We start from the raw sequence: 57,355 nt of genomic DNA on the forward strand, positions 1-57,355 counted from the left end.
CGATGTGCTGGGTCATGCATACAGCGGCAACGCAATTAATGTATGTAGCAGGAAATGAAGAGCAGCATAAGCGTTTTATCCCTGATGTGCTTAAAGGAAAAGTGGGCGCGTTAGCTTTCAGTGAACCAGCAACCGGAAGTCACTTTTGGAATGTTGTCAGTACAGCACCGCGCAGTGGAAATGGTTATTTATTGAATGCAGACAAATCTTTTGTTACGAGCGCTGGAGAAGCCGATTGGTATATCGTGGCGACTACGTATCCAGAAAGTACAAATGATGATAAGTTAATGTTTTTAGTTACAGATAATAATCAAGAGGGCATTACACAATACCCATACAATGCAATGGGACTACGCGGAAATTCCAGCGGTCCAATGAAGTTTAGAGACGTTTATGTTCCTGCGGAAAATCGTCTAGGCACTGAAGGCGGAATGAATTTCCACAATGATAATACACTTGATCCGTTGTTCTTATTAGGAACAGCTGCATGTTGGACTGGAATTGCGCAAGGCGCTCTTAATGCAGCAATTGACGGTGCCAAGAAGAAAGTGCATGCAGATACTGGGAAATCCGTTGCTGGATACCAAGTCATTCGTCATGAATTGGCGAAAGCTCAAATTACGATCGACAGTGCAAGAAGTATGCTGTACCGTACAGCTGAAGGTCTAGATCAGGCGATTGCAAATGGTACGCCGCTAGAGAAATGTCTTTTCCCTGTTTGGCAATTAAAAACGCATGCTGCTGACATTGTTATTCAAGTAACAAACCAAGCGCTGCAAGTTTCAGGCGGTAGAGGTTATTTGACAGGTCAAGTGGAAAAATTCTTACGTGATGGCCGTGCCGGTGCCGTTATGGGACCAACGAATGAAATTTTACGTGAATGGATCGGTAAATCATTAATCGATGTTCCTTGGTTCGAGTAAAAGTATAGAAGATACGAATATTTCAAATAGAAGATAAAACATACTAGTATATACCGGAACCGAAGGGAAGTCATTTGGTTCCGGTATCTCTCTCCATTGAACGAATTTTCATCGTAAGAAGCTGTTAGTATAAGGAGGAAATTGAAAATGAAGTTGCTAGGAATTTCAGGCACGATTACAGGAATAAAACCATTCATTGTCGTTCAAAAAATATTAGATGAAGTAAAGCAAAACCATCCGGAAATCGAAGTGGAAATGCTTAATTTAAGAGATTATGATATTCAGTTCTGTGATGGGCGTGATCCGTCAACGTATACAGGAGATACGAAGAAAGTGATCGATATCGTTTCCTCAGCAGACTTTTACATTATCGGTACACCGATTTTCCAAGGATCGATTACGGGTGCCCTTAAAAACTTGTTTGATTTAATTCATCCGAAAGATCTACGCAATAAAGTAATGGGGTTTATTGCAACTGGCGGAACGTATCAGCACTATTTAGTCATTGAAAATCAATTGAATCCAATTGCAGGATATTTCCGTGCTTACGTTGCACCGGGATTTGTGTATCTGCATAATGATCATTTCAATCGTCAAAATGAGATAATTGATGAAGACGTGTTACAGCGTTTGACGGCTTTAGGCGAAGAAGTTGTCTATATGCAAAAAGCATTAAAAGCGCCAAAGAACGATCATCAGTATACGGTATAAAAAGAGAATAATAAACGGTATGTTGAATAACCTCTTTTTCGAATCATTCACATGAGAAAAAGAGCGTTTTTCTTTTAGCTTTATGATAGACAAGGATTAAAGGCGAATAAAAAAACAGAATATTTAAAAAATAAAAGCATTTTAGTTGATGGGTTTTTTCTCTACGCAGCCATTGGAAAAAGTTGGAATTATCTATATTCTTAGACGTGAGCAAAGGCTAGTGACCATGAAGAACCATGGCAGGAAATCTAGCAAACTCAAAAAAGAGAAATAAAGTGAAATGTCCGTCAGCAGGAGGTCAGACCCACAGAATGTGGGTCATTCAGATGTTGTTAGTCTGTGTTCCACTACCCACTATCCCTTACTCACTAAAGAGGAACTCAGGTAAATAGCGCTGCGTCCTGCGACAAAAATTAAAACGATTTCATTTAGGAGGGCAATTATTTTATGAGTTCATTGGCAGCTGCAAAAAAGAAACACAGAGAAAAGACAGTACGTTGGGGCTTTATGTGGGCTTTATGGACAGCCGTCTTATGGGGAGCATGGTATATACCGGGATCAGCGATCTGGTATGAATTCCCTTTCGGTTCTATGGCTATGGCGACAAATGAAGAGTATATAACCGTCGCAGCGGTCATCGCCGGTTTAAATGCCGTCGCTGTTTTACTGTTTATGTTTATATGGCTTGGCGTTTTAGGGAAGTGGAAAGATTACGGTCGCACGATTGTTCATTTTAGAAAAGTGACGAAATGGTACTTTATCGCTGCCATTTTCGGAGGACTGATGGCGATTTTCGGAAGCTTTTTGGCCATCGGCTTTGTTGGCGGTGTTTTCGCGGCCGTTGCAGGGCTAATGTATCCCATTGTAGGCTCTATATTAGCGAACAGATGGTACGGTGAAAAGATATCGCGGAGAGCGGCGATCGGCATCGGTATGATTGTTGTCGGAGGAATCGCCGTATTTGCTCCGGGTATTGTGGGAGAAATACAAAACAGTTCAGGTGCCTGGTTAGGCTATATAGGCGGTTTAATGGCAGCAATTGGCTGGGGAGTGGAAGGAGCGATTGCTGGACGGGCACTAGACGTTACAGATCCAGATGTAGGCTTAACACTTCGATTTACAGGTGAAGTTTTCTGGTGGGTAGCTGTCGTCTTACCTCTATTTCTAATATTTGGAGATGTGCCTATTTTGACGATTATTGGTCAGACACTGACATCGGGCGCAGCGGTAATCTGGCTACTTTTAGCGGGTATCACTTTTGGTTTCTGTTATGTGTCCTGGTACAAATCTTTCCCATTGATTGGTGTTGGAAGAGGACAAGCAATCGGGGACTTATACGGGATTTTTTCAATCATTTTTATCAGTATTTTCACGCTAACTATGCCAGAATGGAATTTCATTTTAGGCGCATTGGTTGTTATTACCGGCGGGTTTGTCATGTTTACTGAAAAGAGGGATGAGATGGAAGTCCTTCGTGCAGTTCCTACAGATAGGAAAGATAAAGAGGAGGCGATCTAAATGCCTAAAATGCATCTTAAAGGAAGAATATTGCAAATCGTACGAGAGAATACCTTGGGAAAATCGGAAAAAGGCATATGGGATTATGATATAGCCAAACAAGTTCTTACAGAGTACGAGCTGCAGGGAGCCTATGCGATGGGCAGCGTCCGGATCGCGCTAACGGATTTATTTTCAGGAGCGTTGATCGAAACGAGTGAAGAAAAGTTAGACAATGGTGAGCACTTCGGTAAAGATAAAGTATTATTTAAATATACACTTACAAGCTTTGGTGAAGATCGGATGAAGGATGCAGGAATCATTTAAAGTAAAATACAAAAAAAGGAGTGGGTTTTGTGCTAGAAATGAACGGATTTTGGGGCTTTGCCTCTGCTCCCTATGTATCGATAATCGGAATAACTGTAATATCCCTAATATGTCTAACTATAGCTAGGTTGTATGTGACCAAAATATGAGTCGTTGTTCGTTGAATGAGTACTAGAATCGGATAAAATAAAAAGCCGTCTCAAAGAGGAATTTCCTGAGGCGGCTCTTTCTCATTTTATATAGTTCAACTTTCCGAAAAATAGTAGAATAGGAAAAGAGAGGGGAATAATATGGGGTGGATTTTACTTACGTTAGGTATTTTTGCAGAAATTATTGGAACCATATCTATGAAGTTATCAGAAGGCTTTACCAAACTGATTCCATCTATTTCTATTTTTGTTTTTTACGGACTTAGTTTAACGCTGGTGACGCTATCGCTTAAAAAAATTGATATTAGTATCGCTTACTCGATCTGGGCCGGGCTCGGAACAGCGACAGTTGCGGTAATCGGATTTATTTATTTTAAAGAGCATCTATCTCTCTTAAAAGTTGGTTCGATTGTTTTGATTGTTTTAGGTGTTGTAGGATTGAATTTAGGAGAAAGTGCTCAAGATGAGGAATCTGAAATGGTTATGCCTGTTGAGAAAGTGAAATAATGACGATGTATATTTTGATGGCTTCGAATCCAAAAATTGAAGCCTTTTTCTTATGTTAGTAAAGCCATCTCTTATATCATTTTAATCAAATAGAAAAGAGGAGAGAAGATGATGCATAACGAAAAGACGATGCAGACGATTGAAGCAGAGTGGCATTCACACCTGCCAAAAATAGAAACGGCAACATTTGGCATGGGCTGCTTCTGGGGAACGGATGCACGATTTGGACAGTTGCCCGGTATCATCCGGACGCGTGTCGGCTTTGCAGGCGGTGCAACAGAAAACCCGACGTATCGTGGCATGGGGGACCATACCGAGACCATTGAAATGGATTTTAATCCAGAAATCCTATCTTTTGAAGAAATTTTACACATATTTTGGAACAATCATACGTCAACGAACAGAGTGAATTATAAAGAGCGGCAATACATGTCCATTTTGTTTTATCACGATGAACAGCAGAAACAATCCATTCTGAACGTGAAAAAAGAGCTCGAAGACGATCGAAATGAAACGATCGAAACAGAAGTTGTACCGTATTCTGGTTTTACATTAGCGGAAGAGCACCATCAAAAATATTATTTAAAACGGTTTTCTATAGCCGTTGATCTACTGAATACACATTATCCATCTATGGATGCGTTTACTCATTCCACATTAACCGCCCGATTAAATGGGTTCGTGAGAGAGTTTGGTACGTTGAATGACATTAAAAATGAAGTGAGCGATTGGGATATAGGTGAAGATTCCCGTCAAATCGTGCTGGATATATTGAAAAGAATCCGCTGGTAGAGAGGCGAACTTCATTAATGAGTAAAAAAATAATAAAAAGAGATATGTTAGGCAGCTTGAATCCGTTCTTTATGCGGGCTCTCGCTGCCTAATTTTTTTGGAAACTCTTCACGTTGTAAATGCGTATTTTTTCAAAGTGACCTGAATACGCCTTAAGACGTAGTTTGAAATATGGCTCTAGCTCATTACGAAACATTTCAATCCTCGGTAAGATAAATGTAAGTTAATTGAGGAGGTGGAGGAAATGAAAAGATGTATGTTATTCGTCGGTGGATTGATCGCGTTCATTGTGTTATTAGTAACACTTGGGCCTATGATTTTATTGGGTGTCGGCGTTTTATTGCTGTATGTCATTTTTAAGCAGTTCATGAAAAGTGGATCGACCGCAGGAAAAATCGGCTGGGTGATTGTCGGTCTGCTGCTTCTTAGTACGGTTGTGTTATCTAATATTCATGCGGTGATCGGTTTTGTAGCGGCCTATGCCTTGTATGTCGTGATCTCAAAGTGGAGAAATAACGATCATGTGTTAGAAGGAAAAATAGTAGAAGAAGATGATCCATTTACTAATTTTGAACGGCAATGGGCAGAACTTAATAAATAATGAAGAGGAGATCTACATGAACCTATTTACACGTATTAAACAATCGATTTCAGCGGACCTTCACCATATGTTAGATCGAAAAGAACAACAGACCCCGATTGCAGCATTGAACCATTATTTGCGCCAAAGTGAGCAAGAAAAGGACAAGGTAAGAACACTGATCGAACGACAGTATCGGTTGAAGGATGAATTTATAAGTGAATATCACCACGCGCAGGAACTTGCGGATAAGCGTTTCGCACAAGCGAGTATCGCTAAAAAAGCGGGCGAAGAAGAACTGCATACATTTGCAATGAAAGAGTACGAAGACTATCAATCACGGGCAGAAAGAATAAAGATGTTAGTGGAAGAATCAACACAGCAGCTGGAAACGTTGGAACACAAATATGAAGAAATGAACTATAAGTTAAAAGATATGCACTTGCGGCGCATGGAACTGATGGGGCGTGAAAACGTGGCACGCACGAATCATCGGCTCAATAAAGTGATCGCAGATGAATCGGACAAACGATCTTCTCGTTTCACTGAAATGGAACAATACATTGACGGGTTAGAGAGAAAAGTGAATCATTCTTATGAGCACCATACATTTGACAGCAAAATGGCCAAGCTTGAAAAAGACATACAGGTAGATGATCAAGCTGAGGCTTACTAACACATACCTTAACAGCTACGTTTACATGATGATAGGTATGTCAAAAAAGGGATAAATGTTATACTGAACAGACATAGTGTTTGGTGTCTGTTCGAATACATAGAAAGGGGGTCACCTCCATGTTTCAACGGTTGACGACAAATATGTTCAATTGGATCATGATTTTTGGGGTGATCCTCTTTATTATTGAAATTGTTTTTTTTGATGGCGGTATTATTTTTTCTGCTTTATTTTTTAGCGTATTAACATATGTTGGCTGGAAGAAATTAAATCGCTTATGGGGAAAATGTTTCTTTTGGGGAGGCTTCATCAGTTTAATCGTAACCATTTTGAACATGATCGCTGTGCGCTTCCTTTTTATCATTGGTATTATTTTATTTCTCATCCATTATGCGAAAACGAAAAAAGAAGCAGAACGAATCGAGCCGATGTTTCGTATGAGAGAGGGAAAAGCGGCGGCAGAGCCAATCATTCAACTAAAACCGTTATTTACTCATAAAATTTTTGAAGATCAGAAAACGGAAAATACGGCTTATCAGTGGCGGGACGTAAATATATATGGAGGGTTTGGTGATCGGATCATTGATCTGAGCAACACGGTTTTACCTGAAGACACGGCTGTTATTTCAATCCGTCACATCATTGGAAACATCGAAATTTATGTTCCTTATGAGGTAGAAGTGAGTATTCATCACAGTTCTATTTTTGGCCGTGCCCATCTCTTTGGAAACCATCATGAGAATTTAATGAATCAATCCCTTCTATATCAGACAGAAAACTATCATTCAACTTATCCAAGAGTCAAAATCATTACCTCTTTATTATCTGGAGACATCGAGGTAAAACGGGTATGAGCATCATGATCCGTCACATGATCACAGCCGCTTTGTTCAGCCTATTCCTTTCTTTTATGATGATTAGCGTAACACTGGCTGCTTTTCCACTGGAAGATTGGTCGATCCTTTTTGAACAAAAAGTAGCCGACGTCTCTTTTTTATTCGTTATTTTAATCCTCCCTATATTAACTGGTTTAGTCATTGGGATATTGACGGGTTGGTATTGGCGGCAGAGGCTTCATCGGATCGATCGACAGCTGAATGAACTAGTAAAAGGTCAAACGTATTTAACAAATGACGAACGATACAAAGAATTGAAAGACATTCAACAACGGATGGAACAAGTGCAGGAGAAGTTTAGAATTCAAGCAGAACACGCGCAGCGTTTGGCAACGGAACGAGCTATCGAACGGGAAAAAAGCCTGCAGGAAATCGTCGTTCAGGAAAGGAATCGCCTCGCGCGAGAATTACATGATTCCGTCAGCCAGCAATTGTTCGCAGCATCGATGATGATGTCGGCCATTAATGAAACAAGTCTTCCGGAAAAATCACCTATTCATCGACAGCTGCAAATGGTCGAAACGATGATTCATCAATCACAACTTGAAATGCGGGCGTTGTTACTTCATTTAAGACCTGTCGCATTAAAAGGAAAATCACTGCAGGAAGGTGTCGAAGAACTGTTAATAGAGCTGACTCAAAAAGTACCGATGGAAGTGGACTGGAAGATAGAAACATTCACCGTTGAAAAAGGAATAGAAGATCAGTTATTTCGAATTTTGCAAGAGTCTGTGTCGAACACGCTTAGACATGCGAAAGCAACGGCACTCCAAGTCATGCTGATTGAACGGGATGATACGATCATTTTAAGAGTGACCGATGATGGAAAAGGGTTTGATATAGAAAACGTTCGATCAGGCTCGTACGGGCTCCAAAATATGCGTGAACGTGCCTATGAAGTAGGAGGAATATTTAAAATCATCAGTTTACCAAACGAAGGAACACGGTTAGAAGTCAAAATTCCACGATTGAAAAAAGAAGGTGAGAATTATCATTAAAATAGTATTTGCAGATGATCATGAAATGGTCCGAATCGGTGTATCTGCCTATCTATCTTCACAACCTGATATGGAAGTCATCGCTGAAGCAGACGATGGCGGAGGGGCTGTTCAGCTTGCTTTATCCTTAAAGCCAGATGTCATCTTAATGGATCTTGTGATGGAAAAAATGGATGGGATTGAAGCGACGAGACAAATTATTGAAAAATGGCCTGAAGCAAAAATCATTATCGTGACGAGCTTTCTTGATGATGAAAAAGTTTATCCTGCCCTCGAAGCCGGTGCGACAAGCTATATGTTGAAAACATCAAAAGCGAGTGACATTGCAAATGCAATACGCGCTACTCATGAAGGGCAATCTGTACTAGAACCGGAAGTGACAGGGAAAATCATGACACGGATGCGGGAAAAGCCGATGGACCAATTGCATGATCACTTAACCAATCGAGAAATGGAAGTTTTGCTGCTGGTCGCACAAGGGAAAACGAATCAAGAAATTGCTGATCAGTTATATATCTCGTTAAAAACAGTCAAAGTTCACGTCAGTAACATGTTAGGAAAGCTCGACGTACAAGATCGAACGCAGGCCGTTATTTATGCATTTAAGCACGATTTAATTCAGTAAACATCTTGTTCCCCAAGATTAATTACCTCTAATTGTTACGCCTGTTGAAAAAATGAAATCATGACGATTTATGTCTTGAAGGCTTCGAGTCCAAAACTTGAAGCCTTTTTCTTTTGCCATCTAAACTATCTTTTGTATCAATAATCTAGCATCAAGAGAAAAAGATGGTATCGTTTTGAGAGAAGAGTATGAAGACGTTCATAAAGAATTGATTCAATTGTTTAAAGAAACAACCGTTGAACGGACTGGAAGAGATGAGATCATCGAATATACGCTTGAGGCAATAATGATCGGCAATGGAACATCACATATCGTCAAACCCGCGTTTGAACGAGGGACACATGGCGGCAATTCGACAAACAGCGTTCTTCGCCCTGTCTTTAAGGCGATGGGACCGGCAATTAAGCAAGACGAGACAATCGGAGATATTTCCACACTTAACATTGCCCCGACGTTATACGACTTATTAGATATAGAAGCTCCGCCGTTTGTGGAAGGTAACAGCAGGAGAGAATTATGGAGAGAATAACAAAACAACGGTCTGCCCCGTGCAGATCACTGTTTTATTTATAATGGCCATGATGAATAGAAAGACATGTAACAGGGAATAGATTGAAATATTATCGAAGCATTATCGTGCCCTGCTTAGTGATTGACAGATATAATAAAAAGGTTATATAAGGAAAGCATCGTACATTAAATAGTAAAGATACAAAAAAATGGAGGGGTACGAGATGAAAAGAGTTAAAGTTGCCGGTCTTTTTACGGATAAAAGCAGAAATACCGAGTTTTTCATACTCAAACATAATGGCCGGCATATTGCTGCACTTCCAGAAATGTATGTCTCATTTTATGTTGGGGACGGACGTGAAGCCGCATTGAAGGTGTTAACGGGACCGTTGTCTGCAGGGGACGCAGAAAAATTGTATAACACCATTTTTGACTATGTTTGTACTCATGGGAACGAAGAAATGGGCTTCGTCAGCTGGTTTGAAGAAAAATATGGTCTCCCGTGGTATACATTTAACGAGGGGATGCAAAAAGCTGGGGTGACGTTACTTGAACGGGATCAGGCATTTAATCATGCCGTGTCTAGGTACTACAAGGAAAAAAAGATAGAGGATAAACGTCAGCCTGATTTAAGCAAATAAGAGTGAAATGGATCCGCTTTTTTTGTGTAAAAATTAGGAATTCATACAAAAAGATCAAACAGTATCCATTCCGTTCTTTATGTAAAGAGAAACTCTTATCAGTGGGGATATAGACAGATCGTTCTTATTTGTTCCGAAAAGCCATTCTGCCGTTCAATATTTGATTAGGACTTTTTAGCTGGAACATACCGGCTTCTGTAGAATAATCAATTTTCACTTTTTCATCATAAAAGACCATTTTTGGTTTTTCAACAAGAATAGACATGTCATTCGTCTTAAGTAACACATCATGATCCTCGTCAGGTGCGTCCACATACCATAACGTTGGGATGCCGTTTAGCACACAGCCATTTCCTTCTGTGTCCCATTTTAATTTTAAAAAACCATCCTCTCGATTTTGCAACGCACGTATTTTTTCAGCTGCAGCTGATGTGATTGTAATCTCCATCAATCTCCATCCTTTTTTCTTTTCAGTATACCATATTCGTTTTTTCACGAACCAATAGAAAAAGCCTTCCCGTTTTTAAATCGGAAAGGCTTTTATTATGCGACGTTCTGATGTAAATCTGTTTCCTCAATCAACCATATATTTTTCGATATCATCCAGCATTTGATGCGCGGCTAGCACACCGCCTGCTGTATTCCAGATCGCGTCGTCCACTTTATAGACGCTTCCGGCTTTTGCGGCTTCAAGATTCTGGAATAAGGGATCATTTATCCATTCTTTTTCTGCTTTCACCGCTTCACCGTCGCCTGTGTCATAAGTGAAATAGAAAATGACGTCGCCGTCCATTGCGGGGATTCGTTCTTTCGTTGCATTCGTTTCGGCAAAATCATCTTTGTCCTGTTCAGCAGGACGGGCAAAGCCAAGCTGCTCCAAAATCACACCTGAAAACGTATCTTTATGATAAATGCGTGTGTCGCCGGCCATAAAGCGAACCATCGATACTTTCTGGCTTAATTTATCACCAAATGTTCCTTTTAGTTCCTCAATGTGGTCGTTATACTCTGCCAGTACTTGTTGGCCTTTTTCTTCTTTATTTAATGCTTTCGCATACAGTTCAAAGTTTTCCTGCCAGTCGCCGCGTAACGTTTCCGAGAAAACTGTTGGTGCAATGGCCGTCAGCTGCTCGTAAATGGCTTCCTGACGCATTTTGTTGCCAATAATTAAATCAGGCTGCAACTTCGCGATTGCTTCCACATTCACGGGGTCTTCCATTCCCACAACTTCGACGCCTTCCATCTTTGTTGCGATGTGATCATACCAAGGATCGCCTGTCCATGATTGAACGGCTCCAACTGGTGTGACGCCAAGAGCGAGAAGAGCCTCTGTTCCTTCATTTGTTAAAATAACGACACGTTCCGGTGTTCCTTTGATTTCAGTTGAGCCCATTGCGTGCTCGACCGTGTATGTATCCGTATCCGGTTCAGCTGCCGTATCTTCATTTTTTTCTTTGTTTCCGCACGCTGCTAAAAAGAGTATTAGCACAGCTACATTAAGTAAAAACCATTTTTTCATTCTCGTTCCTCCTGAAAAATAATATGTATTTGAGCAGAATAGTCTGTCCACCTCAAAAAAAGAGGGCGATCCAAATGGGCGTTCGGATCGCCTAAACCTGCACAATGAATCGGTGGGGTTAAGAACTTTGATAATGATTATCATTACCGCTTACCACTATTATCATAAACACTATTTCCGAATCTGTCAACAATTGAATGAAAATGATTTTCAAAATCATTGACGAAGGACCAATGTCTTTTTACAATGAAAGAAGTGAAAAACTTTGACAGACAGGAAGCGTTTACGATGACAATAGGAAAAAGTGTGACGCTGCTATTGATTGGAACGGCCGTTGTAGTCGTTTTAATGGCAGCAAGCGTCGTGTACGGCTATACAGATACAACGTGGAAAGGGGTATACGATTCATTTACGGCCTTTAATGGGTCCAATGAACATTTAGTCATTCAAACCGTCCGCATACCGCGTGCGCTTATTGCGGCCTGTGTGGGTGCGAGTCTGGCGATGGCGGGAGTGATCATGCAGACACTCATGAAAAATCCGCTCGCGTCACCGGACATTCTCGGTATCAATTCTGGTGCTGGCTTTTTCGTTGTCCTAGGGCTTGTTATGTTCGGCATAAGCGGCAATCAGTCGATAACATGGCTTGCTTTTATTGGGGCAGGAGTAGCCCAGCTGCTCGTATTTGTGCTCGGTTCAGCTGGGCGGGAAGGATTGACACCGATGAAAATGACGCTTGCCGGTGCGGCGATAGGAGCGATGTTTTCATCGATGACGCAAGGCTTTCTCGTCTTTAATGAAGCGATGCTGGATCAAGCATTGTTCTGGCTTGCAGGGTCCGTGGAAGGAAGAAGTCTTGATTTGTTACTGTCAGTATTGCCGTATCTCACAGTCGGCGTTTTTGGGGCCTTACTTATAGCGGGAAAATTAAATGTGTTGTCGATGGGGGAAGATATCGCTCGGGGGCTTGGTCTTCATATAGGTTTTACAAAAATCGTCGCGTCGATCTTAATCGTTTTACTAGCAGGAGGGGCAGTAGCGGTCGCCGGTCCAATCGGATTTATTGGCATTATCATTCCACATATTGCGCGGAGCTGGATCGGCTTGGATCATCGCTGGCTGTTACCTTTTTCGGGCCTGCTTGGAGCGGCCCTGCTTCTCGTATCCGACATTGCAGCGCGCTACATGATTATGCCGCAGGAAGTACCGGTCGGCGTTATGACCGCGGTCATAGGTGTGCCGTTTTTCATTCACATTGCTCGTAAAGGAGAGAAAAGCCGATGAAAGCATTCCGTCCTTTACATGGAGCTGTTTCATTATTAATTGACCAAAGAACTGTCTTTAAAATCATCTCTTTATTTGCGTGTCTGCTTATTGTCTTTATTGCAAGTGCCGCTCTTGGCGATATTAAGTTTAGCCCAGTTGTGGCATTTCAAACGATTTTTGGTTTCGGTGATCCGTTTCAGCATATGGTTGTTTATTCGTTTCGCATGCCGCGTATTTTAGTGGCGCTCTTCGCGGGTGCGGCGTTGGCGATGGCTGGCGCGATTTTGCAAGGACTCGTCCGCAATCCACTCGCTTCACCTGATTTAATCGGGATGACAGCTGGTGGAAGCGCGGCAGTCACGGCGTTTCTCGCAATCTTCAGTGACAAAAGCAACGCGCTCACGGTCAGCATCGGCTGGCTGCCGCTCGCCGCGTTTATCGGTGCAGCAGTAACAGCGCTGCTCGTTTATATGCTCGCTTGGAAAAATGGCTTGTCGCCAATCCGTCTTATTTTAATTGGAATCGGTTTGACCGCCGCGATGAAAGCCGTGACGACGATGATGATGATCATCGGTCCAATTTATCAAGCGTCTAAAGCAAATATGTGGATGACCGGTTCAGTGAACGGGTCATCATGGAGTGACGTTTTAATGATCGCACCGTGGACGATCATCAGTCTTGTTGCTGTCATGATGGCCGGCCGTCATTTGAACATGCAGCAGTTTGGCGATGAACTCGCCATCGGTGCCGGTGCACGGGTCGAACGACAGCGCATTTTCTTTCTCGTACTTGCTACGGCACTCGTTGGCGGTGCGGTCGCCTTTGCGGGAGGCATCGGCTTTGTCGGATTAATGGCACCTCATATTGCACGCCGTCTCGTCGGTTCTCACGCAGGAGGGCTTATTCCAGCAACTGCGCTGATCGGTGCGATTCTCGTCATGCTCGCTGATCTTGCCGGCCGTACGCTCTTTTTGCCACTCGAAGTTCCAGCCGGTGTGTTCACCGCGGCAATTGGTGCACCGTACTTTATTTACTTATTATTTCGGACGAAAGGATAGATGAAGATGAGTGCTATTATAATGGACAGCGTTACACTCCGTTATGGAAAAGAAAGCATTATTGAAGAACTCGATTGGACCGTGCCGGAAGGGAAAATAACGGTGCTGATCGGTGGAAATGGCTGTGGGAAGTCGACGCTTTTCCGGTCCGCTGCCCGTCTTTTGAAGCCATCGTCTGGTCACGTATTGCTAGACAATATCCTTTTAGAAAAGATGTCGACAAAAGAAGCAGCACGCAAAATGGCGATTTTGCCGCAGTCACCGGCTGCACCGGAAGGATTGACGGTCTTGCAGCTCGTGAAACAAGGCCGCTATCCGCACCAGACGTGGCTGAAGCAATGGAGCGAAGACGATGAACAAGCTGTGCAAAAGGCTTTGCGGGCGACGTCGATGTTGGAACTCTCAGGCCATCCCGTCGATGAATTGTCCGGCGGCCAGCGTCAGCGTGCCTGGATTGCGATGACGCTTGCGCAAAATACGGATATTCTTTTGCTTGATGAACCGACGACATATCTTGATATGACCCACCAAATTGAGATTTTAGATTTACTGTTTGAATTGAATGAACAGGAGGGCCGCACGATTGTGATGGTGCTGCACGACTTAAATCTCGCCTGCCGCTACGCCCATCATATCGTCGCTGTTAAAGATAAGACGGTCTATGCAGAAGGCGCACCAGAACACATTGTCGACGCGGACCTCGTCAAACACGTCTTCGGCCTTGACTGCTTGATTGACCGTGATCCGCTTTACGGGACACCGCTTTGCATTCCGTTTGGAAAAGGACGGAGAGCCGTTACCGGATAAAAAGACCGCTTCTAATGGATGTAGGTCACGCTAAATTGGATTTCCTTCCGATGAGAACAGCTCAGCCGGAAGGAAATTGAAACATTTTGACAAGTGAAACGTACGTATACATGAAGAAAATAAAAAAGGGTGAACGTTTATGTATATGGATATTGAAGAACCGGAGCTCCATATATCAACAAGTGCTGTAAAGGTATGGCGGCTGAGCAATACAATCGGACATGGAATAGGGATTTTTAGTATAGTGGTGCTCCTCGGATTGGATTACCGATTTGGGTGGTGGAGCTGGATTAGCTGGGTTTTATACGGGCTGACTGTTATTGTCGTGTTGTCGGCGATTTATTCCATTTTTGTTGAACCGCCTTTGCTGCAGTGGACGTGGCGGTATGGCGTGAATGAAGAATACGTACAGCTGAAGCATGGCGCTTTGACACGTGTTCATGTGCTCGTACCAATGACGAAAGTGGAGTACGTCAAAACAAACCAAGGGCCGCTCATGCGGAAATTCAAATTGTATAATGTGGAAATCGGCACGATGGCGTCCTCTCATTCGATCCCGGCTGTACCGGAAAAAGAAGCACTGGCGCTGCGGGCTCAAATTGCGCAGCTGGCAAAAATAAAGGATGAGGAATGACATGAAAAAACGTCTTCATCCTTTTCGAGTTGTATTGTCGATCGTGAAAATTCTCAAAAATCTGTTTTTTCCAGCGGTTTTTCTGTTTATATTTCATTCAGCTTCAGAAGCGCAGTGGGTGATGATCGGACGAATCGGTCTGTTTTTGTATATCGCTGTAAGTTTGATTGTATCGATTTTAACATGGTGGACATACCGGTATGAATTCCGTGAACGAACATTGCACGTGTACAGTGGTATTTTGGTGAAATCCGAGCGTAATATGCCGGTAGAACGGATTCAAAATGTACAAAAACATACATCGTTCTTGCATAAATTGCTGCGTATGACGTCATTGACGCTTGAAACGGGAACAGGCGGCGACGAAGCATCGGTGAAGCTCGATATGATTACATTTTCGGAAGCAGCGCGCATTGAATGTCTGTTGAATCAAGATGAAGAGGAGAAACATGATGAACGGATGGTTCATTTTACAGTGAGCCGACGTGAACTGATTAAAGCGTCATTTACATCTCTCAGTTTTTTTGCGATTATTCCGCTTCTTGCTTCTTTTTATTTCACCATCGATGACTTTTTCAAGTTGAACGGTGTAACGAAAGACGTCATTGATTATGTGATGGGTGCATTGTGGGTGCTTGCACCGATCAGTGTTGTCCTGCTTATTGTTGGTGCGGCTGCCGGGGTGATCACAACGTATTTACGCTATGGAAACTTTGAAATTGCGTCTGATGAAGAGCGTATTTATTTGAAAAAGGGTGTGTTAAATGAATCCTTTTTTACGATAACGAAAGAAAAAGTGCAGGCGGTTAAATTAAATCAATCACTGTTGAAGCGATGGTTCGGATTAGTTGGAGTGGAACTGATCAGCGCCGGCAATGTCGGAGAGGAGGAAATGGAAACGAATTCACTGTATCCATTTTTGCCGGTAAAACAGGCATACACGATTGTGGAAGAATTACTGCCGGCCTATAAAATTGAAACGGACATGGATCAGCTGCCTCGTGCATCGCTTTGGATGAAGCTTATGCGGCCGAGTTACGTGTGGCTGATCACGACGGTCTCACTTATCTGGTGGAAACCACAATTCTGGTACGTTTCACTTGTATTGCTAGTACTTATTTTTCTCACGCGCATTCTTGAATTTTACAACGCCCGCTATAAGATGAGTGATACATTTTTGCAGTTGAAAACAGGTGCATTTACAACGGTACTGCTCGTGACGAGCCGGCAAAAAATCCAGGAAATCGAAGTGAAGCACAGTCTTTTACAGCGGAAGTGGCAGCTTGTCTCCATTAAAATTGCTAATAGGGGCAGGCCGGTTCATTTTTCGGAAATGGCTGATTTACCGGTTGAGTCGGCTGAGAATATTTACAACTGGTACGCAAACAGGCTATAAAAAAGAGTAGAAGACCGGTAAAGTGACCGGCATCATGTTGGCCTGAACCAATTAGAATCCGCAGTCTACATGCTGTGGGTTTTTTTGTTACAATAAAAAGAGCATAGGGAATGTGATAGAACTAAGTAAAGAAGCGATGGTGAAAAGGAGATGGAAATGAGATGGAAGAAGAAAAATCACTCATTGACACGCTGCTGAATGACACGCCGCCAGACAATTATTTAAAACAGGAAGCGCACCAATTAAAGGAAATAGACATGGATGAGCGTTCAGAACAAGAAGAGTCGGACAAGCCATTACTGCCGCCTGAAATGATGACCGTGATTATGATCGCAGGGTTGATCGGTGGCATGATGCTCGTCGTATATACGCTTATTTTTTGGGTTTTTTGATCAGAAAGTTAAGTGAGTGGTCATAACGTAAAATAAATGATCAGAAAGGATGACTTTCTTTTGAAAGAGTCAATAATATCCTTTTTCGAGTAGACAAGCCGCCTCCGTGTCAAATGGAAAGCGGCTATTTTTATAAAATGGGTGAAAGTAACCGGGCAAGTGATTCGCCAATTCGTTTTGGGAAGGTGCGGTGTTCATACCGCTCCCGGCTGATCGGAACGGAATCGGAAAAATCCTTCAAAAAATCGACTTCGACTTTTTCAACAGCAGGCGTCCGGTTGTATAAAAAGGTCATAAGCTCATGATTGAGCCGGAAGCTGCGAACATCAAAGTTGGCGGTGCCAACAATGGCATGCTTTCCATCAATCAGTAGCACTTTTGAATGAATAAATGAATCATCGCGGTACGCAAATACTTTGACACCGGCACTTAATAAATCTTGAAAATAGGAATTCGTGCCATAGAATGAAATCGCGCGGTCGCCTTTGCCCGGCACGATGACGCGCACATCTTTTCCACTGCGGGCAGCGAACCGTACAGCAGCGAGTGCTTCATCGTCCGGCACGAAATAAGGAGACGCAATCCAAATTGACTTTTCTGCGGATTGAATCATTTCCATCATCGCATCGCGTACGTCACGTTCTACGTTATAAGGCCCGCCATACACGGTTTGCACCATTTCATCCGCTTCATGTGATTCGGACGGAAAATACGCATCAAATCGAAATTTTTCTTTTAATTCATCAAGCAACGACGTTTTTGCGCTAGTCGCATGAATCCAGTCGGTAATAAACGATTCTTGCAGCTGGCGTACAGCAGGGCCTTTCATTCTCAAATGTGTATCACGCCACACTTCAAATTGGGGTGTGTTGCTTTGATACTCTTCGCCGACGTTCAATCCACCGGTAAAACCGGTATGTCCGTCAACAACGACCATTTTGCGGTGATTGCGCAAATTCGCGGTGCGTGTAAACCAGGGCGACGCGATCGGATCGAAAGCATATGCTTCGCCGCCCGCTTCTTTTAATGGGCTCAAAAAGGATTTGGATAATCCAGATGAACCGAGTCCATCATATAAAAAGCGGACATGTACATTCGCTTCAGCCCGTTCAACAAGCGCATCACGTATGTTTGCTGAAATTTCATCTTCCCGGAAAATATAATATTGAATATGAATGTGATGTTCCGCGTGACGGATTGTATCTAAAATGGCAGGGAATGTTTCATCGCCGTTCGTTAAAATATCAACTTTATTGCCGGCAAGTGCTTCAAAACCGGTCATATTTTGAATGTTTTTCGCCTGTGGAAGCATGGCGGATATATCCCATTTTTCTCCATGAAACCGCATGGATGTAATAAACTTCGTCGTTTCTGTAAGGACAGATTTAGGAAGCCTCCGGTTGCGGGGATCGCGTCCGAATACAGAATAGACAACCGCACCTGCGAGTGGAAAAACGAGTACAATCGCAATCCAGGCCACTTTTGAATTCGTACCGCGTGAATCGAATAAAAGCAAATTAAATACGACGAAAATCGAAATGATTCCCGCAAGATACGTAAACGCGACCGATAATTCATTGGAAAAGTAACGGAGTCCAAAATAGATGAGCGCAACAACGCTAATTAATACGATAAGCTGCACCGCTTTTTCTCTCATGGCCGAACACACTCCTCTCATCTACTACTCAGTTTACCCGTATTTTTTAGAAAGAGACAGTTGAAAATTAAAAAAAGATACGGTATAGTGAAGGAGAATAAATGAATGAATATTCATTCAAAGGAGGACGTGAACGTGGTTCAGCACATTCAAAAAGCAGCGGTTATCGGGTCTGGCGTGATGGGTTCGGGCATCGCTGCGCATTTGGCGAACGTTGGTATTCCCTCTATTTTACTGGATGTCGTCCCGGAAAATGCTGAAAACCGAAATGTTCTTTCTGAAAGCGCTATCCAAAAGTTATTCAAACAAAAGCCAGCACCACTTGTGTCTAAACAGAACGCAGCTCTTATAACAGCTGGTAATTTAGAAGATGATCTTAAGCAATTAGCGGAAGCAGACTGGATTATTGAAGTGGTTCTAGAAAATTTGGACGTCAAGAAGACGGTGTTTGAAGCAGTAGACAGTTATCGAAAGCCAGGCAGTATTATTTCTTCCAACACATCAGGCATTTCTGTTGAAGCGATGAAAGAAGGCCGGAGCGATGATTTCAAAAAGCATTTTCTCGGCACGCACTTTTTCAATCCACCGCGCTATTTAAAGCTGCTTGAACTTATTCCGACGTCACATACGTTACCAGAAGTCGTCGACTATATGAAAATGTTCGGTGAAGATGTTCTTGGAAAAGGTGTCGTGCTCGCGAAAGATACACCAAACTTTATCGCCAATCGGATCGGCACGTATGGATTGCTTAACACGATGCACATCATGAATGAAATGAAGTTGTCTCCAGGTGAAGTCGATTCCATCACAGGACCACTCATCGGCCGTCCGAAAAGTGCCACATTCCGGACGCTGGATGTCGTCGGACTCGATACATTCATTCATGTGGCGAAAAATGTATATGATCAAGTAGACGGTGAAGAAAAAGCGGTCTTTGACGTACCGGATGTGCTCCTCCAAATGCGGGACAACGGCTGGATCGGGGCAAAAGCTGGGCAGGGCTTTTTTAAAAAGGATGGGCAGACGATTCTCGAATTAGATCCAAATTCAATGGACTATATAGAACGCAAAAAAATGAAAGCGGATTCAATAAAAGTGGCGAAACAACAAAAAGGGTCAGCAAAATGGAAAACGCTTGCTTATGCAAATGACGAAGCTGGCCAGTTTATTTGGAAGATGCTTGCCCCAATGCTTCTCTATTCTGCCGGGTTAACCGGTAAAATTGCGGATAATATCGTCTCGATTGACCGGGCAATGAAATGGGGATTTGGCTGGAACGAAGGACCATTTGAAATTTGGGATCATCTCGGTGTCCGGGAGGCCCTTCAAAAAATGGAATCAGAAGGACGCGTTATTCCGGGCTGGGTAAAAGATATGCCGGGCCATTTTTATCAAGACGGTCACTATTACGATCCTGCAACAAAATCGTATAAACCGATTGATCAACAGGCAAAAGTGATTGATTTAAAACAACTGAAAAAAGAAGGGAAAGTCATTAAACAAAACAGCGGGGCAAGCTTGATCGACATAGGTGACGGTGTGGCGCTTTTAGAATTTACATCACCGAACAACGCGATCGGCATGGACATCATACACATGATCAATGATGCTGTTGAGGAAGTTGAGAAAAAGTATAAAGGTCTCGTGATTGGGAATCAAGGAAAAAATTTCTGTGTCGGTGCGAATCTCGCGATGATTTTAATGGCTGCCGGAGATGAGGATATTTGGGAAATTGACATGGTCGTCAAAGGGTTCCAGCAGGCGATGATGAAAATAAAATACAGCACAAAACCGGTCGTCGCCGCACCGTTTGCGATGGTGCTCGGCGGCGGAACAGAAGTATGTTTACCAGCTGCGCACATTCAAGCATCGATGGAAACATATATGGGGCTCGTGGAAACGGGTGTCGGTCTTATCCCAGGCGGAGGCGGCAATAAAGAACTGTATATTCGCCACCTTGAACAAATGCCAACAGGTGTAACGGTCGATTTACAGGCGGTCGCGAACAATGTATTTGAAACGATTGCGATGGCGAAAGTGTCAACGTCCGCATTAGAAGCGCGTGAAAACAACTATTTGTACCGGGCAGATGGTATTAGCATAAACAGTGATCATCTTTTATATGATGCTAAACAGACAGCGATCTGTTTATATGAAAAGGGCTACACAGCGCCGATCCGCAAAAAAGTACCGGTCACAGGTGAAACGGGTTATGCGATGTTATTGCTCGGCGCCCAATCGATGCATGCATCTGGCTTTATTTCCGATCATGATTTAACGATTGCCAAAAAGCTCGCCTGGGTCATTGCAGGGGGCAATGTACCGTTCGGATCGGAAGTGGATGAACAGTATTTACTTGATTTGGAGAGGGAAGCGTTTTTACAGCTTGTCACCATGCCGAAAACGCAGCAACGCATGCAGCATATGCTCGTTAAAGGGAAACCACTTCGGAATTAAAGGGGAGAAAAGAAATGAAGGAAGCGGTTATTGTCGCTGGTGCACGCACACCTGTCGGCCGGGCAAAAAAAGGGACACTCCGTTACACGCGTCCGGATGATCTCGGCGCGCTCGTTGTAAAAGAAACGTTGAGACGAGCGGGAAACTACGAAGGGAACATTGACGATCTCATTATCGGATGTGCGATGCCAGAAGCAGAGCAAGGTATGAACATGGCACGAAACATTGGCGCTCTCGCTGGACTTTCACATGACGTGCCGGCCATTACGATCAATCGGTACTGCTCATCTGGCTTACAGTCGATTGCGTATGCGGCAGAACGGATTATGATCGGCCACGCGGACACGATTATCGCCGGGGGAGCGGAATCAATGAGTCTAGTTCCAATGATGGGCCACGTCGCTCGTCCGAACGTGCGGATTGCAGAAAGTATGCCAGGCTATTACATGTCGATGGGGCATACGGCGGAAGAAGTGGCGAAAAAATATAGCATTTCGCGCGAAGATCAGGACGCGTTTGCGGTACGTAGTCATGAACGGGCAGAACGTGCGATTGCAGCGGGAAAATTTGTGAATGAAATTGTACCGGTTGATGTGACAAATAGACATGTCGATGCGAATCATAAATTGACAGAAGAACATGTCTTGTTTTCTATGGATGAAGGGGTACGACATGGAACGACGGTTGATATATTGGCGAAATTACGGCCGGCGTTTTCTTTGGCTGGAACCGTGACAGCGGGCAATGCGTCGCAAACGTCAGACGGTGCCGCAGCGGTCCTCGTGATGGAGCGAGAAAAAGCAGAGTCGCTCGGTTTGAAGCCCATCGCCAAGTTGCGCTCTTTTGCGGTCGGAGGGGTACCGCCGGAAGTGATGGGCGTAGGCCCGGTCGTCGCCATGCCAAAAGCGCTGCAACTGGCGGGGCTTGAATTATCACACATTGATTTGTTTGAGTTGAACGAAGCCTTTGCATCACAGTCAATCCAAGTCATCCGCGAACTCGGGCTGAATGAAGACATTGTCAACGTAAACGGAGGGGCGATCGCACTCGGTCATCCGCTTGGCTGTACAGGGACAAAATTGACGTTATCGCTTCTTCATGAATTGAAACGGCGCAACAAGCAGTTCGGGGTCGTGACGATGTGTATCGGTGGGGGAATGGGAGCTGCTGGCGTCTTTGAAATGATGTAACAAAGGGGGAAGTGAATCATGGCAGCAAGAGGCGGTTCCTTTTTAATAGAAGAAGTGGCGTATCACTCGATTTTTACACCGGAAGATTTTTCGGATGAACAGAAAATGATTGCGAAAATGACGGAAGACTTTGTATCAGGCAGCGTTTTGCCGGAATTGCCCTATCTCGAGAAGCATGAATTTGACCGATCTGTGAAACTATTGCAAGAAGCAGGCGAACTTGGACTGCTTGCTGCAGATGTGCCGGAAGAATATGGCGGATTGAATCTTGATAAAGTGAGTTCTGCGCTTATTGCTGAAAAAATGGCGGTCGCTGGCGGTTTTTCCCTTTCACACGGGGCGCACGTCGGCATTGGTACACTGCCGATTGTGTTATTTGGAAATGAAGAACAGAGGCAGACGTATTTGCCGGACCTGGCTATGGGAAAACGATTCGCGGCGTATGCATTGACAGAGCCTGGTTCCGGCTCAGATGCGCTCGGTGCGAAAACGACTGCTCGTTTGAATGAAGCGGGAACGCATTACGTGTTAAACGGAGAAAAACAATGGATTACAAACTCTGCATTTGCGGATGTGTTCATCGTATACGCGAAAATTAATGGAGAACAATTTTCAGCGTTTATTGTAGAGAAAGGCTACCCAGGCGTATCTACTGGTGCGGAAGAAGAAAAAATGGGCATTAAAAGTTCATCAACGCGGACACTCATTTTGTCCGATGCTGAGGTGCCAGTGGGAAATTTGCTGGGCGAAGCAGGCCGTGGTCATGTGATTGCGTTTAATATTTTGAACATTGGCCGTTATAAATTAGGCGTCGGCACGGTCGGAAGTGCGAAGCGGGCGCTCGATATTTCATTGAAATACGCAAACGAACGCCAGCAGTTTAAAACGAAAATCGCGAATTTTAATTTAATAAAAGAAAAGTTTGGTACGATGTCTTCAAAAGTATATGCAGCAGAAAGCGCCATTTACCGTACTGTTGGCTACTTTGAAGAGCAGATGGGCGCATTGTCTGAAGAAGAACGAAAAGACGGAAAGAAGGTTGCATTGTCGATTGCCGAATATGCGATTGAGTGTTCACTTTGTAAATTTTTCGGAACGGAAGTGCTCGATTACGTTGTGGATGAAGGGGTCCAAATTCATGGCGGCTACGGCTTTATGGAAGAATACGAAATTTCAAGAATGTACCGCGATTCACGCATTAACCGTATTTTTGAAGGAACCAATGAAATTAACCGCTTGCTTGTGCCGGGTACATTTGTGAAAAAAGCGTTCAAGGGTGAGCTTCCATTGTTTGAAAAAGCACAGGCGCTGCAAGATGAGCTGATGATGCTTATGCCGGAAGAGGTGGGTGACACGGTGCTTGCACAGGAAAAAATGCTCGTGAAAAATGCGAAGAAAATAGCGCTTCTTGCGGCAGGATTAGCCGTTCAAAAATATGGCAAAGCGCTCGAAGTTGAACAAGAAGTGCTCGTCAACATCGCCGACCTCGTAAACTTAGTGTACGCAATGGAATCAGCCGTCCTTCGTACAGAGAAAGCGATTGAAAAGTTTGGCGAAAAGAAAAGCAACCAGAAAGTATTGTATACGCAAATTTTCTGCCAGGAAGCATTTAACGAAATTGAAGCGCACGCAAAAGAAACACTTGTTGCGATCGAGTCTGGCGACAGCTTGCGTATCATGATGTCGGCTTTACGAAAACTAGGCCGCCACACGCCAGTTAACGTCATCGCCAAAAAAAGGGAAGCGGCAGACAAATTAAGCGATGCGTTGAAATATGTCGTCTAACATGAGAAAAGACAGCCAGGTATCATTTGGGCTGTCTTTTCATTCTTTCATCTGATCAAGCATCGAAATTGTATCAACAAGGTGATTGTTAAAAATCTGCTTCGCAACAGATAGCAGTTCAACAATCATTGGATCACGAAGCGAATAAATGACTCGGGTTCCATCTTTTGTGCCTGTCACAATGTTTTTTCCGCGCAAAATGGTCAACTGTTGAGAAACAGTGGAACCTTCACTGCCAGCGAGGCTTTGAAGTTCATTGACGCTTTTATCACCTTCAGCTAGCAGCTCAAGAATTTTAATCCTCAATGGATGAGCAAGTGCTTTAAAAAAATCCGCTTTAAATTGTTGCATATCAAGATTCAATCTTTATTTCCTCCTTCTCACAAATAGGTTGTTGTCCCTTAGAAAAGGCTTCACACTCTCTAAAGGCAAAATGTCGGCAGCCGAGGCATTTATCTTTATTTAAATGTAACAGAGCGGCGTTGATCGCGTCACCTGTATGAGTGAAAAAATGATCTTCACCCATCGATTCGTATAAGCCTGTTTTCTTTAATACGCTTTCAGGCTGAGGATTTAATCCGGATATGAAAACTGTTCTATGTTTTGAAAAGCTTTTGACAATACTGGATAGGTGCGCTTCTCCGGTCGTATCCATAAAAGGCACTTTTCCCATTCGAAGCAGCAGCACCTCTGGTTTATAATTGACGGTCTTCATGATCGATTGCTGAAACGTTTGCGCTGCTCCAAAAAAAAGCGGTCCTTCGATATTGTATATACTAATTTGCGGGCAATCGTGCGAATCGGTCACGACATGGCTTGCCACTTTCTCATGTTTGTCGAGAGGATTAGGCAACGCTTTTTCTACCATCATTGTATCACTCATTCGTTTCGTAAAGATGACGACAGTGAGAAGCAGACCGACTTCGACCGCAACGGTTAAATCCATAAAGACGGTTAATAAAAACGTGACGACTAATACGAGTGAATCTTCTGTTTTCGTTTTGACTAAATGAATAAAAACGTGCCGCTCACTCATATTCCAAGCTACGATCATTAAAATAGGTGCCATGCTTGCTAATGGAATTTTTGATGCGTATGGCGCGAAAAGCAATAAAATGATTAAAACAACGAGTCCGTGCATAATACCGGACACGGGTGAAACAGCCCCATTTTTAATATTGGTTGCTGTTCTCGCAATGGCGCCTGTCGCCGGGATACCGCCGAACAAAGGCGTCACCATGTTGGCAATGCCTTGTCCAACCAATTCCCTGTTGCTATTGTGTTTGCTATTTGTCATCCCATCTGCCACGACAGCCGATAAAAGCGACTCAATGGCACCGAGGATCGCAATGACAAAAGCAGGTCGAATCATTTGCTGCATCTTTTCAAACGTGATCTCTGGCATATGAAATCGAGGAAGTGTGCCGGAAATGTTGCCATATGTCGAACCAATAGTAGCCACTTCACCTGGATATAGAAACGTGGCCAGCAATGTGGAAAAAACAAGGGCAATGAGTGGTCCCGGTATTTTCGGAAATACCTTTGGTGTATAAATGACGGTTAGTAAACAAATAACAGCTGTTAGGATGCTATATCCGTTCACAGTATGAATATTTAGTACGGCTTCTTTCATATTATCAATGAACGCCTCGTGTTTTTCGACGCCAGTCAAACCGAGAAAATTCGGAATTTGCCCGGTGAAGATAATAATGGCGATCCCAGATGTGAAGCCGATTGTGACCGGACGTGGGATAAAGGTAATGAGCGCGCCTAATTTAAAGAGACCCATTAAGAATAAAAGAATCCCAGCTAAAAAACCGGCAATTAATAAATTTTCAAACCCGTATGTCATGACGATGCTGAATAAAATAGGGATAAAGGCACCAGTCGGTCCGCCAATTTGAAAGCGGGAGCCGCCGAACAATGAAATAAGGATGCCGGCGACGATGGTCGTATAAATGCCGTATTCAGGATTCACACCTGATGCAATCGCAAACGCCATCCCTAAAGGAATAGCAATAATCCCGACAACGAGCCCTGATAAAAGATCTTTTTGAAATGTTTGTAGGGAGTACGGTTTATATCTGCCGGTAAAAAACCATTGATGCATATGAATCACCCTCTTAATATCTATATATTTGATTATTTGAATATATATAAGGTATGCTTCTTTTTTTAGATTGTCAAAGGGTTTTTGCAAAAGTTGTCGAACTTCATTTAGTCGAGGTGAAAAATATGAAATTTTATTGGTATCCGAAATGCGGAACGTGTCGCAATGCGAAAAAGTGGCTTGATGAGAAAGGTGTTACGTACGAAGCGATTCATATTGTCGAAGCACCGCCTTCAAAAGAAGAGTTGAAACGGGCATATGAAAAAAGCGGACTACCACTGAAGAAATTTTTCAATACAAGCGGGCAAAAATACCGTGAGCTTGGATTGAAGGATAAAGTAGCCTCTGCATCTGATGACGAACTACTTCATATTCTTGCGTCAGACGGCATGCTGATCAAACGTCCACTCGCGATTGGCGATGAAACGGTAACGGTTGGCTTTAAAGAAGATGAATATAATGCGAAGTGGCAGTGATGATCTTGCATTCTGTCTGATGAATCAGTAAAGTGTAGAGTAGAGTATACTTATTTTAATCTGGAGGTATAAACAAATGAATGTGCCTAAAGAGCTGCGTTATTCTGAAGAACATGAATGGGTGAAACAAGAAGACGGGAACGTGCGCATCGGCATTACTGATTTTGCGCAATCTGAACTAGGTGATATTGTATTTGTTGAGCTGCCAGCTGTTGGTGATGAAATTAAGGCTGACGAGCCGTTCGGAAGCGTAGAATCCGTTAAAACAGTTTCAGAGTTGTACGCACCGATCAGCGGAAAAGTTATTGAAATCAACGAAGAACTTGAAGACAGTCCTGAGTTCGTAAATGAATCTGCTTACGATAAAGCATGGATGATTTTAATTGAGCCGTCTGATGCGTCACAAATTGACAAATTGATGACAGCAGCGCAGTACGAAGAAAGAGTAAAAGAAGAGTAATTGACGGGCCGGTCCATTGCCGGTCTTTTTTACTTTGCTTTTTTCCCGGAAACAAGTGAAAATAGAGTTAACAACGTGCAGCGGGGTGATGGTGATGATTCTGGAAAAAGCAATTATCGTCGAAGGGTTATCCGATCGTAAACGAGTGGCTGAAATTGTGAAAGAACCGGTAGACATCATTTGTACGAATGGGACGATTGGCATATCGCGTCTAGATGAACTTGTAGATGAATTGTTCGAGCGGGATGTGTACATTTTAGTCGATGCAGATGCATCGGGTGAAAAGCTGCGCCGTCAGTTTAAACGTGAGTTGCCTAATGCCCGTCATCTCTATATTGACCGTAAATATAAAGAAGTCGCTTCTGTCCCTTATCGCGATCTTGCGTCTGTTTTAATGGCGGCGAATATCGATGTACGCGGGGAGTTTTTAGAGAAAGAAGGATTGCCATAACAATGAAAACAATTCAATCAATTTACGATTTTATAGCCGCCCCCAAAGCGGCTTTATATGTGTACACGCCGATGTGCGGCACATGCCAAGTGGCCGGCAGAATGCTTGATATTGTTGAAGCGATGAACATTGATTTGCCGCTTGAGCGGGTTAATTTAAATTATCATGAAGACATTGCCCGCGAATTTGCGATTGAAAGCGTTCCTTGTTTGCTTTTAATGTCAGAAGGAAAACTTAAAAAGAAAATTTACGCTTTTCAGTCGGTTCCCTATATATATGAAGAAATGATGTCTCATTTTCAAATAGGATAAAATTGTAAAAAATATACATTTTTGCTGTTGACATAACTGTCATTCCGGTGGTAGAATCCATTCATATTCATAATAACTCTTATCAAGAGAGGCTGAGGGATGTGCCCGATGAAGCCCGGCAACCATCTTTTTTAGAAAAGGTGCCAAATCACACAAAGCAATGTGCTTCGAGAGATGAGAGAAAGGGAACTTTACGCACTGCCTTTCTGTTATTATCCGCAGACAGGCTTTTTTTGTGAAAAGGAGTTAACAACATGATTTTAATTGAACAGGCAAAGAAAATATTTCAAACAAAAAATGGCCCGGTTACGGCCGTTGACGATATAAATCTTTCCATTTTAGAAGGCGAGATTTTCGGTATGATCGGCTATAGCGGCGCAGGTAAAAGTACGCTTATCCGCATGTTGAACGGCCTTGAGACACCGACGGAAGGATCTGTAACCGTTGCAGGGCGGACGGTATCAAAAATTAAAGGCAGCGAATTACGGAAAGCGCGCCAAGAAATCGGTATGATTTTTCAACACTTCAATTTACTTTGGTCTCGCACAGTGCGCGAAAATATTGCGTTTCCGCTTGAAATTGCGGGCGCGCCAAAAGCGGAACGGGACAAACGTGTGAATGAATTGATCGAGCTTGTCGGTCTTGATGGACGCGGAGACTCCTATCCTTCGCAATTGTCAGGCGGCCAGAAGCAGCGTGTAGGTATCGCTCGGGCACTCGCAAATAACCCGAAAGTATTATTATGTGATGAAGCAACATCGGCGCTTGACCCACAGACGACGGATTCCATCTTAGAATTACTCGTCGATATTAATGAACGCCTCGGGCTGACAATCGTGCTTATTACACATGAAATGCACGTTATCCGCAAAATTTGTCATCGTGTTGCGGTAATGGAAGCGGGTAAAATCGTTGAAATGGGCCCGGTGCTTGATGTATTCCGCCGCCCTGAACAGTTAATTACAAAACGATTTGTCCAGCAGGTGACGGAGCCGGAAGAGTCGAAAGAAACAATCCGTCATTTAGTAGAAGCACACCCAGATGGGAAAATTGTTAAATTAACGTTCGTCGGTGTATCGGCTGAACAGCCGGTCATTACAGAAATTATTCGACGCTTTGATGTCGCGATCAACATTTTGCAAGGGAAAATTTCGCAGACGCAAAATGGTGCATACGGAACATTGTTCGTTCATTTAACCGGTAATGCTTCTGAAGTCGACAAAGCAGTGGCGTTTTTAGATGCGCAGCAAGTAGATTCGGAGGTTATTACGTATGATTGAACAATGGTTTCCAAATGTAGACTGGGAAAAAATGTGGGAAGCGACACTTCAGACGCTTTATATGACGAGTATTTCTGTCGTTATCACATTCGTTCTCGGCCTTTTGCTCGGCTTATTGCTCTTTTTAACATCGAAAGGACAGCTGTGGGAAAATAAAGCGGTCTATGGCATCACGGCGGTTATTGTCAATGTCTTCCGCTCAATTCCATTTATCATTTTAATCGTCCTGCTCATTCCGTTTACGAAAGCGATTATCGGCACGATTATCGGTGAAAATGCGGCGTTGCCGGCACTTATTATCGGAGCGGCCCCATTTTATGCACGTATGGTTGAAATTGCGCTGCGTGAAATTGATAAAGGTGTGATTGAAGCGGCAAGAGCAATGGGGGCATCCACAAGTACGATTATTCGAAAAGTGCTCATCCCAGAATCGTTGCCAGCACTCGTTTCAGGACTCACCGTCACAGCGATTGCCCTTGTGGGTTACACAGCGATGGCGGGTGTCATTGGGGCAGGAGGACTAGGAAATCTCGCCTTTTTAGACGGATTTCAGCGCAGCCGTAATGATGTGACACTGATGGCGACAATCGTTATACTCATTATTGTGTTTATCATTCAGTTTATCGGGGACACGTTCACACGAAAACTGGATAAACGATAAGATAAAATATTTTCAGGAGGAATGACATGATGAAAAAATGGCTTCTCGGGTTTTTAACAGCCGCGATCGTGCTTGCTTTGGCAGCATGCGGAGGTGGGGAAGAATCAACAGATAAAGAAAAAGCAGATTCTGGTACATCAGAAGAGGACAAAACAATTGTTGTAGCGGCAAGTCCCGTACCTCATACAGCTATTTTAGAAGAGGCAAAAGCTGCATTAAAGGAAAAAGGATATACACTTGAAGTAGAAACATTTCAAGACTACGTTTTGCCGAATAAAGTGTTAGATGAAGGAGAAGTGGATGCGAACTACTTCCAACACGTACCTTACCTTGAAGCTCAAAAAAAAGAACATGGCTATGATTTTGTGAACGCTGGGGGTATCCATGTTGAACCTATTGGCGTTTATTCGAAAAAATACAAAAGTTTAAAAGAACTTCCAGATGGAGCGAAAATTATTTTAAGTTCATCTGTTGCGGATCATGGACGTCTTTTGGCCCTTTTTGAAGAAGCAGGATTAATTACATTGAAAGACGGTGTCGTGAAAGAATCAGCCACACTCGATGATATTGCTGAAAACAAAAAGAATTTGAAATTCGACTATGATTATGAACCTGCTTTGCTTCCACAAATTTATAATAACGATGAAGGTGATGCCGTCATGATTAACTCAAACTATGCGGTAGATGCCGGCTTGAACCCACTCGAAGATGCAATTGCTCTTGAAGGAAAAGACTCACCATACGCAAATATTATCGCTGTACGTGCCGGCGATGAAGACAAAGAAAAAATTAAAGCACTTGTTGATGTTCTTCACTCTCAAGAAATTGAAGACTTTATGTTGGAAGAGTGGGGCGGGGCATTCGTACCGGTCAACAAATAAAACGTTAGAAACGCCTGGCTGTGAGTCAGGCGTTTTTTATGCTAAATTTTCAAATAATTGTGAATTCAAGAGGATATCGTTTATATTTTGCGAATGAGGAAATATAGAAGAGTATGCTGGACCTCACAACATGTGAGAGAGACTGAGCCGGGCTCACGGCTTTTGCGTGTCTTACCTGCACACTGCTATTATGAATACCGGAGGAACATTTGGTGCGGAGTGGAATTACTCTAAGCTAGATCACTTTTTGCTCATATAAATGAGCGGAGCATGCCTCCCAAAAAAACGAAAAGGATTGATTCCCTATTAGTAACTCACTGAATATGAAGTACACAGAAGGCATGGAAAAAGCAATGCATGCATCCCACGGCGTAGGCTACGCAGTGTACAGTCAGAAGCATGAAGTGAGAATTGACGTCGAGCAGCAGCGTGAAGAAGAATATCTTACAAGCAGACGCATCGTTGCCGATTTTAACAGCAAACTTACCAATCACTTATCATAACCACATGGAGAGAAGCCGGTGTAAAAAGCCGGTTTTTTTCAATTTATTTGAGAATACTATTTATAAGCAATATCAACTGTTGAATATAAATGCGATTTGTTATAAGATTGTAATGAGAATAAAATGAGAATAGAAACAATCGGTTATTAAAGCCGATGAATACGGAGGGTAAATCATGTCACAATCAACGTTAACAGTTAAAGATCTTCACGTCTCAATTGACGGGAAAGAAATTTTAAAAGGTGTGAACCTAGAAATTAAAGGCGGAGAATTCCACGCGGTTATGGGACCGAATGGAACGGGTAAATCTACTCTTTCATCTGCGATTATGGGTCATCCTAAATATGAAGTTACACAAGGAACGATTACGCTAGACGGTGAAGACGTTCTTGAAATGGAAGTAGATGAGCGCGCACGTGCGGGTCTATTCCTAGGCATGCAATACCCGAGCGAAATTACAGGAGTAACGAATGCCGAATTCCTTCGCTCAGCTGTGAATGCGCGACGCGAAGAAGGCGATGAAATTTCATTGATGAAATTTATTCGTCAGATGGATAGCAACATGGATGTGCTTGAAATGGATCAAGATATGGCACAGCGTTATTTAAACGAAGGTTTCTCCGGCGGTGAGAAAAAACGCAATGAAATTCTTCAATTGATGACAATTAAACCGAAAATCGCGATTCTCGATGAAATTGACTCCGGTCTTGATATTGATGCTTTGAAAGTTGTTTCAAAAGGGATTAACCAAATGCGCGATGAGAGCTTTGGCTGCCTGATTATTACTCATTACCAGCGTCTGCTTGATTACATCACGCCTGACCATGTTCATGTTATGATGCAAGGCCGTGTCGTTAAGTCCGGTGGACCGGAACTGGCGCAGCGCCTCGAAGCAGAAGGATATGACTGGATTAAACAGGAACTTGGCATCGAAGACGAAACGGTACAGTAATCGGAAGGGGCAGGAGGATAATTATGACTGAAACAAAATGGTTGGTTGATGAGTCGGTAATCCGCGACTTTTCAGCTACAAACAACGAACCTGAATGGCTGTTAAATACTCGTCTTGATGCATTTAACAAAGCGGAAGAATTGCCGCTTCCAAAGCCGGATAAAACGAAAATCGATAAATGGAATTTCACACAATTTGGTATTCACAATGTGAATAGTACGCCGTACGCATCGATTGCGGATCTTCCTGAAAAGGCGAAAGTAGTTGTCGGCGAGGATAACACGGTGCAAAACGTATACGTTCAACGAAATGGTGTGCCGTCTATTTTAAATATATCAGCTGAATTGAAAGAAGCAGGCGTTATTTTTACGGATTTTGAGACCGCAGTGAAAGAACATAGCGACCTCGTTCAAAAGTATTTTATGACGCAAGTGGTTAAAGCAGACGAGCATAAATTGACGGCTCTTCATGCAGCGCTTGTGAACGGCGGCGTCTTTTTATATGTACCGAAAAACGTGGAAATTAAAGAACCGGTACAAGCAGTGTTTATTCAGGATGACAAAAACGCGGCAATTTTTAATCATGTTATCGTCGTAGCGGAAGCGAACAGCTCCGTCACGTATGTAGAAAACTACATTTCTACAGTGGAAACAGAAGCAGGCGTTGCGAACATCGTCACAGAAGTAATTGCAGGTGACAATGCCCGCGTTTCATACGGAGCGGTTGATACGCTTGCTGAGAATGTAACAGTATATGTAAATCGACGCGGTGTGACAGCTCCTCATGCACACATTGAATGGTCACTCGGAAGTATGAACGATGGCGATACGGTTTCCGAAAATGTAACGAATTTAATCGGCGACGGCTCTTATGCGGATACGAAAATGGTCGTTGTTGGCAGCGGCAAGCAGTCCATGAACTTTACAACGAAAGTCGTTCATTTCGGTAAACATACAGAGGGCTATATTTTGAAGCATGGTGTCATGAAAGATGAAGCGAAGGCAATCTTTAACGGGATTGGTAAAATTGAGCACGGTGCTTCGAAATCAAATGCTGAGCAAGAATCACGCATTCTCATGTTAAGCGAAAAAGCACGCGGCGATGCAAACCCGATTTTGCTCATTGATGAAGATGATGTAACGGCAGGACACGCCGCTTCTGTTGGCCGTGTCGATCCGCTTCAGCTATACTATTTGATGAGTCGCGGTATTACAAAGCGGGAAGCAGAACGTCTTGTCATTCATGGATTCCTGGCACCAGTTGTCAACAAATTGCCAATCGAAAACGTGAAGAAACAACTAAAAGGCATTATTGAAGGGAAAGTTCGTCAATGAATGCGAAAGAACTGAAAAAGTACTTTCCCATTCTGGATCAAGAAGTAAACGGTCATCCACTCGTTTATCTTGACAGTGCGGCAACATCTCAAAAACCGCTCCAAGTCATTGAAGCAATTAGTGACTATTACCGAACGTCGAATGCGAACGTCCATCGCGGCGTTCATACACTCGGCAACCGGGCAACGGATTTATATGAAGGTGCGCGTGATAAAGTACGCCGATTCATCAATGCGGGATCAACGAAAGAAATCATCTTTTTGCGTGGGACAACGACGGCACTTAACCTCGTTGCCGAGAGCTATGGACGTGCCAATGTAGGAGAAGGCGACGAAATTGTTATTACTTACATGGAACATCATTCGAATATTATTCCGTGGCAGCAGCTGGCGAAATATACAGGTGCTACGCTGAAATATATACCAATGCAAGAAGACGGAACGATTTCATTGGAAGATGTGCGGGCAACTGTTACGTCCAACACGAAAATTGTTTCTGTCATGATGGTATCAAATGTACTTGGTACGATTAACCCGATTGCGGATATTACGAAAATTGCCCATGAACATGGAGCTGTAATGGTTGTAGATGCAGCACAGGCTGCGCCGCATATTCATATTGATGTACAAAAGCTCAATTGTGACTTTCTTGCTTTTTCTGGCCATAAAATGTGCGGACCGACTGGTATTGGCGTATTATATGGGAAAGAGCAACTACTCGATAACATGGAGCCGATCGAATTTGGCGGCGAAATGATTGACTTCGTTGGTCTTTATGAATCAACATGGAAAGAACTTCCGTGGAAATTTGAAGGCGGTACACCCATTATTGCGGGTGCGATCGGTCTTGGGGCAGCCATCGATTTCTTAAATGAAATTGGCATCGATGCCATTGAACAGCACGAGCATAAACTGGCGTCCTATGCACTTTCAACATTGACGGAAATTTCGGATCTGACCATTTTTGGCCCGAAAAGTGGCCAAGACCGTGCAGGTGTTGTTACGTTTAATTTAGGTGACGTTCATCCACATGACGTGGCGACGGTTCTCGACGCAGAAGGCATTGCTGTACGTGCCGGCCATCACTGTGCACAGCCACTGATGAAATGGTGTGAAGTATCCTCTACAGCACGCGCAAGCTTTTATTTGTACAACACAGAAGAAGATATCGACAGACTTGCCGCCGGTTTGTTAAAAACAAAGGAGTATTTCTCAGATGTCTTTTAATAATTTAGACCAACTGTACCGTCAAGTGATTATGGATCATTACAAGAACCCGCGTAATAAAGGATCGATTGAAGACGGAAGCGTCACAGTTGATATGAATAATCCGACGTGCGGTGACCGTATCCATTTGACGATTAATGTAGAAGACGGGATTGTCACGGATGCGAAATTTGACGGAGAAGGATGCTCGATTTCGATGTCTTCTGCGTCGATGATGACGCAGGCGATTAAAGGAAAAGAGATCGATGAAGCGCTTCGTCTGGCAAACGTTTTTTCAGATATGATGCTCGGCAAAGACTATCCAGAAGACTTAGACCTTGGTGATATCGAAGCACTGCAAGGTGTTGCAAAATTTCCTGCACGTATCAAATGTGCAACATTATCGTGGAAAGCGATGGAAAAAGGGCTTCAACAAGAGAAGTAAAATTGACAGGAGGAATGCAACATGGCAAAAAAAGCCCCTGAAATTGGTGATTACAAGTATGGTTTCCATGACCGTGACGTATCACTATTCCGTTCAGAACGTGGTTTGACGCCGGAAATTGTGAAAGAAATTTCAAAAATGAAAGAAGAACCAGAGTGGATGCTTGATTTCCGTTTGAAATCACTGGACCATTTTTATAAAATGCCAATGCCTCAATGGGGCGGCGATATGTCCTCTTTGAATTTTGATGAAATTACGTACTATGTAAAGCCATCTGAAAAATCAGAGCGTTCATGGGATGAAGTACCGGAAGAAATCAAGCAAACGTTTGATAAACTTGGTATTCCAGAAGCAGAGCAAAAATATCTTGCTGGTGTATCTGCTCAGTACGAATCAGAAGTTGTGTACCACAACATGAAAGAAGAGCTAGAAGACATGGGTATCGTCTTTAAAGACACAGATTCTGCTTTGAAAGAAAACGAAGATATTTTCCGCAAGTACTGGGCGAAGCTTATTCCGCCGACAGATAATAAGTTCGCAGCGTTAAACTCCGCTGTTTGGTCAGGTGGTTCTTTCATTTACGTACCACCTGGTATAAAAATGGATACGCCACTTCAAGCGTACTTCCGCATTAACTCAGAAAACATGGGTCAGTTCGAACGGACGCTCATTATTGTTGATAAAGAAGCAAGCGTGCATTACGTAGAAGGATGTACGGCACCGGTTTATACAACGAACTCACTTCACTCGGCTGTCGTTGAAATTTTCGTTGAAGCGGGCGGATACTGTCGATATACGACAATTCAAAACTGGGCAAACAATGTGTATAACCTTGTAACAAAACGTGCGATATGTGAAGCAAATGCGACAATGGAATGGGTCGATGGCAACATTGGATCAAAATTAACGATGAAATATCCAGCTGTTATTTTAAAAGGTGAAGGTGCGCGCGGCATGACATTATCCATTGCCCTAGCCGGTAAAGGACAGCATCAAGATGCCGGTGCAAAAATGACTCATTTAGCACCAAATACATCATCAACGATCGTATCAAAATCTATCTCGAAACAAGGCGGTAAAGTAACATACCGTGGAATCGTTCACTTCGGACGTAAAGCGGATGGGGCACGTTCAAATATCGAGTGTGATACGTTGATCCTGGATAACAAATCAACATCTGATACTATTCCATATAACGAAATTTTGAACGATAACATTTCACTTGAGCACGAAGCGAAAGTGTCAAAAGTATCCGAAGAGCAGCTATTCTACTTGATGAGCCGCGGTATTTCACAAGAAGAAGCAACTGAAATGATCGTAATGGGCTTCATCGAGCCGTTCACAAAAGAACTGCCAATGGAATATGCCGTTGAAATGAACCGTCTGATCAAATTTGAAATGGAAGGGTCAATAGGATAACCCCGAAAAACCCTTTATATATCAAGGTTTTAAAAGAAGACGAACATCGATAAGATAGCCGCGTACCAAGAATGTACCAAGTCTGGTGAGACTACTATCATTCAAGTACATGAGCGGCGAACTTATCGAGTTCGTCTTTTTCTATTTTCTCGGTGATGTGTAAATAATCAGCGGTTGTCGTAATTTTTTCATGACCAAGACGTGCAGCTACATATTTCAATGATGCGCCTGATTCAAGCAGCAGGACTGCGTGTGTATGACGGAAGACGTGCGTGCCTCTATATTCAACGCCAGCTTTATTACATAATTGAACCAGTGTCTCACGAATAACGGAAGGTACATAGTAATTGCCACTTGTTTGCTGGATAACCAAGTTGTCTGGGTTTTTTATCATTTTCCGACAGAAGACTCCCTCTTCAATCGTGTGAAGGGCGAAGCCCAATGATAAGGGGGAGATGAATGTCGGTTAGGCGATAGCCTAAAGGTATTTCTTGTCAATCATTTTCGAATGAAATATAATCAGTCTTAATAAACATAAGGACTGTTATAACAATGAAATTAGACAGTAACAATCATTCAGTGTTCTTGTTGCATTATCATCTTGTGTTGATCGTAAAATATAGAAGAAGTGTCATAGACGACAACATTTCAGACTATGCAAAAGGCAAGTTTGTATCGTTAGGTAAGAAATACAATATCTCTTTGTTGGAGTGGAATCACGATGAAGACCATATTCACATTCTTTTCAAGGCACACCCGAATACAGAATTATCAAAGTTCATCAACGCCTACAAAAGTGCAAGTTCTCGACTGATTAAAAAAGATTTTCCACAAGTGAGAAAAAGGCTATGGAAAGAAATGTTTTGGTCAAGAAGTTTCTGCTTGCTGACAACAGGCGGTTCTCCTATTGATGTCGTCAGAAAATATATTGAAAATCAAGGTATAAAGTGAGGTGAAAAGCAATGCTAGTCAACAAAGCATACAAGTTCCGCATCTATCCAAACAAAGAACAAGAAATTCTCATTGCGAAAACGATTGGTTGTTCACGATTCATCTTCAATCATTTTCTTGCAAAATGGAATGACGCATACAAAGAAACAGGAATAGGATTGTCTTATGGTTCTTGTTCTGCTGAACTACCTTCCCTTAAAAAAGAGCTAGAGTGGTTGAAAGAAGTAGACAGCATTGCGATTCAATCCTCATTGAAAAATCTTGCTGATTCGTACTCTCGCTTTTTCAAGAAACAAAACAACGCACCACGTTTCAAGTCTAAAAAGAACAACGTCCAGTCTTATACGACGAAACAGACAAACCGGAATATAGCTGTTTTGGATAAGCATATTAAATTGCCCAAACTTGGACTTGTTCGCTTTGCAAAATCAAGAGAAGTTGAAGGTCGTATTCTAAATGCGACTGTTCGACGCAATCCAAGTGGTAAGTATTTTGTCTCTATCCTTGTCGAAACAGAAGTTGAAGAGAAACCAAAAACAGGTTCATCCGTTGGTATGGATGTTGGATTGAAAGATTTTTCCATTCTTTCAGACGGAACAGTATATAAGAATCCGAAGTTTTTCCGTTCACTTGAAAAGAAATTGGCGAAAGAGCAACGTATTCTTTCACGTAGAAAAGAAATGGCCATCAAGCAGAAGCGTAAGCTGTCTGAATCAAAGAATTATCAAAAACAACGCATAAAAGTAGTTCGTATTCATGAACGAATGGTCAACTCACGCACCGACTACTTGCACAAAATCAGTACCGAGATCATTAAAAACCACGATGTAATCGGCATTGAAGATTTGCAGGTGTCGAATATGTTAAAGAATCACAAGTTAGCAAAAGCGATCAGTGAAGTATCCTGGTCGCAATTTAGAACGATGCTTGAGTACAAAGCAAAATGGTACGGAAAACAGGTTGTTGTGGTCGGAAAAACATTCGCCTCAAGTCAGCTTTGTTCGATTTGTGGATACAAAAACAAAGACGTTAAAAATCTCAATTTGCGTGAATGGGATTGTCCAGAATGTCAGACTCATCATGATAGAGATATTAACGCAGGACAAAATCTTAAAAATGAAGCATTAAGACTTCTAACCGCAGGAACTACGGGGTAGCCTAATCAATAACTGACGGATACGTTGGTGATCTTAGGAATCCCCCACTTCAAGCAACTCGTAAGAGTTCTAAGTGGCGGGTGGTTCAAGTTACTTTTCTTTATATTGAGTCTAAAATCTCGGACTAAAAACTTGGAGGGTGGACGAAAACAATTAAGATGAAAAATAGAATAGTAAAAAACGTGACGTTATTTTATTTTTTTATTGCGATCATTTTTACGTTAGTGATACATCTACTTGTACCTTTAGTAAGTCATGCAGCCGAGCTTTCAAAACCTATTGTATTAGGACCGCATTATGATGTTTTTCGTGATCCTTCCAATGATATCAAAATTGATGATATCTTATCCGATGAATATGACAAGTCCTTTGTTGCAAGTACTCAAAACTATTTGTTCTTCTGGCATACTGATGATACGATTTGGCTTAGGCTACATACTGATGAAGTAATACATGACAAGCAAGAGTCATACTGGTTAGAAGCAACAGATAAAATAGATAGTATTGAGATATTTTTGGTGAAAGAGGACGATTCATATGAAATACAAAAAGGTGGAATTTCAAATATAAAAAGTAAAGAAATTCAATTTCGTTCTAATTTGTTTAATATAAACGATTCATCTATAAAAGAAATTTATATTAAATTAGACGGAGTACTACCATTGAATTTGATTTCTTTTCTATATACAACAAATGGATTTGTAGAAAAGATTATAGAGTATAAATTTTTAACAGGAATTTTTTATGGTTTTCTGTCTGCATTATCCATTTATAATTTATTTTTGTTTTTTTCTTTAAAAGAAAAATCTTATTTATACTATGTTTTGTATATGTTGAGCTTTATGTTATTTCAAGCAACTATGAATTCATTTGATATTGAATTAGCAGGCCGATTTTTACCTGAATGGTTTTTTACAAGATCTGTAGTGTTAAGCTGTAATATGTTACTTTTATTTATGATATTATTCGGAAGAGAATTTCTTGAGCTAAAAAAATATTTGCCAAGACATAATCAAATGTTAAAGGTGTCATTATGGATAACGATCTTGTCATTTGTGGCGGTGTTTATCACTCCCGATGTGTCCATTGTCAATAATTTCACAACGATACTTGCGATTGTTGTACTTTCGTTTCTTTGGATTTCAGGATTATGCTTATTGCTAAAAGGACATAACATGGCACGCTTTTATATGGTAGGGTGGACTGTTTTACTTGGTTCCATGATTATTCAAGCATTAGGATTTTTAAGTATTGTTCCATTTCACCCGCGACTATATGAGGATGTTCCTGCAATCGGCGCTATTTTTGAAGCAATATTTTTGTCATTAGCGTTAGGGGATAAAATTAGCATTATTAAAAAAGAGCATCAAGAAATGCAACAAAAGTTAAACGAAACCCTTGAGCATAAAATAAAAGAACGAACGCAGCAATTAGAGAAAGCAAAACTGGAGTTTGAAAATTTAGCGAATACGGATAGACTAACTCAAATACCTAATCGTGTACGATTAGATCATGTCTTGGAAGATGAGTTGAAACGTGCTCAGAATCAGGAAGTACCGCTTTCTATCATATTGTTAGATATTGATCATTTTAAGGCAGTAAATGATGAATTTGGTCATCAAGTAGGTGATATTGTGTTAGTAGATGCAGCTAAGCTATTAAAAGATAATATTAGGGAAATGGATACGATTGGCAGATGGGGAGGCGAGGAATTTTTAGTTATTTGTCCACAAACCACACTAGAAGATGCTTTACAGCTTTCAAAGAAACTTCGTAAAAAATTAGAAAATCATAGTTTCCCAATAGTAGAACGAAAGACGAGTAGCTTTGGAGTCACTTGTTATGCTCAAGGTGATTCATTAAATACTTTGATATCAAGATGTGATAAAGCTTTATACCATGCTAAAGATAAAGGAAGAAACTGTGTTGAATATTTGATAAGATAACGTCGTGCCTGTCACTCCCCGAAAAATTTTGTTTCATATCCATGTTTCACGAGCTTTGGATATAATACTTGTTTTAAAGATGATATAAAAGAACTCATTTACTTATGATAAGGTTCACCTCAATTAATTCTAAAGATAGCCGTAGACTCTATCTATGATGTACACCAACTTTCTGCAAGCTCTTTCCAAGCTGTAGCTCTCTTTTCTTCCGCCCTTTTATTAATACATCCTAAGCTTGAAGTGCTCTTAATTCATGATTTGGACGCTGATTCATTTTGAGGCGTTTTTTGAAGAAACTCAACCAATGTGACTACTTATCGTGATTATCTGATCACTTGATGTCGTTTCTAACCACTCACAATGATTTCTGACCGATCAACAAAAAAGGTCTCCCCATTGCGGGGAGAGATCCTCATTCTATTAACGACATGGCCATATTCTTTTTCAATTCATCCTCCGGCGGTGAGAATATATGGATGTATTTTACTGAACGAGAGATCGGGATTTTTGCGTGACACCACGCCTTGATACTATGTATATGTATCTTTTGAAAACGGTAAATTCACGCGGCCTGCGTAGATTTGTTCTGCTTCATAAACAAAAAGTGATCGATTCTTTTTCATCATTTCCTCTCTTTTTACCGTGATAAATTGCATTTTTTATTTAAAATTATTATAATATGTATATTGATTGGAAAGGAGACGATTATCCATGCAAGTACAAGAACATGAAATGTTCGATGAAGTACAAGTAGTCCTTGATAAATTACGCCCATTTCTGCTTCGTGACGGCGGCGACTGTGAACTCGTTGATGTTGAAGACGGGATCGTAAAACTTCGTCTGCTCGGTGCATGCGGCAGCTGCCCTAGCTCCACGATTACATTGAAAGCTGGGATCGAGCGCGCACTGCTCGAAGAAGTGCCTGGCGTCGTTGAAGTGGAACAAGTTTTTTAATAAAGAAGGAGCTGATCCAATATACGGATCAGCTCTTTTTTAATCGAAGTGCAGTACTTCTTTATTAACGAGCGTCCTTGGGTGACGATTGTCAATAACAGCTTCAATATTCTCGCAACACGTCATCATCATCGTCATGCGTGTCTCTTTTGAAGCGCTTCCTATGTGCGGAAGCGCGACGACGTTTTTCATCGTTAAAAAAGGATGGGCCGCATGAAGCGGTTCTTTATCAAAAACATCGAGTCCCGCTGCTGCAATTTCTTTTGCTTCGAGTGCTTCAATTAGCGCCTGCTCATTTATAATAGGCCCACGGCTCGCGTTAATAAAGATCGCTTCATTTTTCATTTTCTGAAAATGTTCTCGTTGAAACAAACCACGTGTATCGTCGGTGAGCGGCGCCAAACAGATGACAAAGTCCGCTTCCTCAAGCAGTGCGTCAAGTGAACGATATTGCGCGCCAAGCATTTCTTCCGCCACTTCATGACGGTTCCTGTTATGATACAATATATCCATATCAAAGCCCGCTGCCCGTTTCGCCACAGCTGTCCCAATTTTGCCCATGCCCACGATGCCAATTTTTTTATGATGGACATCCGTTCCGACGAGCATCATCGGCGCCCAGCTCGTCCACTTTCCATCTTTCACAAATTCCGCCGCTTCGATTACTCGGCGAGCAGTAGCCAGAAGAAGGGTAAATGTTAGATCTGCTGTCGTATCCGTAAGTACATCCGGTGTATTGCAAATCGATACACCATGCCTGCTTGCTGCATCAAGATCAATATTATCAATGCCAACCGCCATATTCGCAACAACTTTTAACGAGCCGGCTCGTGAAAATAATTCTTCATCCACCACATCTGTAATGACTGTCAGCAGCGCATCCGCTTTTGATACCTTCTCTAGAAGGATCTCTCGTGGAACGGCTTTATCCGCTTCCTTCCACATCTCTACGTCATACTTAATGGCTAGTCGTTCAAAAATCGCATCTGGTACTTGTCTCGTCACATACACAAATGGTTTCATCTGTGCACCTCTTTTCAGATTATTCTATTTTATTGTACCATTTTCATTACGAGTATGGCACAATGAATATGGGTATGAATATATTGTATAAAAATATAATGACGAAAAAAGGTGTGATTCACTTTGTCTTTAGAAAAACAACCTGTAATGAGTATGTCAGAAAAAACAGCGCGCCGCTGGATTGCGGAACGCGGTGTGAAAGTGGAAGATATCGCGGAACTCGTCGTTTACTTGCAACAGCCGTACCATCCGAATTTACGACTGGAAGAAGCAGTTGTACACGTGGAAGCCGTTTTACGAAAACGTGAAGTACAAAATGCCGTGTTAACCGGTATCCAGCTTGATATGCTAGCGGAGAAAAAGATGCTTGAAGAGCCTCTTCAATCGATTATTGAAACCGATGAAAGCTTATATGGGATTGATGAAACAATTGCGACGGCGATCGTGAACGTATACGGAACAATTGGATTAACAAGCTATGGGTTTATCGATAAACAAAAACCTGGTATTTTACAATTGCTAAACGATAAATCAACCGGTCAGGTGCATACGTTTTTAGATGACATTGTCGGTGCAATTGCTGCTGCTGCAGCAAGCAGATTGGCCCACCGCGCAGCGCATACGGAATAAATGATGAAAGGAGCTATCTCATAATAGACAGCTCCTTATTCATTCTCGGAGATGTTTACTCAGCTTTCTCTGTCAAATGGTGCGAGTGGTTTAAGCGCTGGTCCTTCGAGCACTTCGCCGTCATATGAATAGCGCGAGCCATGGCATGGGCAGTCCCATGAACGTTCGGCGTCGTTCCATTCTGTCTCACAGCCCATATGTGTGCACGTCGTATTGACGAGATGACAGTTCCCTTGTTCGTCTTTATATGCACCGGCTTTTTTGCCGTCCACGACGACCAGTCCACCTTCATCCGGCTGCAAGTCATCGACCGTTTTCTCTGATCCTTTCAGCTTTCCGCCGATTAATTCTTTTGCGACTTTTGCATTTTCAGTCACAAATGTTTTCACATCGGCTCGTTTCATTTTTATCCGTTTCGGATCAAACAATTCGGTAAATCGATTTTCTCGGCCCATGACGAGATCACTCATAATATGCGCAGCTATTGTGCCGTTCGTCATTCCCCACTTTGCGTACCCTGTCGCGACGAGAATGTTTTCAGCACCAAAACCGATATACGGCACACGATCCAATGTGATTAAATCTTGTGCCGACCAGCGATACAAAATGTCTTTAACGCCAAAATGAAGCTGCGTAAAGTCGTTTAATTTTTCATAGTGATGCATCGTTTCCTGTTCGCTGCGTCCTGTTGGATGATTCTCACCGCCGACAATCAACAATTTTTCCCCATTTTCCATCGTCGCGTAACGCAATGACCGCGATGGTTTATCCACACTGATGTATATTCCTTCTTCAAGTTCCCTGTCACTTTTCACACCGATCGCATAAGATCGCTCGACATGTAGCTTTGAAAAATATAATCCGTCAAAGTCGTTAAATGGAAAATGAGAGGAAACAATGATCTTTTCGCTTGTCACTTCATATCCATCTGTTGTATGAACTTTATTATTTTCTATTGATTCCGCCCGTGTTTCTTCAAAGATGAGCACTTCATCTGCCATATCCCAAATAAGTGCTTCCAAAAATTTGACTGGATGAAACTGTGCCTGGTCACGCATCACAATGGCTTCTTCTACTTTAAACGGGAGCTTCATCCTTGCTTCCGTTCCCGCAAGTCCCCCGTTAATCCCGAGAATTTCATACGCATCGAGCTCTTTTTCAATTTGCGAAACTGTTTCTTTCGTTTCCGCATACACGTAAGCATCCTGCGTTGTAAAATCACAGTCAATGGACATTTGTTCTGACGTCTTCTTTAAAAAAGCGATCGCTTCTTCTTGTGCTTCATAATATAATCGGGCTTTTTCTTTGCCGATCGTACCGATCAGTTCATCATAAATAAGGCCGTGCTGCGCTGTTACTTTCGCCGTTGTAAAGCCAGTCGTCCCATCTGTCAACCTTCTCGATTCGAGTAAAGCAACCTTTTTTCCTTCTTTCACTAAAAGCCAAGCTGTGATAATTCCCGTCATCCCTCCACCAACGACTGTCACATCAACTGTTACATTTGTAGTTAGCGGTGCAAAAGACAGCGATATCCAATGATCTTTCCAGTACGACTTCGATTTTTTCGGGAGTTGCATGAATACCCTCCTAATAGTGGTCATGCTATCTGTATACCCCCACTCGTCTAACTTTATCCAGTAAAAAAGATAGTTAGCTCATCATAATGAACTAACTATCCACTAATTTATTATCTAAGTTTAAGTAATCACTGTTTCTTAAATAGGCCATTCATTTAAATTTTGAGTCGTGTGAGTTGGCTTGATTTCGTAGCGGTCAAGATGGTGTGGCTGTGTAACACCTGTGTAGACGAGCAATGTATCGATGCCAATGCCAATACCTGCACGTATATCCGTATCATAGTAATCGCCGACCATAATTGTTTCTTCTTTCGTTGTGCCGAGAACTTCAAGTGCCTGCTCCATAATAACTGGTTCCGGTTTGCCAATGAAGACAGGCTGCGTTTCTGTTGAGACCGTCACAACAGATGTAAGCGAGCCATTGCCAGGCAGGAAGCCGCGCTCTGTCGGAATGGCGATGTCGCCGTTTGTCGATATGAATCGAGCACCGTTTCGGACAGACAGACATGCACCTGCGAGTTTTTCATATGTAAGGCCTCTGTCAATACCTGTCACAACGTAATCTGGGTTTTCATGAGTAACAACCTCTAATCCTTTATCCGCAAGTGCTTCAAGAATTCCATCTTCGCCGATCACATATACGGATGCGCCCGGTTTTTCATCGTGAATAAACTGAGCTGTCGCCCGTGACGTTGTAAACACGTTTTCCGGCGTCGTATGAATACCCATTTTCACAAGTTTATCCGCCACCTGCTTCGGCGTGCGTGATGAGTTATTCGTAATGAACAAATACGGGATGTTCGCCGCATTCAATCGATCAATAAACTCTGGAGCACCTGGAATAATGTCCGTACCGAGATACATCGTTCCATCTAAATCAATTAAATACCCTTTATATTTTGTCAATTTTCTCTCTCCTCACTCAGGTAAAAATGCGGAAACGGGCCCTAGTTCGTTTTCTAGATACGCACGGACTCGTTTCGGAAAATCAATCAATTCTTTTTTATTCGCGATTAACAGCGCCGCCATTTCATCATGTGAAATATCGGTGTAGTCGCGGACGAGCGTTTTGCGAAGACCGATCACATCTTTCAGTGGTATAGCCTGCTCTGGCGCAATAACTTTTTCATCATTCAGAATATCAATGATGTCTTCGTAGCTGCCGGGGTCACGCATAATAAAACCATCGATCATCGCGTTGCCGACATCGATGATCGATTCAACGATTCTTTGCGCAAGGCGTTCAAGCGCCGCCCGTTCAAGCGGTGTTACCCATACCGAGTGTTGCTCAAAAAGGGTCAATTGCTCTTCCATAAAGCGGAGTGTTGCTTCCATTTTTTTTCGGTCAATAAAATACACAAGCATCCATCCTTTCCGCTCTTATTGTAACATGTGATACAATGGTTGAAAATGAACGAGTGGAGGACCACCGATGAGTGAACGCTTTTTTCTTTACGATGAAATGGACACGACGACGACGCGTTTCGTCAGTTTTGCTGGTGACCATGCGAGATATGATCTTGCCTTGATGCAAACGGACCGCTACTACGGAAAGCGGATCGTTATAAACTTACAAGGAAACAAGTATGCGATTATTGGCCGCGATGATTTGGACGAGCCCGGCTATATTGAGTATGCATTTGATTTGAGCGAGGAAGAAGCAGCCGAATTAAAAGAATTTTTGTATGAAGTCATTTAATGATGAAGCTTTGTTCATTGCGGACAGGGTCTTTTTTCTTGATTAGCTCCTATTTTCATAGATTCGCGCACATTAGCAATTTTGTACACAAAAAACCGGCTTCATCGGCCGGTTTTTATTTTGCACTTGAGACGGGCAGCTTTTTTAAAATAAAATAGCCGCAGCCAAAGTTGCAGTATTCGAGTAAGTAATCCCGTATAGTAGAATATTTATTATCATATGATGCTTTTTTGTTGCCGTCGTCGAAGAATCCTTTTAGCCGCAGTTGGCCGTAGCCCCAGTCGCCGACAATGAAATCATATTTGGATAAAATGTCACTATAGCGGGCGCGGAAGGCTTCGTCGTTAAAACCATCCATCCGCTCTTCAATGAGGTCATAGGTATCATTTTGAATGGTAATCATTTTGCTGCCTGCGCCTCGCCTTTTTCATGTCTCGCTTTTGCTGCTGCATTTACTTGTTCATCGGCATGGTAAGAAGAACGCACCATTGGACCCGCTTCACAGTGACTGAATCCTTTTGTCATCGCGATTTCACGCAGCTCTGCAAATTCGTTCGGATGATAATATTTCACGACTTTCAAATGTTTTTTCGATGGCTGTAAGTACTGGCCGATCGTCATTATATCCACATTGTTCGCACGAAGGTCATCCATTACTTCGATGATTTCTTCTTTTGTTTCGCCGAGACCGATCATTAAGCTTGATTTCGTCGGGATCTCTGGCTGCATTTCTTTCGCTCTGCGCAAAAATTCGAGTGAGCGGTCATACTTCGCGCGTGCACGAACTCTCGGTGTCAAACGGCGCACTGTTTCGATATTATGATTTAAAATATCCGGTTTTGCATCCATAAGCATTTGCAGATTTTCTTCAATGCCCCCCATGTCAGATGGCAAGACTTCGATCGATGTAAACGGATTTTTCCGACGAATTGCCCGAACCGTTTCCGCAAAGACGTAAGCGCCGCCATCTTTTAAGTCATCACGGGCTACTGCTGTGACTACTACATGCTTTAAATTCATTTGCACAACAGAATCTGCTACGCGTTCCGGTTCTTCTAAATCAAGCTCTGTTGGAAGACCTGTTTTCACAGCACAAAAACGGCATGCACGCGTGCAGACACTGCCCAGAATCATAAAGGTTGCGGTACGGCGAACAGCCCAGCATTCGTGAATGTTTGGACATTTTGCTTCTTCACAAACGGTATGTAATTGCTTTTCGCGCATCATTTTCTTCAAACCTGTATAGTTTTCGTTCGTGTTCAATTTTATTTTTAACCATTCCGGTTTACGCAAATATTCTTCTTTTGTGCTCATTTGCTTCATCTCCAATCATTGGACAATATAAGGCTAACTCTATCATAATTACTAACTAAATAAAAGCCGAACTGCCTATAACAGACATCCCTGGCTTCTTTCATTAATAAGACCCTTCTGTATGATACAAGCAGGCAAGAGAATATATTACTGATTAGCTACTTTTTTCTTTTTCAAGGAAAATGCAATCGCACCGAGCAATGCAAATGTGACGAACAGTCCTGCAAATGTGCTGCCCGTAAAACCAAGCATAAGGTAGCCGATCATCGCAATGACCGCCGAAAGAAGTGCATACGGAATTTGCGTCATTACGTGATCGATATGGTTACTACCAGCACCCGTTGAGGACAAAATGATTGTGTCGTGAATTGGCGAGCAATGGTCTCCAAATACCGAATCTGCTAGTACAGCTGGAATTTTACGTCCATGAAAAACGACCTCGCCCGTTTGAATCGCACGATCTTCATGCTTTTTCATCGGACCAAAATCTCTGTTCAACAGCGCAACAACGAATACCATACCAAGTACCGCCCAGATGTAATAATTCATCGGTATCATTTGCATATATGCTGATAAATCTCCACTTGATAAGCTGTCAATATGCCCCGGTCAAGCCGATAATGTAGAACCCCAGCTTGAAACCGGCGCGACTACACAAACCGGTACAGATGTTGAATCGATAATATAGGCAAGTTTCGTACGGGAAATTCAGTAACGGTCTGTAATCGGACGTGATACTTGCCCGACCGCTAACGCATTAAAATAATCATTGATAAGAATACCAAGCAGTGCCGCCATTACTTGCGCGCTCGCACGTGATTTCACACGTTTTACTGCCCATTCGCCAAATGCGCGGCTGCCGCCAAAAATATTAATAAATGCGGTAATCATACCGAGAATGAGCAAAAAGAAAATGATGTATAAATTCCACATACTCCATTCAAAAACGCCCTCAGTCACCGTATAAACATTGTCTGAAAAAGCAGACCATACGATGGAAGCCGTTTTGCCAATACTAAACTCCACTAGCAATAATGCTGCTGCGATAATGCCTACACCAAGTGACAAAAGGACACGGCACGTTACGATCACCATGATAATCGCCAGTACTGGCGGTAACAGTGAAAAGATTGTATTTTCCATACTATTTCTCCTCTACATAAGCATACAAAAAAAGCAATGAGAGACTGCGTTCATTGCTCATGCGTTTAATTTCGTTTGCATCTTATCAGAAAACACGAACCTTTACCACCACATTATTTTGCTGGGATACCGACCGAATCCGGATTGTAATAATTCGGTACAGTGCCATGTACAAGCCCCATCGCGACTGGCAATGTTTGCTTGACTACTCTCGTCTCTGATGCAAATGGCACGATCACTTTCACATTGACTTCGAGTGCAATGTATACTTCAACATAGGCTGAATTAATGCCAAACGGTTCCACTTTCGTCTTCACATTGGAGTTAACGTCTCCGAGTGCATAAAATCGAATCGGTATCCGCGGCCCGAGATTGCCGAGTATCGCGTTGTTCGTAATCTGTCCGAGTGGAATGGTATAGGCAATTCCTTCTCCTTGCATGGTCCTTTTCACATCAATATCAACACCTGACAACTTTTCTAGCTCTTGTAAGTTTCCTGCCTCTGCTTGATCTAAATTTTCCTCCGCAAGTTCGGTTACTTCAGCGAGCACTTTATTGATCACTTCCGCGTTGAAAGTTGTTGCACCTCCTTCTCCTTTCTCTGTAATCATAATGTCTTTTATATCAAGGTTTTCTGTAATTTCTTTACTTATGGCTTTTTGTAACACCATCGAAGCAATTTTTTCGGTTTGCATGTCTGCAAAATTTAAGATGACCGGCTGAATATTCCTGTTAATCAGCCATAAAATAAATAAAATACCGATGATAAATAAAAGGACAGCCATCATAAAGCGGTGGCGTATGGACAACTGTGACTTGCTTCGCCATTTTCTTCGTCGTCGCATAAAAAAACCCCCTTTCCGCATTGTATGCGGAAAGAGGCTTCATAACTTCAATAATTTCCATTCTAATACGTCGCGTAAAAATTCCGGCATAAAATATGTTTTCATACGTGCCCGGTGAAGTCCTGCAAAATAATGACCGTATGTGAACATGTCGAGTGTCGCCAGTTTGTACGTTTTTTTCAAATCAAGTACATTCCCGTCGATGAAAAAAGCTGGGCCGTCCATCTCAATCCGGTCGTAGACGAATCGCCCCATCACTTTCCCGCGAAAACCGAGTCCTTTAATTTGCATATGCGCCCAATTTTCGTCACGCGTCTGGCGCAGTACTTCGGATAGTTCCGCTCCGGTCAATTCAATCACACACGGATTAATCGGATGGGGAAGCAACCTGTGAATATCGTATTTCGTCACCGTGCCGGCTGATAAATTTCCGAGCACAACACCTGCATTTAAAAACGAACAATCTGCACTGCACCATTCCGTCAGCGCTTCTGTCAACATTTGCGGCAATACAGATGGCTTAAACCAATCGCTCGTTAATGTCTTTTCAAGATGCACAACCGGTATAGACAGCACCTTTTTCCCACGTTTTATAAAAGATTCCTGCTGTTCTTTTTCATCGTATGGCGCTTTTAGTGACTGATTCGTTTCATATACGTGTGCCCGTTTTGCACAAATGGTACGTGTTTCTTCATTAATAATAATTTCCACATGACCGGTAAAATAACCATATTTTCCAGCCGCCGCAAGCAATGTACCATTTACTTCTTTTCCTTCGTGAAATATGTGATGCGTATGTCCCCCAAGAATAACGTCTGCTTCTGTTTCCTGCGCTATTTTTTCATCGTCATACATGCCGAGATGGGACAGCACGACAACGAGATCTGCTCGCTTTTTGAGCGCTTTAATTTGCTTTTTCAACTCGTCCAACGGATCTTTAATCTCCCAGCCAATCTCTTCATAAAAAGCTGTATACTGCGCCGTTGCGGACGTCACCGCAATCGTCACATCCCCCGCCTGAAAGAAGGTGTACGGCAATACCCATTCTGGACGCGCACCATTTTGATCAAAAATATTCGCGCAGAGAACCGCAAACTTCGCCTGTTTATATAAGCGATTTAACCCTTCTTTCGGTAATGTAATGCCTTCATTGTTTCCAATAGCGACCGCATCATATCTTGACTTATTTAATAACTCCACATTGAAAGACCCGAGCGTCCCTTCTGTTAAAGGATGTGCGCGGTCTACATGATCACCGATATCAAACGTAAATATGTATTCGCCTGCTTCTTCATGAATGTGTCTTCTTTCCTTTAAAAAAAGAGCAATGCGCGGCCAATTTTCAAAATGACTGTGTAAATCGTTTGTATGGTAAATATGTATCGTTTTTTTCATAAATAATTCCACCTTTTAAATGATGCCCTGCCAGATGAGACGGACACCGACAAAAATAAGAACGAGACGAAGCAGAAGCACAACCGTTTTCGAGGCGATTCGCGCGTTCAGCCAGGCACCGAGTTTAGCACCAAACCAAGCGCCCGGGACGAGTACAGCGGCGTATAGCCATTCAACATTGCCGAGCGAGATGTGCGTAATGCTTGAGACACCTGCCGATAAGAAAATCAGCAACATCGATGTCGCCACCGCGACGTGCGGCGGAACCGCAAATAACATAATCATCGCGGGTACCATAAGCGAGCCGCCGCCAATGCCGAACAGTCCGCCAAAAAAGCCAACAATAAACGAGGCGAGCGTTCCAGTAATCGGCTCGATTGAATATGTATGCGTGCCTTCGTTATCAGTAAATGTTCGGAGTATACCACGTGTACCAAGTATCGGTTTTGCACGATTTTTAAACATGAGTACGAATGACATAAACACCATAAATAAGCCAAAGTACAGGCTGAACAGACTCATGTCGAGTCCTTTGTTCGCATACGCGCCGATGATGCTGCCTGGTGCACTGCCGATAAAAAGAATAAAGCCGAGTTTATAATCCACCTTTTTTTGCTTCATGTAGGCGAGCGTTGACGACAGACCGGTAATGATTAAAATAACCGATGACGTGCCGACCGCGATTTGCGGTGAGACCGGATCAAGCAGTGATGTGCCGCCAAGAAACAGCAGCGCCGGCACAATAATAATGCCGCCGCCGAGACCGACGAGTGCGCCGATCGCTGCGGCAATAAGCCCGATCGCGAGTAAAATAAGCCATTCCATAACGAGTGGTCCTCCTAAAAAAGATCAAGCTGACGTGAGGCTAAATTGTCATAGTAAATGCCGGAGAGATCGAGAAACTGCTTTGCATTGTCTGCCGCATCACCGCCGGAATTATTGTTAAACAGTATATATACGTCTTTAGACTGCGTTTTAAGTTCGTTTGTAAAGTGAACCCATTGTCGCAGTTCATGCTCGTTGTAGCGATACAAATAGCGTACTTCCCGCCAGTTTTTATTTCCATTTTTCTGCCACCCGATCCGGTTGCGTCCGTGCATACGGATCAATGTTTTTTCTTTATGGGTTGCCTGAAGCACAATCGGAATCGATCCATCGCCAGCCTGCGGTTCATCACATACTGTATGAATCCATTTTTCCTGTTCTAAAAAAGTAAGTGTTTTATCAATAAAAGCGGCTTTATACCACGTTTGATTGCGAAATTCGATCGCAAGCGGCGCATCGCCCATTTTTTCTTTGCAATACCGAAGATACGTGACATTTTTACGTGTACAGTCAAACCATGGCGGAAATTGAAACAAAACCATCGCCAGCTTATTTGATTCAATCATCGGCAGCAGCGACAATTGAAACGCATGAAACATCTCTTCTTTTGACTCAAATGGAATGTCGCCCCGCTCGTGTCCGGTCATTCCTTGATATGCTTTTACGACGAAACGGAAGCCATCCGGCGTTTCATCAGTCCACTTGCGCATATTCCGCTCCGGTTGTACGGCATAAAAGCTCGAATCAACTTCAACTGTCGGAAAATGAGCCGCGTATTCCGTCAATTTATCACGGGACCGTACACCTTGTGTATAAAGCGTATCGTGATCCCCCCATCCTGTTACACCCGTATAAATCATACGTGATCACCTCATATAAAGAGTGTAGCATAATTATTAAGCTTATGTTAATTTTGAAAATCCATATAAGACTTTTCACCTATTAGACCAAAATTCTGTTACACTATTGGTAACGAAATGAGGAGGAAGTATCATGGCCTGGGGGAAATCAAAACAAAAAACGCAGATGAATATAGAATTAAAGGAAGCAAACGAACGTATTGCACAATTAGAACAGGAAAATAGACACCTTCAAGAAACACACGCTCAATTTTTCGAACAGTTTGAAGATACAGTGCTAAACACAATTGGACAGCATCAGCAAGTTAATCAACAGCACTATGATCTCGAAGAACTTATCGCGCAAATTCAACGCCAATTTGATGAAGTAAAAACGCTTGGTGAACAAACGAGCAACAACTCTCACCAACTTGTCGATACCGGCCAATTACTGCTTGATTCATCCGGTGCACTGTCCCAAAAAACGACCGAACATGAAAAAATGATGAATGAAAACACACGGCTTGTCCATAGCTTAGAGCGTCAGATGAATGACACGGCAGAAAGTATGAAAGAGCTCGGCGAACATTCGAAAACAATTAAAGACATCGTTCAAGTAATCAGCTCGATCGCCAGCCAAACAAATTTACTTGCACTTAATGCCTCCATTGAAGCCGCACGTGCCGGCGAACATGGGAAAGGCTTCGCCGTTGTCGCAGCAGAAGTACGAAAACTAGCTGAAAGCACAGCTGAAAGCACAAAGCATATTGAAGAAGTGACGACAACGATTCAAGCGAAAATTGAAGATGCCGAAAAAGCAACATACAGCAACCAAGATGTGCTGAAAATGGCAACGAGCATTAATAGCCAAGTTATGTCAATGATGGCTGAGATGGCCCAAATTTCCAACAAGGTTGGTGACAATGCCCGTGCTTCACTAAGTGGTATGAACAGCCAGAAAAAGTTGAGCGATGATGCAATTCACCTCATCGAAAATACGAGCAGCTATTTCAACGACATTACGAACACGATTACACAACACATTGAAGATTCCAGAATAGTCGATGAACAGCTCGCCAGCATTCAAGAGGATATCACGAACACAAGCACACACCATATTGGAGATGCCTCAATTGCGGACGAACAGCTCGCCAATATTCAAGATGTTTATTGAGTGCAACCTAGACTTTTTTCTATCAAAAAAATCCCCTCGCGAAAGGGGATTTTTGTTGTATTAACCGATTGAACCTTCCATCTCAAATTTTTTTAGAATCAATATTTCATCAAAGGTCAACGTCATTAAATTCAGCTATATAATAGAAGAAACTAAAATATAAAGGTCAACAAATTTGAACGAATTTCAGTAATATTGGTACATTCTTGGTACGTTTTTGGTTCAAAGCAACACCTAACATACAAAACGGTATCACAGATGGTATCACGATAAAGCTGTATATCATGCCGCCCTTTCCTTACAATTGAGGATGGGGCCTTTTTGTTTTCCTTGAATATCTTTCCCAATTTTCTCACATTTTGTCGTATGATAGTAAAAAAGCCATATGGAGGGATTTGTATGAAATTAAAAGTGCTAGTGGCTGCCGGCATCATTGCGCTTGCCGGGTGTGGAAGTGATCCAGCTACTATTACGACCGCAGAATTTAAACAGCTGGAAGAAGGAATGTCTTTTGATGAAGTAGAAATTATTGTCGGCGGAAAGCCAGAGGAAATACATGAGATTCCAGACAGTGAACTAATCGATTATAACTACATTGGAGAAGACGGTGTGGAAAAAGACGCAACTGTATCTATTCTTTTTAACGACGGGAAAGTTGATGTTATCACGGATCTGGGATTGTTAACAGAGGATGCACCTGAGGATATAGCCGCGGCAGAAGAAAAGTCTATAGATACTTCTGTTTTTAAATTTGCTAAAGAAACTGAAGTTACCGATGCAATCGATATTAACAAGCATGTTACAGTTTTTGTTGCCATGAGTGAAGAATTAGCCCCTGGATTAGCTGTTCAACATGTCATCAAACAGACTTACGATTTCCTTCAGCAAACGGATGTCGAAGGAGCGGAAACAATAACTATAGCTGTTACCCAGGGTGGACAGAAAATTGCTATGTACATTGTTCAAAAAGATCAATTTGCACCTGACGCCGAAAAACCTATGACCGATGTAGTATTGGCAGCTTCAAAAATGGAATTTATGACACCGGAAGTAGAAGCATTCGGACAGAGTTTAGGAACTTGGTAAAACAAAAAACCCCGGCCGCAAACGCGTAACCGGGGCATTCTCATGTTCATTTTACCTTACTCATTCGATGCATCATAGACCACACTTCTTCTCGTGTAACCGGACGTTGCGGATACGTGCCATCACTGATGCCGTTTTCTTTTGCCCACTTCTGTGCTTCTTCAAATCGAGGAGATGGTGCTGCGTCTTTTTTATACTGTTCTGCCACTTTTGTTTCCTCCTCTTTTACTTGATCTGAACCTGTCGCAACTGCACTTGAGCCTGTCACAGATTTAGGAGTTACACCGACCGCTTTACAGATACCATCCGCTGTTGCCTGGCATAGCTCGTTAAAATATGTCTGGTTATTAAGCAGATCCATATCAGCCTTATTATCAATAAAAGCCATTTCAAGCAACAAAGCAGTTGCGTTCGTCCCTTTCAACACCACTAAATCTGGACGCTTTTTAATTCCACGATCTTTTACCTTGTATTTATCCAACACCTTTTTAATTTCTGCATGAACAATGTTAGCTTCTTCATTTGGCGAATAAACTAATGTTTCATAACCTGTACCGCCGCCTGCATTAAGATGAATAGACACAAAAATCACAGCACCATTTTTGTTAGCTATGGCACATCGCGCTGCTAAATCACGGCCTTTATCAACATTCAACGCTTTATCGGATGTACGCGTGTAAATAACCTTTACATTATCCGGCAGGCGCTTTGCAATTTCACGGCCTATTGACGCTGCGTATTGATATTCTTGGCCGTACTTCACTGCACCTGGATCGGGAAGCCCATGGCCAAAATCGATGACAATTATGATTTCTTTATTCACTTCAAGCCCTCCTTCTTTAATATTTCTTCGTTACGACGTGCTTTTCGTGTGATGTTGTTATTTTTCCACCATGCCCATACCGACGCGCAAAAAGCAATGATTGTCGATACACCCATCTCAATCATTTCATCATCAAATGGCAGTGGTGAATATCCTTTTACCGCTAAAAGTTGATTAAACCACGCAACAAAAAGAACCAACGTGCGGACGATGGTCCCGTTATCGATATTTTTCATGTTCATTTCTCCCTCACATTCTGTTTAAAATAAATAAAACAACCGGCGTTAAGACGCTAAACGTAATGCCTAGCCCCCACTTCATCATTTGATTTATCCCTGAAATATCTTTTTCGTTTTGCTTCGCTATCTGCAACGCTTCTTTTGCGATGTCATCCGTTTTCTCTTGAGCATCTCTTAGCACGCGTACATCTTTTTTTACTTCAAGCGACGCATCTAGCTTCCCTTCCATTCTAGCAAGGGATATTTTCACATCATGGACCTGTGCTTGTAAATTATTATCCACGGCAGTACCGCCTTCCTGAAGTTATTATGACGCTTGCGGATCTCCCTGTTCTTTCAACTGCCGCTCTAAATCAGAAATCTTTTGCAATAACAATTCATTTTCTTTTAATGTTTCCTGATGGGCAACTTGCTCCATTTTTAAATCTGCCATGATAAAAGCAGTAGTTTCACCCGCTTTTTGTGACTCGCTAGACATTGAAGCTAAAGCTAATTGAACCCTTTGTAATTGAGACTTTAACGTTTTAATTGTTTTTTCATAATCTACTTTTGAATCCATTCGTTGCGCCTCCCTTTTATACGATTAGATTAAGTTAACATATCCTTCAAAACTGCCATTGTAGACGTATAATCGACCATTCCCCGTATCAACCCTTAGTTCTATCGTTTGAGTCGTCCACGGTTTGACATATTGATTACCAGGATGCACGTGGCCTGAACGTGAAAATGCATTGTCACTTAGACCATTCAACAGCCACGCGTTGCCTGCTGTGTTAGCACTACCCGCTGATGATGCATACCCTGCTTCGTCTGCATAACTGACAGATGAGGGTTTATTGTTTCCATATATGACTGATTGAGCCGTCGATAAATCCACGATGCTTTTCACACCAACATCATTGTCAAACCTTACTTTACTTAATGATGCCAATGCCGACAAATGTAAATCACCATTAGCTTCAAGTTCTAGATCGCCATTATTCAAGGAAGTGATTCGAGAAAAGTTGCTAAAGTAAATGTTTTTCTCTCCCCCGATTGTACTCCCTAACCAAAGTGAATCGGCCACTGTTGTGATACCATTTAGATCAATTTTCGAAGCGCTAATCGTCACAGCAGAGGCTGTCTGATTAATACGGGATATCATCTCGACTCCGTTATAATCCGTGTAGCTGACTTTGCTACTTATCTCTCCTGCGTTGATCTGTACTTGCGTCTCTAGTTCTCCGAGATCCTCATCAATACGATTAACCTCTA

Annotated in this window: 66 protein-coding genes and 1 riboswitch (2 of these 67 only partly in view); of the genes, 43 read left to right on the top strand and 23 right to left on the bottom strand. The window is 42.5% G+C overall.

Annotated elements, in window-relative coordinates:
• The 13 genes from AWH49_RS00900 to AWH49_RS00960 all read left to right on the top strand — a co-directional run.
• On the top strand, positions 1–923 hold the 3' portion of the coding sequence (locus tag AWH49_RS00900) for an acyl-CoA dehydrogenase family protein (RefSeq protein ID WP_063964359.1). The gene continues 316 nt to the left of window position 1, outside the view; only the last 923 of its 1,239 coding nucleotides appear in the window; the start codon falls outside the window, past its left edge; it ends in the stop codon at positions 921–923.
• A gap of 147 nt (positions 924–1,070) precedes the next feature.
• On the top strand, positions 1,071–1,634 hold the full coding sequence (locus AWH49_RS00905) for an NADPH-dependent FMN reductase (protein ID WP_034286471.1): 564 nt from the start codon (positions 1,071–1,073) through the stop codon (positions 1,632–1,634).
• A 447-nt stretch (positions 1,635–2,081) separates the two neighbouring features.
• Positions 2,082–3,152, top strand: coding sequence for a DMT family transporter (locus tag AWH49_RS00910; RefSeq protein WP_018394363.1), 1,071 nt, complete (start codon positions 2,082–2,084; stop codon positions 3,150–3,152).
• On the top strand, positions 3,153–3,458 hold the full coding sequence (locus tag AWH49_RS00915) for a hypothetical protein (protein ID WP_018394362.1): 306 nt from the start codon (positions 3,153–3,155) through the stop codon (positions 3,456–3,458).
• A gap of 290 nt (positions 3,459–3,748) precedes the next feature.
• Positions 3,749–4,114, top strand: coding sequence for a DMT family transporter (locus AWH49_RS00920; RefSeq protein WP_018394361.1), 366 nt, complete (start codon positions 3,749–3,751; stop codon positions 4,112–4,114).
• 111 nt (positions 4,115–4,225) lie between these two features.
• A complete protein-coding gene (gene msrA, locus AWH49_RS00925) occupies positions 4,226–4,906 on the top strand; it encodes a peptide-methionine (S)-S-oxide reductase MsrA (protein WP_081898001.1) in 681 nt (226 codons plus the stop codon).
• 244 nt (positions 4,907–5,150) lie between these two features.
• Entirely contained in the window at positions 5,151–5,507 is a 357-nt protein-coding gene (locus tag AWH49_RS00930) for a lmo0954 family membrane protein (RefSeq protein WP_018394359.1), read from the top strand.
• 16 nt (positions 5,508–5,523) lie between these two features.
• Positions 5,524–6,162 carry a PspA/IM30 family protein gene (locus AWH49_RS00935; protein WP_063964360.1) on the top strand — a complete coding sequence of 213 codons (639 nt, stop codon included), beginning with the start codon at positions 5,524–5,526 and terminating at the stop codon, positions 6,160–6,162.
• Positions 6,163–6,281: 119 nt separating this feature from the next.
• The gene (liaF, locus tag AWH49_RS00940) at positions 6,282–7,016 is read left to right on the top strand and encodes a cell wall-active antibiotics response protein LiaF (RefSeq protein ID WP_018394357.1); all 735 of its coding nucleotides are present in this window, start codon (positions 6,282–6,284) and stop codon (positions 7,014–7,016) included.
• Positions 7,013–8,056, top strand: coding sequence for a sensor histidine kinase (locus AWH49_RS00945; protein WP_063964361.1), 1,044 nt, complete (start codon positions 7,013–7,015; stop codon positions 8,054–8,056). Before liaF ends, AWH49_RS00945 begins: the two co-directional genes overlap by 4 nt.
• Positions 8,049–8,681 (top strand): response regulator transcription factor, encoded by a 633-nt coding sequence (locus AWH49_RS00950; RefSeq protein ID WP_063964396.1) that lies wholly within the window; start codon positions 8,049–8,051, stop codon positions 8,679–8,681. The genes AWH49_RS00945 and AWH49_RS00950 overlap by 8 nt, the downstream gene beginning before the upstream one ends.
• A 175-nt stretch (positions 8,682–8,856) precedes the next feature.
• A complete protein-coding gene (locus AWH49_RS00955) occupies positions 8,857–9,210 on the top strand; it encodes a hypothetical protein (protein WP_063964362.1) in 354 nt (117 codons plus the stop codon).
• 205 nt (positions 9,211–9,415) lie between these two features.
• Positions 9,416–9,832: a hypothetical protein gene (locus tag AWH49_RS00960; protein WP_018394353.1), complete on the top strand. Its 417-nt coding sequence runs from the start codon at positions 9,416–9,418 to the stop codon at positions 9,830–9,832.
• A 124-nt stretch (positions 9,833–9,956) separates the two neighbouring features.
• Here AWH49_RS00960 and AWH49_RS00965 read toward each other — a convergent pair whose 3' ends face one another.
• Together AWH49_RS00965 and AWH49_RS00970 are read right to left on the bottom strand one after the other, a co-directional pair.
• Complete coding sequence (locus AWH49_RS00965) at positions 9,957–10,280, bottom strand: iron-sulfur cluster biosynthesis family protein (RefSeq protein WP_034286463.1); 324 nt, start codon at positions 10,278–10,280, stop codon at positions 9,957–9,959.
• Positions 10,281–10,406: 126 nt separating this feature from the next.
• Complete coding sequence (locus AWH49_RS00970; RefSeq protein ID WP_063964363.1) at positions 10,407–11,351, bottom strand: ABC transporter substrate-binding protein; 945 nt, start codon at positions 11,349–11,351, stop codon at positions 10,407–10,409.
• Between the two features lie 288 nt (positions 11,352–11,639).
• Between AWH49_RS00970 and AWH49_RS00975 the strand changes: the two genes are divergently transcribed.
• The 6 genes from AWH49_RS00975 to AWH49_RS01000 all read left to right on the top strand — a co-directional run bounded on the left by AWH49_RS00975 (position 11,640) and on the right by AWH49_RS01000 (position 16,904).
• A complete protein-coding gene (locus AWH49_RS00975; protein ID WP_051927862.1) occupies positions 11,640–12,635 on the top strand; it encodes a FecCD family ABC transporter permease in 996 nt (331 codons plus the stop codon).
• A complete protein-coding gene (locus AWH49_RS00980; RefSeq protein ID WP_063964364.1) occupies positions 12,632–13,675 on the top strand; it encodes a FecCD family ABC transporter permease in 1,044 nt (347 codons plus the stop codon). Before AWH49_RS00975 ends, AWH49_RS00980 begins: the two co-directional genes overlap by 4 nt.
• Positions 13,676–13,681: 6 nt before the next feature.
• A complete protein-coding gene (locus AWH49_RS00985; RefSeq protein WP_063964365.1) occupies positions 13,682–14,482 on the top strand; it encodes an ABC transporter ATP-binding protein in 801 nt (266 codons plus the stop codon).
• Positions 14,483–14,621: 139 nt separating this feature from the next.
• Positions 14,622–15,116 (top strand): PH domain-containing protein, encoded by a 495-nt coding sequence (locus AWH49_RS00990; protein ID WP_063964366.1) that lies wholly within the window; start codon positions 14,622–14,624, stop codon positions 15,114–15,116.
• 1 nt (position 15,117) lies between these two features.
• Positions 15,118–16,512, top strand: a complete 1,395-nt coding sequence (locus AWH49_RS00995; protein ID WP_063964367.1) for a PH domain-containing protein — start codon at positions 15,118–15,120, stop codon at positions 16,510–16,512.
• A 161-nt stretch (positions 16,513–16,673) separates the two neighbouring features.
• Entirely contained in the window at positions 16,674–16,904 is a 231-nt protein-coding gene (locus AWH49_RS01000; RefSeq protein ID WP_063964368.1) for a hypothetical protein, read from the top strand.
• Positions 16,905–17,034: 130 nt separating this feature from the next.
• Here AWH49_RS01000 and cls read toward each other — a convergent pair whose 3' ends face one another.
• Positions 17,035–18,546 carry a cardiolipin synthase gene (gene cls / locus AWH49_RS01005; protein ID WP_425305689.1) on the bottom strand — a complete coding sequence of 504 codons (1,512 nt, stop codon included), beginning with the start codon at positions 18,544–18,546 and terminating at the stop codon, positions 17,035–17,037.
• Between the two features lie 150 nt (positions 18,547–18,696).
• Between cls and AWH49_RS01010 the strand changes: the two genes are divergently transcribed.
• The 3 genes from AWH49_RS01010 to AWH49_RS01020 are packed head-to-tail and all read left to right on the top strand — an operon-like array spanning position 18,697 to position 23,993.
• Complete coding sequence (locus AWH49_RS01010) at positions 18,697–21,018, top strand: 3-hydroxyacyl-CoA dehydrogenase/enoyl-CoA hydratase family protein (protein ID WP_094777128.1); 2,322 nt, start codon at positions 18,697–18,699, stop codon at positions 21,016–21,018.
• 14 nt (positions 21,019–21,032) lie between these two features.
• The gene (locus tag AWH49_RS01015; RefSeq protein WP_063964371.1) at positions 21,033–22,208 is read left to right on the top strand and encodes an acetyl-CoA C-acetyltransferase; all 1,176 of its coding nucleotides are present in this window, start codon (positions 21,033–21,035) and stop codon (positions 22,206–22,208) included.
• 18 nt (positions 22,209–22,226) lie between these two features.
• Positions 22,227–23,993 (top strand): acyl-CoA dehydrogenase family protein, encoded by a 1,767-nt coding sequence (locus AWH49_RS01020; protein WP_063964372.1) that lies wholly within the window; start codon positions 22,227–22,229, stop codon positions 23,991–23,993.
• 39 nt (positions 23,994–24,032) lie between these two features.
• Here the strand turns inward: AWH49_RS01020 and AWH49_RS01025 are convergent, their stop codons facing one another.
• Together AWH49_RS01025 and AWH49_RS01030 are read right to left on the bottom strand one after the other, a co-directional pair.
• On the bottom strand, positions 24,033–24,356 hold the full coding sequence (locus tag AWH49_RS01025) for an ArsR/SmtB family transcription factor (protein WP_018394340.1): 324 nt from the start codon (positions 24,354–24,356) through the stop codon (positions 24,033–24,035).
• Positions 24,346–26,103 carry a SulP family inorganic anion transporter gene (locus AWH49_RS01030; RefSeq protein WP_063964373.1) on the bottom strand — a complete coding sequence of 586 codons (1,758 nt, stop codon included), beginning with the start codon at positions 26,101–26,103 and terminating at the stop codon, positions 24,346–24,348. The genes AWH49_RS01025 and AWH49_RS01030 overlap by 11 nt, the downstream gene beginning before the upstream one ends.
• Positions 26,104–26,228: 125 nt before the next feature.
• On the opposite strand from AWH49_RS01030, the gene AWH49_RS01035 reads away from it, so the two are divergent.
• The 13 genes from AWH49_RS01035 to sufB all read left to right on the top strand — a co-directional run bounded on the left by AWH49_RS01035 (position 26,229) and on the right by sufB (position 36,481).
• On the top strand, positions 26,229–26,579 hold the full coding sequence (locus AWH49_RS01035) for an arsenate reductase family protein (protein ID WP_034286452.1): 351 nt from the start codon (positions 26,229–26,231) through the stop codon (positions 26,577–26,579).
• 76 nt (positions 26,580–26,655) lie between these two features.
• The gene (gcvH, locus tag AWH49_RS01040; protein WP_063964374.1) at positions 26,656–27,039 is read left to right on the top strand and encodes a glycine cleavage system protein GcvH; all 384 of its coding nucleotides are present in this window, start codon (positions 26,656–26,658) and stop codon (positions 27,037–27,039) included.
• Positions 27,040–27,133: 94 nt separating this feature from the next.
• Entirely contained in the window at positions 27,134–27,490 is a 357-nt protein-coding gene (locus tag AWH49_RS01045; protein ID WP_211268369.1) for a ribonuclease M5, read from the top strand.
• A 2-nt stretch (positions 27,491–27,492) separates the two neighbouring features.
• A complete protein-coding gene (locus tag AWH49_RS01050) occupies positions 27,493–27,801 on the top strand; it encodes a thioredoxin family protein (protein WP_063964375.1) in 309 nt (102 codons plus the stop codon).
• Between the two features lie 76 nt (positions 27,802–27,877).
• Positions 27,878–27,982: riboswitch (SAM riboswitch) on the top strand.
• 73 nt (positions 27,983–28,055) lie between these two features.
• Positions 28,056–29,081: a methionine ABC transporter ATP-binding protein gene (locus AWH49_RS01055; RefSeq protein WP_063964376.1), complete on the top strand. Its 1,026-nt coding sequence runs from the start codon at positions 28,056–28,058 to the stop codon at positions 29,079–29,081.
• The gene (locus tag AWH49_RS01060) at positions 29,074–29,742 is read left to right on the top strand and encodes a methionine ABC transporter permease (protein ID WP_034286449.1); all 669 of its coding nucleotides are present in this window, start codon (positions 29,074–29,076) and stop codon (positions 29,740–29,742) included. Before AWH49_RS01055 ends, AWH49_RS01060 begins: the two co-directional genes overlap by 8 nt.
• 29 nt (positions 29,743–29,771) lie before the next feature.
• A complete protein-coding gene (locus tag AWH49_RS01065; RefSeq protein WP_034286857.1) occupies positions 29,772–30,623 on the top strand; it encodes a MetQ/NlpA family ABC transporter substrate-binding protein in 852 nt (283 codons plus the stop codon).
• Positions 30,624–30,964: 341 nt separating this feature from the next.
• Positions 30,965–31,126 carry a YuzK family famiily protein gene (locus tag AWH49_RS20250; protein ID WP_169815959.1) on the top strand — a complete coding sequence of 54 codons (162 nt, stop codon included), beginning with the start codon at positions 30,965–30,967 and terminating at the stop codon, positions 31,124–31,126.
• A gap of 175 nt (positions 31,127–31,301) precedes the next feature.
• A complete protein-coding gene (gene sufC / locus AWH49_RS01075; RefSeq protein WP_018394330.1) occupies positions 31,302–32,078 on the top strand; it encodes a Fe-S cluster assembly ATPase SufC in 777 nt (258 codons plus the stop codon).
• Positions 32,079–32,098: 20 nt separating this feature from the next.
• Positions 32,099–33,412 (top strand): Fe-S cluster assembly protein SufD, encoded by a 1,314-nt coding sequence (gene sufD / locus AWH49_RS01080; protein WP_094777127.1) that lies wholly within the window; start codon positions 32,099–32,101, stop codon positions 33,410–33,412.
• Positions 33,409–34,638: a cysteine desulfurase gene (locus AWH49_RS01085; protein ID WP_063964378.1), complete on the top strand. Its 1,230-nt coding sequence runs from the start codon at positions 33,409–33,411 to the stop codon at positions 34,636–34,638. The genes sufD and AWH49_RS01085 overlap by 4 nt, the downstream gene beginning before the upstream one ends.
• The gene (gene sufU, locus AWH49_RS01090) at positions 34,628–35,062 is read left to right on the top strand and encodes a Fe-S cluster assembly sulfur transfer protein SufU (RefSeq protein ID WP_018394327.1); all 435 of its coding nucleotides are present in this window, start codon (positions 34,628–34,630) and stop codon (positions 35,060–35,062) included. The genes AWH49_RS01085 and sufU overlap by 11 nt, the downstream gene beginning before the upstream one ends.
• Before the next feature lie 21 nt (positions 35,063–35,083).
• Entirely contained in the window at positions 35,084–36,481 is a 1,398-nt protein-coding gene (gene sufB / locus AWH49_RS01095) for a Fe-S cluster assembly protein SufB (protein WP_034286446.1), read from the top strand.
• 97 nt (positions 36,482–36,578) lie between these two features.
• Here sufB and AWH49_RS01100 read toward each other — a convergent pair whose 3' ends face one another.
• Positions 36,579–36,875: a tyrosine-type recombinase/integrase gene (locus tag AWH49_RS01100; protein ID WP_082862621.1), complete on the bottom strand. Its 297-nt coding sequence runs from the start codon at positions 36,873–36,875 to the stop codon at positions 36,579–36,581.
• A gap of 158 nt (positions 36,876–37,033) precedes the next feature.
• Here AWH49_RS01100 and tnpA point away from each other — a divergent pair, with 158 nt between their 5' ends.
• The 4 genes from tnpA to AWH49_RS01120 all read left to right on the top strand — a co-directional run bounded on the left by tnpA (position 37,034) and on the right by AWH49_RS01120 (position 41,489).
• Complete coding sequence (gene tnpA / locus AWH49_RS01105; RefSeq protein WP_063964379.1) at positions 37,034–37,432, top strand: IS200/IS605 family transposase; 399 nt, start codon at positions 37,034–37,036, stop codon at positions 37,430–37,432.
• Between the two features lie 11 nt (positions 37,433–37,443).
• Positions 37,444–38,589, top strand: coding sequence for an IS200/IS605 family element RNA-guided endonuclease TnpB (tnpB, locus tag AWH49_RS01110; protein ID WP_063964380.1), 1,146 nt, complete (start codon positions 37,444–37,446; stop codon positions 38,587–38,589).
• Positions 38,590–38,747: 158 nt separating this feature from the next.
• Positions 38,748–40,535: a sensor domain-containing diguanylate cyclase gene (locus AWH49_RS01115; RefSeq protein ID WP_082862622.1), complete on the top strand. Its 1,788-nt coding sequence runs from the start codon at positions 38,748–38,750 to the stop codon at positions 40,533–40,535.
• 711 nt (positions 40,536–41,246) lie between these two features.
• A complete protein-coding gene (locus AWH49_RS01120; protein WP_018394311.1) occupies positions 41,247–41,489 on the top strand; it encodes a NifU family protein in 243 nt (80 codons plus the stop codon).
• Between the two features lie 39 nt (positions 41,490–41,528).
• Here the strand turns inward: AWH49_RS01120 and AWH49_RS01125 are convergent, their stop codons facing one another.
• Complete coding sequence (locus tag AWH49_RS01125; protein WP_063964381.1) at positions 41,529–42,512, bottom strand: 2-hydroxyacid dehydrogenase; 984 nt, start codon at positions 42,510–42,512, stop codon at positions 41,529–41,531.
• A 147-nt stretch (positions 42,513–42,659) separates the two neighbouring features.
• Between AWH49_RS01125 and AWH49_RS01130 the strand changes: the two genes are divergently transcribed.
• Positions 42,660–43,142, top strand: a complete 483-nt coding sequence (locus tag AWH49_RS01130) for a phosphatidylglycerophosphatase A family protein (RefSeq protein ID WP_034286854.1) — start codon at positions 42,660–42,662, stop codon at positions 43,140–43,142.
• A gap of 59 nt (positions 43,143–43,201) precedes the next feature.
• Here AWH49_RS01130 and AWH49_RS01135 read toward each other — a convergent pair whose 3' ends face one another.
• The 3 genes from AWH49_RS01135 to AWH49_RS01145 all read right to left on the bottom strand — a co-directional run bounded on the left by AWH49_RS01135 (position 43,202) and on the right by AWH49_RS01145 (position 46,078).
• Positions 43,202–44,719 carry an FAD-dependent oxidoreductase gene (locus AWH49_RS01135; protein ID WP_063964382.1) on the bottom strand — a complete coding sequence of 506 codons (1,518 nt, stop codon included), beginning with the start codon at positions 44,717–44,719 and terminating at the stop codon, positions 43,202–43,204.
• A gap of 138 nt (positions 44,720–44,857) precedes the next feature.
• Complete coding sequence (locus AWH49_RS01140) at positions 44,858–45,625, bottom strand: TIGR01457 family HAD-type hydrolase (protein ID WP_018394315.1); 768 nt, start codon at positions 45,623–45,625, stop codon at positions 44,858–44,860.
• Positions 45,626–45,637: 12 nt separating this feature from the next.
• Positions 45,638–46,078, bottom strand: a complete 441-nt coding sequence (locus tag AWH49_RS01145; RefSeq protein WP_063964383.1) for a DUF86 domain-containing protein — start codon at positions 46,076–46,078, stop codon at positions 45,638–45,640.
• A gap of 73 nt (positions 46,079–46,151) precedes the next feature.
• Between AWH49_RS01145 and AWH49_RS01150 the strand changes: the two genes are divergently transcribed.
• Positions 46,152–46,418, top strand: coding sequence for a DUF3055 domain-containing protein (locus AWH49_RS01150; RefSeq protein WP_018394317.1), 267 nt, complete (start codon positions 46,152–46,154; stop codon positions 46,416–46,418).
• Positions 46,419–46,533: 115 nt separating this feature from the next.
• Here the strand turns inward: AWH49_RS01150 and AWH49_RS01155 are convergent, their stop codons facing one another.
• The 8 genes from AWH49_RS01155 to AWH49_RS01185 form a co-directional block, all read right to left on the bottom strand.
• The gene (locus AWH49_RS01155; protein ID WP_018394318.1) at positions 46,534–46,821 is read right to left on the bottom strand and encodes a YutD family protein; all 288 of its coding nucleotides are present in this window, start codon (positions 46,819–46,821) and stop codon (positions 46,534–46,536) included.
• Positions 46,818–47,732: a lipoyl synthase gene (gene lipA / locus AWH49_RS01160; protein WP_018394319.1), complete on the bottom strand. Its 915-nt coding sequence runs from the start codon at positions 47,730–47,732 to the stop codon at positions 46,818–46,820. Before lipA ends, AWH49_RS01155 begins: the two co-directional genes overlap by 4 nt.
• Before the next feature lie 147 nt (positions 47,733–47,879).
• On the bottom strand, positions 47,880–48,296 hold the full coding sequence (locus tag AWH49_RS20575; RefSeq protein WP_244886756.1) for a Na+/H+ antiporter NhaC family protein: 417 nt from the start codon (positions 48,294–48,296) through the stop codon (positions 47,880–47,882).
• A gap of 144 nt (positions 48,297–48,440) precedes the next feature.
• Positions 48,441–48,875 (bottom strand): hypothetical protein, encoded by a 435-nt coding sequence (locus AWH49_RS20580; RefSeq protein WP_244886757.1) that lies wholly within the window; start codon positions 48,873–48,875, stop codon positions 48,441–48,443.
• 113 nt (positions 48,876–48,988) lie between these two features.
• On the bottom strand, positions 48,989–49,720 hold the full coding sequence (gene yunB / locus AWH49_RS01170; protein WP_063964384.1) for a sporulation protein YunB: 732 nt from the start codon (positions 49,718–49,720) through the stop codon (positions 48,989–48,991).
• 39 nt (positions 49,721–49,759) lie between these two features.
• Positions 49,760–51,115: a bifunctional metallophosphatase/5'-nucleotidase gene (locus AWH49_RS01175; RefSeq protein WP_063964385.1), complete on the bottom strand. Its 1,356-nt coding sequence runs from the start codon at positions 51,113–51,115 to the stop codon at positions 49,760–49,762.
• Positions 51,116–51,130: 15 nt separating this feature from the next.
• Positions 51,131–51,940, bottom strand: coding sequence for a sulfite exporter TauE/SafE family protein (locus AWH49_RS01180; protein WP_063964386.1), 810 nt, complete (start codon positions 51,938–51,940; stop codon positions 51,131–51,133).
• Between the two features lie 14 nt (positions 51,941–51,954).
• Entirely contained in the window at positions 51,955–52,800 is an 846-nt protein-coding gene (locus AWH49_RS01185; protein WP_018394324.1) for a DUF72 domain-containing protein, read from the bottom strand.
• Between the two features lie 133 nt (positions 52,801–52,933).
• Here AWH49_RS01185 and AWH49_RS01190 point away from each other — a divergent pair, with 133 nt between their 5' ends.
• Both AWH49_RS01190 and AWH49_RS01195 read left to right on the top strand, forming a co-directional pair.
• Entirely contained in the window at positions 52,934–53,953 is a 1,020-nt protein-coding gene (locus tag AWH49_RS01190) for a methyl-accepting chemotaxis protein (RefSeq protein ID WP_063964387.1), read from the top strand.
• Positions 53,954–54,352: 399 nt separating this feature from the next.
• A complete protein-coding gene (locus tag AWH49_RS01195; RefSeq protein WP_063964388.1) occupies positions 54,353–55,039 on the top strand; it encodes a hypothetical protein in 687 nt (228 codons plus the stop codon).
• A 46-nt stretch (positions 55,040–55,085) separates the two neighbouring features.
• Here the strand turns inward: AWH49_RS01195 and AWH49_RS01200 are convergent, their stop codons facing one another.
• The 5 genes in view from AWH49_RS01200 to AWH49_RS01220 are tightly spaced (at most 24 nt apart) and all read right to left on the bottom strand, a layout consistent with a single transcriptional unit that may run on beyond the window.
• The gene (locus AWH49_RS01200; protein ID WP_063964389.1) at positions 55,086–55,862 is read right to left on the bottom strand and encodes an N-acetylmuramoyl-L-alanine amidase; all 777 of its coding nucleotides are present in this window, start codon (positions 55,860–55,862) and stop codon (positions 55,086–55,088) included.
• A complete protein-coding gene (locus AWH49_RS01205) occupies positions 55,859–56,098 on the bottom strand; it encodes a phage holin (protein ID WP_244886758.1) in 240 nt (79 codons plus the stop codon). Before AWH49_RS01205 ends, AWH49_RS01200 begins: the two co-directional genes overlap by 4 nt.
• 13 nt (positions 56,099–56,111) lie before the next feature.
• The gene (locus AWH49_RS01210; protein ID WP_063964390.1) at positions 56,112–56,384 is read right to left on the bottom strand and encodes a hypothetical protein; all 273 of its coding nucleotides are present in this window, start codon (positions 56,382–56,384) and stop codon (positions 56,112–56,114) included.
• Between the two features lie 24 nt (positions 56,385–56,408).
• Positions 56,409–56,660 carry a hypothetical protein gene (locus tag AWH49_RS01215; protein WP_063964391.1) on the bottom strand — a complete coding sequence of 84 codons (252 nt, stop codon included), beginning with the start codon at positions 56,658–56,660 and terminating at the stop codon, positions 56,409–56,411.
• 24 nt (positions 56,661–56,684) lie between these two features.
• Positions 56,685–57,355: the 3' portion of a phage tail protein gene (locus AWH49_RS01220; protein WP_157723649.1), read on the bottom strand. The gene runs 1,201 nt beyond the window's last position; 671 of the gene's 1,872 nt are visible here — the last part of the coding sequence; its start codon lies beyond the right edge, outside the window; its stop codon occupies positions 56,685–56,687.

It is taken from the genome of Domibacillus aminovorans (assembly GCF_001643235.1).
Classification (GTDB): domain Bacteria; phylum Bacillota; class Bacilli; order Bacillales; family Domibacillaceae; genus Domibacillus; species Domibacillus aminovorans.

Coding starts and splice junctions, on each gene's coding strand:
- AWH49_RS00905 (WP_034286471.1), top strand. CDS start 1,071: ATGAAGTTGCTAGGAATTTCAGGCACGATTACAGGAATAAAACCATTC.
- AWH49_RS00910 (WP_018394363.1), top strand. CDS start 2,082: ATGAGTTCATTGGCAGCTGCAAAAAAGAAACACAGAGAAAAGACAGTA.
- AWH49_RS00915 (WP_018394362.1), top strand. CDS start 3,153: ATGCCTAAAATGCATCTTAAAGGAAGAATATTGCAAATCGTACGAGAG.
- AWH49_RS00920 (WP_018394361.1), top strand. CDS start 3,749: ATGGGGTGGATTTTACTTACGTTAGGTATTTTTGCAGAAATTATTGGA.
- msrA (WP_081898001.1), top strand. CDS start 4,226: ATGCATAACGAAAAGACGATGCAGACGATTGAAGCAGAGTGGCATTCA.
- AWH49_RS00930 (WP_018394359.1), top strand. CDS start 5,151: ATGAAAAGATGTATGTTATTCGTCGGTGGATTGATCGCGTTCATTGTG.
- AWH49_RS00935 (WP_063964360.1), top strand. CDS start 5,524: ATGAACCTATTTACACGTATTAAACAATCGATTTCAGCGGACCTTCAC.
- liaF (WP_018394357.1), top strand. CDS start 6,282: ATGTTTCAACGGTTGACGACAAATATGTTCAATTGGATCATGATTTTT.
- AWH49_RS00945 (WP_063964361.1), top strand. CDS start 7,013: ATGAGCATCATGATCCGTCACATGATCACAGCCGCTTTGTTCAGCCTA.
- AWH49_RS00960 (WP_018394353.1), top strand. CDS start 9,416: ATGAAAAGAGTTAAAGTTGCCGGTCTTTTTACGGATAAAAGCAGAAAT.
- AWH49_RS00965 (WP_034286463.1), bottom strand. CDS start 10,280: ATGGAGATTACAATCACATCAGCTGCAGCTGAAAAAATACGTGCGTTG.
- AWH49_RS00970 (WP_063964363.1), bottom strand. CDS start 11,351: ATGAAAAAATGGTTTTTACTTAATGTAGCTGTGCTAATACTCTTTTTA.
- AWH49_RS00975 (WP_051927862.1), top strand. CDS start 11,640: ATGACAATAGGAAAAAGTGTGACGCTGCTATTGATTGGAACGGCCGTT.
- AWH49_RS00980 (WP_063964364.1), top strand. CDS start 12,632: ATGAAAGCATTCCGTCCTTTACATGGAGCTGTTTCATTATTAATTGAC.
- AWH49_RS00985 (WP_063964365.1), top strand. CDS start 13,682: ATGAGTGCTATTATAATGGACAGCGTTACACTCCGTTATGGAAAAGAA.
- AWH49_RS00990 (WP_063964366.1), top strand. CDS start 14,622: ATGTATATGGATATTGAAGAACCGGAGCTCCATATATCAACAAGTGCT.
- AWH49_RS00995 (WP_063964367.1), top strand. CDS start 15,118: ATGAAAAAACGTCTTCATCCTTTTCGAGTTGTATTGTCGATCGTGAAA.
- AWH49_RS01000 (WP_063964368.1), top strand. CDS start 16,674: ATGGAAGAAGAAAAATCACTCATTGACACGCTGCTGAATGACACGCCG.
- AWH49_RS01015 (WP_063964371.1), top strand. CDS start 21,033: ATGAAGGAAGCGGTTATTGTCGCTGGTGCACGCACACCTGTCGGCCGG.
- AWH49_RS01020 (WP_063964372.1), top strand. CDS start 22,227: ATGGCAGCAAGAGGCGGTTCCTTTTTAATAGAAGAAGTGGCGTATCAC.
- AWH49_RS01030 (WP_063964373.1), bottom strand. CDS start 26,103: ATGCATCAATGGTTTTTTACCGGCAGATATAAACCGTACTCCCTACAA.
- AWH49_RS01035 (WP_034286452.1), top strand. CDS start 26,229: ATGAAATTTTATTGGTATCCGAAATGCGGAACGTGTCGCAATGCGAAA.
- gcvH (WP_063964374.1), top strand. CDS start 26,656: ATGAATGTGCCTAAAGAGCTGCGTTATTCTGAAGAACATGAATGGGTG.
- AWH49_RS01045 (WP_211268369.1), top strand. CDS start 27,134: ATGATTCTGGAAAAAGCAATTATCGTCGAAGGGTTATCCGATCGTAAA.
- AWH49_RS01050 (WP_063964375.1), top strand. CDS start 27,493: ATGAAAACAATTCAATCAATTTACGATTTTATAGCCGCCCCCAAAGCG.
- AWH49_RS01055 (WP_063964376.1), top strand. CDS start 28,056: ATGATTTTAATTGAACAGGCAAAGAAAATATTTCAAACAAAAAATGGC.
- AWH49_RS01060 (WP_034286449.1), top strand. CDS start 29,074: ATGATTGAACAATGGTTTCCAAATGTAGACTGGGAAAAAATGTGGGAA.
- AWH49_RS01065 (WP_034286857.1), top strand. CDS start 29,772: ATGAAAAAATGGCTTCTCGGGTTTTTAACAGCCGCGATCGTGCTTGCT.
- AWH49_RS20250 (WP_169815959.1), top strand. CDS start 30,965: ATGGAAAAAGCAATGCATGCATCCCACGGCGTAGGCTACGCAGTGTAC.
- sufC (WP_018394330.1), top strand. CDS start 31,302: ATGTCACAATCAACGTTAACAGTTAAAGATCTTCACGTCTCAATTGAC.
- AWH49_RS01085 (WP_063964378.1), top strand. CDS start 33,409: ATGAATGCGAAAGAACTGAAAAAGTACTTTCCCATTCTGGATCAAGAA.
- sufU (WP_018394327.1), top strand. CDS start 34,628: ATGTCTTTTAATAATTTAGACCAACTGTACCGTCAAGTGATTATGGAT.
- sufB (WP_034286446.1), top strand. CDS start 35,084: ATGGCAAAAAAAGCCCCTGAAATTGGTGATTACAAGTATGGTTTCCAT.
- AWH49_RS01100 (WP_082862621.1), bottom strand. CDS start 36,875: ATGATAAAAAACCCAGACAACTTGGTTATCCAGCAAACAAGTGGCAAT.
- tnpA (WP_063964379.1), top strand. CDS start 37,034: ATGAAATTAGACAGTAACAATCATTCAGTGTTCTTGTTGCATTATCAT.
- tnpB (WP_063964380.1), top strand. CDS start 37,444: ATGCTAGTCAACAAAGCATACAAGTTCCGCATCTATCCAAACAAAGAA.
- AWH49_RS01115 (WP_082862622.1), top strand. CDS start 38,748: ATGAAAAATAGAATAGTAAAAAACGTGACGTTATTTTATTTTTTTATT.
- AWH49_RS01120 (WP_018394311.1), top strand. CDS start 41,247: ATGCAAGTACAAGAACATGAAATGTTCGATGAAGTACAAGTAGTCCTT.
- AWH49_RS01125 (WP_063964381.1), bottom strand. CDS start 42,512: ATGAAACCATTTGTGTATGTGACGAGACAAGTACCAGATGCGATTTTT.
- AWH49_RS01130 (WP_034286854.1), top strand. CDS start 42,660: ATGAGTATGTCAGAAAAAACAGCGCGCCGCTGGATTGCGGAACGCGGT.
- AWH49_RS01135 (WP_063964382.1), bottom strand. CDS start 44,719: ATGCAACTCCCGAAAAAATCGAAGTCGTACTGGAAAGATCATTGGATA.
- AWH49_RS01150 (WP_018394317.1), top strand. CDS start 46,152: ATGAGTGAACGCTTTTTTCTTTACGATGAAATGGACACGACGACGACG.
- AWH49_RS01155 (WP_018394318.1), bottom strand. CDS start 46,821: ATGATTACCATTCAAAATGATACCTATGACCTCATTGAAGAGCGGATG.
- lipA (WP_018394319.1), bottom strand. CDS start 47,732: ATGAGCACAAAAGAAGAATATTTGCGTAAACCGGAATGGTTAAAAATA.
- AWH49_RS20575 (WP_244886756.1), bottom strand. CDS start 48,296: ATGCAAATGATACCGATGAATTATTACATCTGGGCGGTACTTGGTATG.
- AWH49_RS20580 (WP_244886757.1), bottom strand. CDS start 48,875: ATGGAAAATACAATCTTTTCACTGTTACCGCCAGTACTGGCGATTATC.
- yunB (WP_063964384.1), bottom strand. CDS start 49,720: ATGCGACGACGAAGAAAATGGCGAAGCAAGTCACAGTTGTCCATACGC.
- AWH49_RS01175 (WP_063964385.1), bottom strand. CDS start 51,115: ATGAAAAAAACGATACATATTTACCATACAAACGATTTACACAGTCAT.
- AWH49_RS01180 (WP_063964386.1), bottom strand. CDS start 51,940: ATGGAATGGCTTATTTTACTCGCGATCGGGCTTATTGCCGCAGCGATC.
- AWH49_RS01185 (WP_018394324.1), bottom strand. CDS start 52,800: ATGATTTATACGGGTGTAACAGGATGGGGGGATCACGATACGCTTTAT.
- AWH49_RS01190 (WP_063964387.1), top strand. CDS start 52,934: ATGGCCTGGGGGAAATCAAAACAAAAAACGCAGATGAATATAGAATTA.
- AWH49_RS01195 (WP_063964388.1), top strand. CDS start 54,353: ATGAAATTAAAAGTGCTAGTGGCTGCCGGCATCATTGCGCTTGCCGGG.
- AWH49_RS01205 (WP_244886758.1), bottom strand. CDS start 56,098: ATGAAAAATATCGATAACGGGACCATCGTCCGCACGTTGGTTCTTTTT.
- AWH49_RS01215 (WP_063964391.1), bottom strand. CDS start 56,660: ATGGATTCAAAAGTAGATTATGAAAAAACAATTAAAACGTTAAAGTCT.